Genomic DNA, 57,671 nt, shown 5'->3' with positions numbered 1-57,671 from the left:
ATGTTTTCATACATGCCGTTCACCAGCCTGTCAGAGTATGGTGGGATCAAAGCCGATTCCTGGATACAATCTGCTACCGGGGGGCTTTCCTGACCAATCAAATAACTTGGGAACTTACGGAGGTATCTGCCGATGATTTCCCGGGCATCACCTACTGTATGGCCGAAACGCCCGAAGGTGTTTTTGAACTCACTACAGAAGCATTTAATGAGGACCCTGCGTTAACAAGGCTTCAAATAGAGCACGAAATAGAAGGGCAGGGAATGGAATCTATTTATGGCTTGTCTATGGCTGTGGGTACAGCCGTTTACCTTCAGGACCCCTGTTATTGGGTTACGAAAACCTCAGATATTTCCCTTGTTTCTTCCATTAGCTTATATCCTAATCCTTGTCATGATTTTTTGATGCTTCAGGGGCAGGGTGTGGAAAAATTAAAGCAGGTTTTACTATTCAATAATACTGGGCAGCAGCTTGAAGCTCATGCCTTTGAGGTGGGCCGTTATTTTAATTTTACCCATCTGCGAGGAGGAAGCTATCATTTGTTTGGCGAATTGAATAGCGGAGCCGTTGCTTATCTGGGTCAGTTTGTCAAAATGTAATTGGCTTTGCTAAGTTTGAAAGTAGGGGGAGCCTTAGATGGGCAGAACAGGTATTCCCCTCTGCCAACAGTAGGAGATGCGACTCCATGATCTATCTATACAGGTTCTACAAAGTCTTCTGTAGATATACCGCCTAATGCACCCGTCATCTGATACTCGGCAAAACACTACTCCTTAAACCAGCTGCTGTACATCACATAATTATTAGCAATCCGCTCTATGGAATCGCTAAAGGCTTCGGCACTTAGGGCTTTAACCTTGCGTGCCGGCACCCCGGCGTAGATGTAGCCGGATTCCAGGTGGCTGTTTTCCAGGACTACCGCACCTGCCGCGATCAGCACGTTTTCTTCCACCACGGCGTGGTCCATGACGATAGCGCCCATGCCCACGAGCACGTTGTCTTTGAGGGTGCAGCCGTGTACCAGCGCCCGGTGCCCGATGGAGACGTTGTTGCCAATCGTTGTCGGCGCCTTTTGGTAGGTGCAATGGATAACGGCGCCGTCCTGCACGTTCACTTTGTTGCCCATACGGATGCTGTGCACATCGCCCCGGATGACCGCCTGAAACCAAACGCTACAGTCGTCACCCATCTGCACATCGCCAACGATGGTGGCATTTTCAGCCAGGTAACAGTTGTCGCCAAATTGAGGGAGGATGCCTTTTACAGGTTTGATCAGTGCCATAAGGATTAGATTGCGGATTCGATAAGCTGCCCGAAGAAGAAAGCGTAGAACATCAGCAGAAGTACGCCTTCCCAGCGGGTGATTTTTTTATTGTTGGCCATGATGCCGAACAGGATCGTCATGGCCACCATAAGGGGCAGGAACAGCTCGTTGATATTGGTGGGGATGACCAGCTTCCCAAAGAAGGAAGAGACGCCCATCACGATATACGTATTGAAAATATTGGAGCCCAGCACGTTGCCCACAGCGATAGAGGCTTTGCCCCGGCGGGCAGCATTGAGGCTCACAATGACCTCCGGAAGGGAAGTGCCCAGGGCCACAGCAGACAGTGCGATGATTTCCGGATCAATACCCGCAAAGGTGGATAGTTTGCGAATGGCCAAAATGGTGTAATCGGCACCGAGGTACACAAAAGCCCCCCCGATGATGAGCATTGTATAGGTTTTCCAGGTTACAGTGGGGCGTTCGATTTCTTCGGGTTCCTGCTCGCTTTTGAAGCTGTAGGCCAGAAAGACCACAATGCCCATGATGAATAGGATACCTTCAAAGAGCGAAAAGTGTAGGTCTCTGAGCACAAACCACAGCAAAAAGGCAGAGCCCCAGAGGAAGGGCATATCCACGTGCCAGATGTTGTATTCCAGTTCGATTTTATCGACGACCAAAGCCGCCAGCCCCAGCACCAGGGCTATATTGGTGATGTTGGAGCCCACGACATTGCCGGTAACGATTTCCGATTCGCCACTGAGTACAGAGGCGATAGAGGTGGCCAGCTCCGGCAGGGAAGTGCCAAATGCCACAATGGTGACCCCGATGATAAAGGGCGAAACCCCCAGCGATAAGCCAATCTGCTCGGCGGAGTCAATAAACCAGTCTGATGCCTTCAACAACACACCCAGGCTAACGATAAACAGCCCGGCATACATTAATATCTCCATAATCTTTCTTCTGCGGCGGGGCACAGTTCTTTCCTGCGCCCCTTACGCTTATTTTTAAGCGTGCCGCAAAAGTAACAACTAGAATGGACTTTTGTGCTCTGGCCATTAAATATCAATACGACCAGAGGTCATGCTCAAAATTGAAGATTTCCTGTTCCAGCTTTTGCGATTGCTGCAGGAGGTCCACACCGGTGTAGGTGCCTTCCAGGCGCTCATCATGTATGTTGGAGGCCTTCATGATGTAGCTGGAGAATTTGCGCATGTCAAAAACATCAGCCCAGCTCATGGGGCTGTGGGCGAGGCCATCGGTTGGCGCCTCTGCATGAGCAAGTAGTTCGCGCGCATCTGGGTAGTAAATCCAGAACAGGGGGCGCTCGTACCGGAAGTTGCCGTTGTCATCGTACTCCTCAATAAGCGGTGCAATACCGAGGATGCGCACCTGCAGGGTAGAGGTCCGGGTATCAAAAAACCAGTGTTCTTTAATGCGGAAGCGCTTCACATCTTCCGGATTCAGCTCATCCTTAACCACCTGGTAAATTTCCGTATCGGTGTCAAAGTCATAGATGGGTACCGTATCAATGCGGTAGAGCATGCCGGTGACTTCCTGTTGAGAAAGCGGCAGGCTGAACTCGTCGTTAGCGGTGCTAAACGCCTGCAGCCTGCCGGACTCCACTGCTTCGGTCAAAAGGGTCACAAAAGGTTGTTTGGGGTAGCGGAAAGGGAGGTTGATTTTCTCCCGCGTGTCAATGACCCGCCACACGCGTTTTTCCCATAGAATGTCGGCTTCCCGTATTGGCGGATAGGGCAGGGGACGCTCTTCATGGAGGAGGGTGCGGTGGGTGATGTCATTTAGCGGCAGCCGGGTGCTTTCGGTCTGCGCAAAGAGGGGCGTGAGCAGCAGGCTCAGCGCCGGGATCAGATAATACTTCATTTTCCTTCAGTTTTGAGTTAACGAATTTTGAATATGAGGCTGTTCAGTTCACGGGCCGGGCCGGTATCGCCCGGGCAACGCACTTTTACTTCATTAAAATAGTAGGTATCTCCATGCTCTGCCGCGTCGATGAGGCGCCGGGCAGTGCCGGCAAAGCGGGCGCCCGAATTGTGGGCTACTGCGATATCTGCCTGTTCGGGTTTGCGGACGACCTCAAAGCCGGTGATTTCACAGCGCGCCTGGAAGTCGAAGTTGTCCAGCACCGGGATGATACCCTGTTGTGCCCGGAAAGTACCAGCAGGCAGGGTGCCGCCGCGCTTTTGAGCAATTTCCAGGACGGGGTCCGGTATTTTCTTAACCCGGTATTCGAAGTTAATTGGAGCCAGGCCTTCGCCGGATACCGTGATGACAGCTTTGCCAGGCTTATCAGGCCGGGCGATATAGGCACTACCGCCCAGCGGCTGCAGGTCCGTGCCACTGGCATTGACCCTCATCGTCGCGCTTGGTATACCCGCTGCTGAGATGGTGACTGGATTGTCCACCCCGGCATAAAGCACATTCATTTTATCGGCGGCTACTGCCACCGCCTGTTCGCCTACCTGGAACCGGAACGGCCGCTCAAAGCGCTGCACGGTGCCCGTCACAGGATCTTCCAGCTCGATCCGGGCGATGTGCTCATGTTGCCCAGGGCGGGAGGGCGAAGTGGTAAACGTGGCTTTCCCACCCTCTACCCGCAGCGGCTGCCCATCCACACTAATGCGGATATTGTCAGCGGTGCTGCTGTAGGCCGACAGGAAAATCTCACTTCGATAGGTGTCCCCGCGAATGATGTAGCTTTCGGGGGCAGCGACAACGGCTTCGTAGGCATCCATGACGATCTGCGCGCCCATTTTGCTGAGGAAGTAGTTGAGAATAGCGGCTTCGGCCACTTCTGCATCGTTCTCAAACTTGCGCAGGATAGGCAGGACTGCAGCTACGGGCATTTGCTGAAAAGTATGCGCTTCCCAGGTAGGTTGAGTGGCATCTGGGGGCAGAGCGGGTATGCTCAGCGGAATACTAGCTTCCAGCCGGCGCCTTTGTTCTTCGTTTTCAATGAGGGAAAGGAGATCTTGCCGGGCCTGCAGGATAGCCGTTTTGAGTGCTTTGCCATGCCCCTCATTGATGAGAATGCGGGTGGGGATATCCTTGTCGGTTTCCCTTGCGGGAATACCCTGCTGATCGAGCCCGCCGGCGGCTTCCACAATATCCGCCCTGACCTGCCGGAGCTGCTCTTGCAACTGCCCGGTAATTTGACCCAGCTTTTCGGCCTTAGCCACATAGGGCTGGTATTGTTCGTAAGCCTCTGCTTCTTCCCGTATAGCCTGAAGCATCTGCTCATTGGAATACTGTACCACGGCGCTGCTCTCGCCCAGGCTGCGGTCAATAGTGAAAAAGGCCTCCAAAATTTCGGCAGACACATTGAGGGCCAGCAGAGCGGTCAGCACAATATACATCAGATTGATCATCAGCTGCCGCGGATCTTTAGGTATGGACATGATCGTTTGGTTGTGGGCAGACCAATACCAGGGCAAGCGCGGTGCAAGCCAAAAGCAGGCATAGGGCGGTCAGTCAGGTGCAGCGTGCCAAATAGCGGTGCTTACCAGGCCCGGTTAAATAATAAGACTAAACGATGATCCTAAAAAACTAGTTAATAATTTGACAGAGGAGCGAAGGTTTTACCCTTGGTTTTTCCGATGTTGTGCCCTCATAATGCTGTGGTTAGCATCCGTTACAGGGGCTAAATGTTAAAATTGCCGGGGACCGGTTTTTTGTTACTTTTGCAGATGAAAATTAGCAGACGCATATGCCACTCGACCAAATAGACGTAGACAAGCTCGGTACCGGGGAAGAGACTCAGGAAATGACCTTCCTGGAGCATCTGGAAGAGCTGCGCTGGCACATCATCCGGTCTCTTGTAGCCGTAGTGGGCCTTGGTATTGTATTGTTCTTCTTTCAGGGGTGGCTGTTTGATACGGTCATCTTCGGGCCGACCAAAGCGGATTTCTTTTCCTACCGCGCCATTTGCAGCCTGTCGAACTCGGTAGGCCTGGGGGATATGATGTGCTTTGTGCCACCGGATTTCCCGAAAATTGCTACGGGATTCGGTGAGCCGTTCATCATGAGCATCAAGGTCTGCTTCGTCATGGGGCTGATTATAGCCTTCCCCTACGTGCTGTGGGAGTTTTGGAAATTCATCAAGCCCGGCTTGTATTCCAAAGAGCGGAGAGCGGCTCGTGGCATGGTGGGCATCTGCTCAGGCTTGTTTATGCTCGGTGTGCTGTTTGGGTACTACATCATTTCGCCATTCGCTGTGAATTTTCTCGCAGGCTACCAGATTCCGGGCGTGCAGAATACGCCTACGATGTCGTCCTTCATCAACTACATGATCATGTTTACGGCACCGGCCGGGCTGATCTTTGAGCTGCCCATCATCGTCTACTTCCTGTCTAAGGTAGGGCTGGTGACGCCGGAGGGCATGAAAAAATACCGACGTCATTCCATCATCGGCACCCTGATGCTGGCCGCGATGATCACCCCGCCGGATGTGGTCACGCAGTTTCTGATCGGCATTCCACTCTATATCCTGTACGAGGTCAGTATTGTAGTTTCCGCCCGTGTTAACCGAGAAAACGAAGAATTTTAATGCACCGACTATCAAGTAATGCGACTTTACTGCTGAAGTTTTTCATTCCGGTTTTCTGGATTGTCTTTTTTGGGGCCAGCACCCTTGCTGCCCTGTTCTATCAATACGACTATGTGGGCAATACGCCTGCCATTTATTTCAAAGGGGGCATGGTCTTCTTCTATGTTACCGGTGTGCTCCTGTTTGCCTTCACCCTACTGCGCCTCAAGCGGGTGGAAGCGGATGGCGACTTCCTGTACGTCACCAACTACTTTAAAACAGCCCGCTACCCTTTCCACAACGTTTCCAGCTTCCGGTTGAGCCGGTTCCTGTTCCTGCAGCTCGCCACCGTTCAATTCCAGGAGTCCGGCATTTTCGGTAAACGTATCTTTTTCCTGGCCAGCCGCCACCTTGTGGATGGCTACTTCGCTGCTTATCCTGAGCTTAAAGCCCGGCTACTGAACGAGGAGGAAGGGTGATTCTGCTTACTGTTCCTGTCAACTGTCATTTTTTCAGCTTCACTCCAATTGGTATTTCTTTTGATGCCCCTTAGGTAAGGTTTATCAAGTTCTGAGTATAAAAAACAAGTGAAGCAATGAAAAAGCAACTCTTTTTTTCAGGGCTTACCGCATTGTTTGTGACCTTGGCAACGATAGGCATTTACCATGCTGTAAGCAGTGACCGTCAATCTGTCACCATAGAGCATATCAACCAAACGCCTGCACAGTCTGCTGTGTGGCAACTCGATGAAAATGGGGATCCCATACCGTTGGATTTCACAAAAGTAGCCGAAGGCGTTGTTGACGCTGTAGTCCATATCAAAGCGACGAAATCTTCCCCGAATCCCATGCCCCAACAGCGACTGCCCCGGGAAGTCGATCCTTTCCGTGACTTTTTCGGGCCCGATCGCTTTTTCCGGTTCGAGCAGCCCGGCTCTTCCCGCCCGCAGGTGGGCACGGGGTCCGGAGTGATTATCAATGAAAATGGCTATATCGTCACCAACAACCATGTGATCGAAGGGGCAGATGATATTGAGGTTGCGCTGACCGATAACCGCACTTTCAAAGCTACGATTGTGGGCACCGACCCCAGTACTGACCTGGCACTGTTGCAAATCAAAGCCGAAGGACTGCCTACGCTAAAATTAATGAATAGTGATGATGTCCGGGTTGGGGAGTGGGTTATGGCCGTAGGATATCCGCTTGGCCTTAATTCCACCATTACGGCAGGTATTGTGAGCGCTAAGGGGCGCAACATCAATATTCTGAAGGAAAACTTCGCTGTGGAGAGCTTCATTCAGACCGATGCCGCTATCAATCCCGGCAACAGCGGGGGCGCGCTCGTCAATCTCAACGGTGGGCTCGTAGGTATTAATACGGCTATTGCCAGCCCCACCGGTGCCTACGCCGGTTATGGTTTTGCGGTGCCCGGCAATATCGTGAGCAAGGTGGTGGAAGACCTGCTGCAATTTGGCAGCGTACAGCGGGGCGTACTCGGTATTATGATCCGCTCGGTAGATGGCAATCTTGCCAAACAGGAAGGCTTGACCGTGACGACTGGTGTATACGTAGACAGTTTGTTGGAGAACAGTGCTGCCGGTGCTGCCGGGGTGCTGCCTGGCGATGTGATCACAGCGGTTAACGGAGAAACCGTTCAGAGCAGCTCCGAATTGCAGGAGCAGATCGCCCGCTATCGGCCCGGCGATGAAGTGCGGCTCGAACTGCTTCGGGAAGGAGTGCCAACCACCATCGCAGTAGAGCTTCGCAGCCGCTATGGCAATAAGGTGTTGGCTAAAGGTGAAAAGCCACACGCTGTTCTGCAAAAGCTGGGCGCTGAGCTCGAAACCCTGTCGGCTGAAAAAGCAAAAGCATTAGACATTGAAGGCGGTGTGCAGGTCAAAGCCCTGTACAACGGTAAAATCCGGCAGTTTACCAATATGCAGGAAGGCTTCATTATCACCAAAGTGGATGGGGAGCCGGTTAGGGACAAGGAAAGCCTGATTGCAAATCTCGAAGATAAGTCTGCCGGTGGGCTCCTTCTGGAGGGCATTTATGAAGATGTGCCCGGAGAGCGGTACTATGCTTTTGGGTGGTAGCCTAAGCTTCTGAAGTACGCATCTTGCCTGCACCTATTGGATTGAGTCGTGATTTTTGACCGTTGAAGGCCAGGCAGCCATCAGGGCTTTAGCGTGAAAATATTATCAAATGATTCGGTCTGGTCTCATCAATGTTTCCATCGCCAAAGCCCACAGGTGCTCGTAAGGCATATTTTCCACCTCATGTGGTGTATCTGCAAACTGCAGCAGTTGCTGCCCCATTTCCCGGAGCAGGTCTGCTGCTGCTCGCTGTGCTGCCTCCGGGTTATAGTCAGCATCCGGAATTTTAGAGAGCGCCTTGATGAAACAGTAGGACCGGTAATTGTCATCAGTCGCTTTGAGGTGGCGGCCAGCGTATTTTTCCAGCGCCTGCATGCGGTCGTAGGCCTCCTCGTACCGGTGCAGGTGGAGCAGGTAAATGGCGTGGACGATTAGAATGGGAATGTTCAGGCCCCGCTTGTCCTTAGAAAATAATGGCACCTGATTAAGCAACCGGGCCGGGCGGAGCTTCAAACGCTTTTCCTCCGTCTCTGACCGCTTAATCTTACCCATCGCAATCAGCAGGTGGACATAAGCTTCAAAGAGGTACCATTGCTCCTGATTGGCTGCCGAAAGATGAGAGAACCGCTTGTGGTTCCGCGCTTGTTTGAAGACCCGGTAAGCCTCCTGATAATTTTGCTGGTGCAAGCGGAAAAAGACGAGCACCTCCATGCCTTTGTACCAGTTGTGAGAGCCGGGTAAATTCAAGCCTTCGAGTTGGGTAGCGGCAGCTTCTGCTTTTTCAAATTGGCCGAGCATAGTGGCGGCAACTAGTGTAGGATGAAGGAATGCAGCAATAGCAGGAGGAGTAGCTGCTTTCCTTTTTTCCAAATCGGCGATTGCTTCTTTACAGACTTTCAGGGAGCCGCGGTAGTCATGACGGGTAGTGCAGGCTAGTTTGGCAATAGTAAAATAAAAAAACCTGAATCTATAAGACTCACTTTCCGGTAATTCCTTCTCAAGCTTTATTTTGTATTTTTCTGCAAGTGCCGCCACTTCTGGTTTTGTACTTCTTGAGGTATTATAATATCTGATTATATCATAATACAAGCTTTCTGCTTTTACCGAAAGGTTAAGGTCTAGAAGGCTCTTATCAATGATAGCTTTAGCTTCCAAAAGCTTTTTATGATTATCGGTAAGTAATATATATTTGGATTTGATAATCCTAGCCAGTTCCAGTATTTCTAAAGTCGCCTCATACTGTATTGCCGGTTTTATAGTCTTCTCTGCTAATTCAACAGCGGCATGTGTGGCACCTTTGGCAGCTAAGATTCTTGCAGCAACTGCATTCTTTCGAATATGATACATAGCATTTTGCGATTCACTAAACATCGGCTTCTTAATATCCAGCAGAAAGACAGCATTGACCAGTCTCCGAAAGAATTTATTGCGGAAGTTGCGGTATTGGGTAAAGGAAGCCGACTTGTCTTTTCCAAAGAAATACTGAGCCGCATCTCGCTCGGTGGGGAGTTGCTCGGCAACGAGCAGGTCATAGAATTCATCATAGCGGTTCGGGCTGTCTTTGTCCAGCCCGATCACTTCCATTTGCTTTTTCTTGTGCTTGGTGACGATGTCAACGAGTTCACGTAGCGCTTTCATATTGGCGTTAGTTAGGGCACACGGGGCACCGGGTTTAGAATATTGAGAGTTATGGAGTTTTGCGCAATTGTCGTTAAGATAGGTATAAATCTCAAATAACAGAAAAGTCGAAGTGTTTTTTATTGTAATAATGAGGTATTAGGAAATGAAAAGTTTGTCCTTGAGCGGGAAGGTCAATGGTAATAGTTTTGTTCTATCCAATTAACCATAAAACATTTTGAAACATGATACCAGCAATTATCGCGCTCCTGTTGTCGCTCAATCTGATTACCTCCGCTGCTGAATGGGATACGCTCTCTGATGCGGAGCAAAAAGACTTAATTGAAGTAGTTGAGACAGATATAGATATGTCTTAGCTAAAATGGGGTGTTAGGAATGGGAGGTTTTGTCTTTGACTGGGACGGGCAAAACCGGTAAATTTGGAAAGTGTACAAATTGTAATGAGCATTAGCCACAGGCACCTTGCTTTTTTGCTGTAAGCTAAACTTAAAAAAACCTGGAATATGAAGTTGTTGCCACTATTTATGATCCTGATGGGCGTGCTCCTGTTTGCCGCTTGCGAGAAAGACTGCCTTGATCCTGCCAACCCGGAATGCGCCAACTATGACCCCTGTTTAGCCTACGAACCGGCAAATGCGAGTTTTAAAATGCTGATTATTCCAATATCGACGTACGACTGGGATTGTGATGGGGGCGAGCCCAGAGATCTTGAGTTTGAAGTTGACACGGTTTTTGCTACCGGTGGGGATATCTACTTCCGGGCAGATCAGACCGAGCTGCAAGCGAGTAATGTCTCTTATGAGTGGAGGGTAGGTGCAGACCCTCAGGTATGGACCACGCGGCAGTTCAATCTGGGCTTTTTAGAGAATGCAGTTGGGGATGTACCCGTCACGCTGATCGTAGAGAAGATCAATCCTGATTTATGTGGTGGCACTGCCTATACCCGCGATACGGTCACAAAGATACTTCACGTAAGGGAACCGCTGGACAACACATACACAGATGGCAGTTGGTCGGCCGTATTTGGCAAATGGGAGGGTTATAATACAGATGATGAATCCAGGACTTTTCAAATTGAGTTCAAACCGGGCTGGCGTCTGGAAGGGCTGTTTGATGGGTGCATTGTTGAGTCCCCAGACCTTTCTATTGGCCTGAAACAATTTTACATCGCTGCCCTGGGCAAGCCTGACTGCAACCGGGTATGTGGGGTAGGAGCCCTGTCTCCAGACCGGCGGGAGCTCTCAATGGACTACAGCTATGATGGTGCCAACGGGGAGCGTGTGTCCAGGACCTTCAAGGGAGTGAAGGTGGAGTGAGTGCAGGAACGATTATAGAGGGAGTAGGCGCTGTACTTAGCGGAGCTTGGAACAGGAGCATCAGTAGGAGCAATTGGAGGTTTCCCCGGCGTAGCTTTAGGTGTTTCTGCTGCTGCGATTTTCGGCGGCGTTCATGTGGGACACCAGCTGCATGAATGTTGGGAAACCTACATCCGTGATTGCCAGGAGATTTGTGATTGTCAATAAAAACAAAGTATCATGTCAAACATTATTCAAACTATCCGCCAATCCTTCAATCAGGTAGAAGTTTATGACTTTTTTGGTCAGAAAATGACCAATAAAAGGATTGGTACCTTTTTTGCCCTGCTTGCGGCAATTTCCTTTTTGCTACATGCGGTGGTCGGTTTACCAGAACCTTACCAGTACCTACAGCAGGAGGTCATAGCCCTTAATTTGGTTTTTGCGCTAATCAGTGTATTTGTATTTAGCCGCCCCACAGGTTTTGCTCTGCTCTCGCTATTCTTTATTGTAATTACCATTGCAATGCTATATCAGTTGTGGATGTTTGGTGCTTAAAGTTACGCTAAGATGATAGGGATGGTGGGGCAGAAGTAGTTTCTCCCCACCATTATTTAAGTACTTGAATTCAAGCGTAGATTCAAATGATAAATGTTTTTTCATTTACTATTTGAACTTAAGAAATCAGAACAAAATCTCATGCAAAACTCATTCTATTCTGTGGTATGTATGGTAACCCTACTTCTTACTTCAAACTGGAACTTAACTGCACAAAATCCATGCAATGAGATCCTGAAAAAAATCCGTTCAACATACCCATGGATGGGGGTTACCCTGGAGCAAGAAGAACAAGATTGTACGACTCAGCTACAGTATTCGCTGGACTCTTTGTATACGGCACTGCTCAATACGCCGGATTTGACGAAAGAACAGCGGGAGTATGTGCGCAAGGAGGTGATCCGGATCAACAAGATGTACGGCACAGGCTTCAATCTAACTGAAGAAGATTGGAGAAAGGTTAAGTTCTATAAGGATGGAAATACGAAAGCCTTTATCCGTTATTTGGAATTCATTGCCGTACACTTTTATTTTACGGGAAGTTCTTTGAAAATTGGAAAGAAAGATTTAAAGCATGCCTAGCATAAAATCGGACAGCCCTCAGTCCAATCTGAAACACGGACAAGCTATCGATTCGGTCTTTACGGCAGAATTTACCCAACTGGGCTGAGGTTCGGGCATCAAACTCGAACAAGATACAGATGATGAAAGCCAGGCTAGCCACGATCAAGAGATTGAACAAGGTTTGAGGCTCTTCAATCCTGGTTTTATGAATGTGGAATCCGCGAGATTTGATATCGCCGAAAAAGGTTTCAATGTGATACCTCTTTCGGTAATATGTTTCGGCTTGCGGGCCATATTCCAAGCTGGTCAACAGATACAAAGGTCGGTCATATCGGGTCCGGTCATGCCAGAACAAGACATTGACTGGCCCAAACCCTTGCTTAGTCACATACATTTGGGGCAGGAACAAGCTTTTTTGACCGATACTTGCGGCCAAATGGCCAAAAGCCGAAGCATTCTCCATGTTCGGATGATCGGCTACCAAAGTATCCTTCGCCGTTTTTAGCACGTACTCCCAACCGTGAGCCAAACAAGACTGTTGCAACTCGCAGCCGTCGAATTCGGCATCTCCCAGCAGGAAAATCCGGCAATCCTGTTCCAGGATACTGTCCATAAGCATCGCCACTTGACCGATAATGGCCACGTGCATGTGTTCCGGGAAATGGCCTTTGGGAGCTTTACGAACTACCCAACAAATGGGAATGGCTCGCCTGCGCCAGATTACACTGACCATCAGCGCCATGCAGTCTTTGCCCACACAGGAGCCATCGATGGCCAGAACTAACTCTCCAGCCTTGCTCAGAGAGTGGAGAATCGGAAGAAGGTAGGGTATAAAGTGTACCGTGACATCGGTCCACTTATTTTGCAACCAACGCTTGGCCTTCTTGACCCGACTTTCCAGGTCAGTGGGGTCTTCCATATGGCGGCCCAACTCTGATAGAGATGCCCGGCCACCTTTGATTAAGGCACCTAATAAACCAGATAAGACGGTTAATCGACGCAAGGCGTTGCCTTGTGGAACCTCAGATTGATGCTTTATCAACCATTTTTTAGATCTTTGCAGAACGACATTTTGAAAGGGTTTTCTGCAAAGATTTTTAAAATCTCAGAAAACCCTTATTTTTTCTGTCTCTCTTTCCAAACTTTCAATGAACTTTTTGCCGAGCTAAAAGTGTACGGCAATGAAATTTGGAAGACTATGCCATTAACTTCCAAAAGCAGCAGCACATTTTAGACAGTATTGCTGAATACCGGAGAAAGCTCTATGATGAGGTTATTTGGCCACAGCTCAAAGCTGCCAAAACAGATGATGAGAGAAGGGCAATTGCCGCAAAGTACCCCGAAATCGTGCGCTTTATTGAGAACTGCGGTAATGAAGAACGTATCGAATAAACAATCAAACACCTAAAAAGGCCATATCACTATGCTCCTACACATCACCTTAGGCAACCCCCGCAAAGCCTGCCGCCACTTCGGTATCTGCCACATTGCCCTTTGGAGTGGCGTCCCGTTGGGACCCCGGCAGTGCCTGGCTCAGGTGGAAGGGCTTCCGCCTGGCGAAGAGGGAATACCTTTCCGGTTTCTTAGGGCCTCCCTGACTACAGAGCTGATCCTTCAGCATTTCACGCCTTACTTTCGGGTGGAAGCGCCCTGCCCTCTCCCGAAACAACTGGGCGGAGGCGTAATACTACCGGGCTGCTACCGGGTGGAGTGGGACGAAGCTGATGCCGTGGCGCATTTTGATGGCCACCCTGCGCTGACAGCTTGTGAAAAACAGTTGCTGTCCCGGCTCAATAAAAGAGTGAATGGAGCACAACAAGAAATCCTAACTCAAGGCTGCTAACGTCAATCTCTTTGAAATTCAAAGCCGCTAAACAACAGCTTCCCATCGGGGAAAACCGAGATCGTGTGGCCGGTGCTCCGGGCATAGGTGTAGCCGACTGCATCCTGATCGTTCAGAGGGTGCAGGGGAAAGGACGTATTGAGCCTTTCTACGGGCGATACCAGTGTAAAAAGAAGCACACCGTCTTTCAGGCGGAGTGTGGCGGTGGTCCCCTGCGTGCGGTAGGGAAACTCAGGTGGGACAGGAAACGGATCTCCGGTTAGCTCGTAAGTGCCTAACGCCGCTTCCCAGGTGGCACTTACGGGCTGTGGGTCCACTCTTTTGCCGAGAATAGCGCTGGCTTGAGAGGAAGGAATGACCCCGCGCAGGTAGGTTTCATCCCCGATCCTGACGAAGGTGTACTCCCGGTCTTTCCTTTTTTTAGGGAAAATGCCATACCGCAGGATGGTCTCGGTAAAAGCGGGGCCTTCACCCTCGCGTTTCATGACAACTCTATACTTGCGCCATTTGAATTTGAACTTATCAGGCTGCTTCACCTTTACGGGCCCAAACCATGAATTGTAGGTGCCAAGCCTTTCTTCAGCCGTGGCCAGTTCCAATGGGGGATGAGGTGTCGTATCGTACCGGTGCAGGTCCAGCTGCTTTTCTGTTTCGGCATAAAGCTCGAGCAGTTTAGTTGCATTAGCTAAACTTTGGCCTTTATCGGTGTTCGTAAGGACTACTGCCCCAATGCCGAGCTCCGGAATGTACCCAAAGGAGGCGTGGTAGGCGTAGGTGTTTCCGGAATGCCCGCTGTAGGTTACCATCGTCGTGTCGCCCCGCTTTGCGTCTTTGGCCATCATAGGCTCCAGCAACAAGCCGTAGCCATACTGCCTCCGGGTTGGAATAGTGAGTGCTCCAAGCTGGTTTTGCTGCATGGCCTGGAACAATTCCCGGTCCAATACCTGCTGCCCGTTGAGTTCGCCCTGATTGAGGTGGAGCATCGTATAGCGTGCCAGGTCTATCGCATTGCTGTGCACCATGCTTGACGCTACATCCCTGAGGGGCGGTTCATTCATAGCCATGTCGTTGATGTAAGCTCGTGCATACCCTTCTGGAAATGGAGCGCCGGGGGGCAGTATGCCGGTATGCCCCATGCCCAGGGGCTCGAAAATATGCGCTTGCAAATAGTCGGCATAGGACTGCCCGCTTTTCCGGGCAATCAATTCCCCCAGCAATCCATAACCAATGTTGGAGTAAGCCATCAGGTGCTGCGCAGGCCCAATGGCGTACTGATGACTCAGGGCCGCAGTAGCCCACGCCTGGTCCGGAGGATTGGTGGCGAAAAAGCCATTGAGCAGGTCGCTGGGCAAGCCTGCCGTGTGGCTAAGCACGTCTTTGATATACACGGGCTGAGGACGGCCATCTTCCCGGCTTTTTATGCTGAAATCGGTCAAATGGGTTCCCAGCCGGTCATTGATGTGCAATTGTCCTGCCTCCTGCAACTGCAGTACCGACAGGGCAGTAAATGATTTCGTGACAGACCCTACCCGATAAAGGGTGTGCTCGTCGGCGGCAAGGTGTCGTTCGCGGTCTGCAAAGCCATAGCCGGTGGCGTACACAATCTGGCCATTATCTACGATGGCAATGCTCGCACCAACCACTGCGCTGGCTTTCAGTATAGCCTTGAAGTGGTAGTCGATTCTCGATTTGGCGTATTTGCTGATTTGATCGTAGGGCTGTCCCGTAGCGGTAACCTGAAGGGCCAGGATAAACAGCAGAAAGCAAATATTTTTCAGGCGCGTCATCTCGGTAAGGGTTTGGTTTCTTGAAAGCGCAGCAATCATCAGCAACAAAAATAAAGCAAAATTTGAAATTTCTACGCGTGTCCGGCCAGCCAAACAAAATGCCCGCCCCGGCAACAGCCAGAGGCGGGCAAAGCGTCCATAAAATGAACAGAGTGGTTTACATCATGTCATCGTACATGCCGGCACCAGCCATCGCTCCTTTGTCCTTAGGCTCAGGAGCATCATTGATGGTGCATTCGGTCATCAGGACCATACCGGCAATGGAAGCGGCGTTCTCAATCGCAATGCGGGAAACCTTGGCAGGGTCGATCACGCCGGCTTGCTTGAGGTCTTCGTAGTTGCCGGTGCGGGCGTTGTATCCAAAGGACCCCTTACCGTCGAGCACGCGCTGCAGCACCACGCTGCCCTCCACACCTGCATTCTCAGCAATGGTGCGGATCGGTGCCTCGAGGGCCTTGCTCACAATGCTTGCTCCGATAAACTCGTCCTCATTGTCGAACTTCACCTGCCGCAGGGCACCGATGGCGCGGACGAGAGATACGCCACCGCCAGGCACAATGCCTTCTTCAATAGCCGCCCGGGTCGCGTGCAGGGCGTCGTCTACGCGGTCCTTCTTCTCCTTCATTTCCACCTCTGTGGCAGCGCCTACGTGCAGCACAGCCACGCCGCCGGCCAGTTTCGCCAGGCGCTCCTGCAGCTTCTCGCGGTCGTAGTCAGACGTAGTCTGCTCAATCTGCTGCCGGATCTGATTGACACGGGCCTGGATCAGGTCTTCCGTGCCGCTGCCGCCTACGATTGTGGTGTTGTCCTTGTCCACCTTGATCTTCTCGCACTGACCGAGGAGGTCCAGGGTGGTATTCTCCAGCTTGTAGCCGCGCTCCTCACTGATGACGGTACCACCGGTCAGCACGGCAATGTCCTCCAGCATAGCTTTGCGGCGGTCACCAAAGCCTGGCGCTTTCACCGCTACTACCTGAAGGGTGCCGCGCAGGCGGTTAACCACAAGGGTGCTCAGCGCTGTGCCCTCAATGTCTTCCGCAATGATCAGCAGTGGCTTGTTCTCTCTTGAAGCGGCCTCGAGCACCGGCACGATATCCTTGACATTGGAAATCTTCTTGTCGTGGATCAGAATGTACGGATTGTCGTACTCGGTCACCATCTGCTCTGTATTGGTGGCGAAGTAAGGCGAAAGGTAGCCGCGGTCAAACTGCATGCCCTGCACCTCGTCCACATAGGTTTCTGTGCCTTTGGCCTCCTCTACGGTGATGACGCCATCGGTGGTCACCCGCTCCATTGCATCGGCGATCAGCTTGCCAATTTCCTCGTCGTTATTGGCAGAGATGGTCGCCACCTGACGGATTTTCTCAAAATTGCCTTTGATAGGCTCGGCCTGCTCGCGGAGGTTGTCCACCACGATTTTGACCGCCTTGTCGATGCCCCGCTTGAGGTCGATCGGGCTTGCGCCGGAGGTTACGTTCTTCAGCCCGGCGGTGATCATAGCTTGCGCCAAAACGGTAGCGGTGGTGGTGCCGTCACCGGCAAGGTCAGCCGTTTTGCTGGCCACTTCCTTTGCCATTTGAGCGCCCATATTTTCGAGCGGGTGGGAAAGTTCAATCTCTTTGGCCACGCTTACCCCGTCTTTGGTGACGCGGGGCGCGCCGAAGCTTTTCTGAAGGACCACATTGCGGCCTTTCGGGCCCAGGGTCACTTTAACAGCGTTGGCCAGCTTGTCAATGCCGGCTTTGAGGTGTTCGCGGGCACCGTTGCCCCAGTTCAGTTCCTTAGCTGACATGTTTCAAAAGTTTTTGAGCGTTAACCAAAATGAAGATTAGTTGAGGACGACCAGGATGTCGTCTTCGCGCATGATCAGGTACTCATGCTCGGCATACTTTAGCTCCTGCCCGGCATATTTGCCATAGAGCACCCGGTCGCCTACATTTACCGTAGGTTTGATGCCTTCCTTGCCAGGGCCCACAGCGACGATCTCGCCCTGCTGTGGCTTCTCCTTAGCCGTATCCGGGATGATAATGCCTCCTGCGGTCTTGTCCTCTGCCGGTAGTGGCTTTACCACCACGCGGTCGTTGATTGGTTTGAAATGTACTTCACTCATGTCAAACAAAATTTTGGTGATGAATTGCCTGACACCAGCATTCAGAAAGGGCGGTGTCTGAAAATTCGACAAGCAAATCAGATGCCAATTCCGGTGTCACATATACTGTGAAAAGGATCGGATGACAAAAAGTCAGTGAATGGCTCGGTAAGGCAAGGCCCAATCAGGGAATCAGGCGCTGTCAAAATGTCAATCCTGTCATTTTTTACGCTTGCCGTGAAGCCAGGAGCAATGCCTGAGCAAATGCGCAAACTGCTGCCGCTCGTGCAGTACCGCATTATGCCCCAGGTCCGTATGCCAGAAAATCGTGCCGCTGTCCGGCAGGGCAGGCAGCGGTTGCCCGTTTCTGCTTTCCACTTCCGTAAATGGCATCCCCCAGGCTTTGAGGCTGTCCCGGAAGCCAAGGGTGGTGGAGTAAGTACCCCCTTCATCGGTGTAGAGCAGGACAAGGCGGGGTCCGCCCCGTTCCAGCCACATCGCATATTTTTCCAGCTGCCCGTACAGCCCGTCGAACAGCCATACCTCCCGGATCGGCTCCCCGCCCTGCTGCAAAATGTAACTTATGACCCGGTAACCGCCGCTGTGCCCGGAGAGGATGAGGTGCCGGTGCGGCAGGCTGCGGAGGTTCAGGTGGCGGGCGGCTACACGGCTGACGTCTTCCATGAAAGCGGCAAAGGCTCCGTTGTTTTCCAGTTTTCCGCCGTTGGAGTCCGGCGCGTTTTTGGGGCCTTGCGGGATCACCAAAATGGCATTTTTGCCGGAAGCAGCAAGTTGCTCCGGGAGGTTGAAGGTGGCCAGCACACTGTCCACGCTATTCCACCACCCATGAAAGTGGACGATATAATTAGCTGAGTCACTCCGCTCAAACCCTGCCGGGATAAAAAGGGCTACGGTGCTGTCCTGATAGTGTTTTTCCCGTGGAAAATGCTTTCCATTGTAGTCGTGCCCATCTGCCCGGGCGGCTGCCGGGAAGGGGGCGGTAGGCAGAGCGGTCATTAAAAGGGTACCTCCGGCATACGGCTGTACTTCCACCGGCTGCGCCCGGAGGTGAGCAATGGTGATGGTTAGCAGCAGGTAGAGCAGGGTTATTCGGGGCATAGGGCGCAATTTTATTTACGTCAAACTACTTATGGTGTTGGCAGGGCAAAAATAAATTTTGTTTCTTCAGGTTACCAATTGCTAAACCAGAAATGACAGCCACAACAACGAAAAATCAACGCCTCATCTCCCTCGACATCTTCCGGGGGATGGCCATTGCCGGTATGATCCTGGTAAACAACCCGGGGTCCTGGTCTACGGTATACCCACCTTTGCTGCATGCCAAATGGCATGGCTGGACACCTACCGATTGGGTGTTTCCCTTCTTCCTTTTTGCGGTGGGGATGGCCATTCCGCTGGCATTGGGCAAGCGCCTGGGGCAGCCACAGGGACAGATTTTGCGCAAAATTGGCATCCGCAGCCTGCTCATTTTTGGGCTGGGGTTGCTGTTGGCGGCTTTTCCCCATTTCAAGCTCACAGCCGCTGTACCATCGGGGTTGCTCCTGTTGCACTATGTACTGGTTGCGGTATTTGTGGTGAGCTTGTTTTTGAGGGGCATCGCTCTGGGGCAAAAACCGGTAAAGGCCACCCTCGCGCAACGGTCGTGGTACCTCGTCCTCGCTTCCGGGGCAGGCATTGCCTTCATCGGGCTGTTTTATGCCGATTACAGCACCCTGCGCATTCCCGGGGTACTGCAGCGGATCGCCATCGTTTATGCCATTTGCGCACTGCTTTTTCTCAATACCTCCTGGAAGGGGCAATTGGGCATTGCCGTAGCATTGCTGTTGGGCTACTGGGGCATCATGGCCCTCGTGGCGGTGCCGGGCGGCATTGCGCCCAATTTGGAGCCGGAAACCAATCTGGGCGCCTGGTTCGACCGAACGCTACTGGGCACCGGGCACCTCTGGAGCCAATCCAAAACCTGGGACCCGGAAGGACTGCTGAGCACCTTGCCGGCAATTGCCACAGGCATAAGCGGTATGCTGGTGACCTACTGGATGCAAAACGAGGCGGATGACCGCCGGCGCTTTCTGGGGCTCCTTGGGGCGGGCGTCGTGCTTATTGCGTTAAGCGAGCTTTGGAACCTGGCTTTTCCCATCAACAAAGCGCTGTGGACCAGCTCCTATGTCCTGCACAGCAGCGGCGTTGCCCTCGTCTTCCTAAGCCTTATCTACTGGCTGGCGGATGTGAAAGGTTACACTACCTGGGGTAAGCCATTCTATGTGTATGGGGCTAATGCCTTATTCGTGTTCGTCCTGTCAGGCTTCGTTGCGAAACTGAGCTATACCATCAGCTGGGAGGCGGGCGGACAGGCCGTGACACTCAAAACCTGGATTTACGATACCTTTTACACCTCGGTTCTCAGCCCCTACAATGCTTCCCTGGCGTTTGCCATCACGAATGTGCTGTTTTTCTGGGCGCTGGCGTGGTTGCTGTACCGCAATCGCATTTACATCAAAGTTTAGAAGTTAAAACCAAGCTATACCATGAGATTATCTTTTTTACTCCTGTGTTTTTTGTGGGCCAGTCTTTCCTTCGGGCAGGGCACGCCGGAGCGGCCCAATATCGTTTTTATGATGGCCGATGACCACGCTTATCAGGCCATCAGCGCCTACAACAATAAGCTGATCCAAACGCCAAATATTGACCGGCTGGCTAAGGAAGGGATGTTGTTCACCAACGCTTGCGTAACGAATTCCATCTGTGCGCCTTCCCGTGCTGTCATTCTTACCGGCAAGCACAGCCACATCAATGGCAAAATTGACAACCGTTTTCCTTTTGATACGACCAACGTGACCTTCCCGCAGCTGCTGCAGGATGCGGGCTACCAAACCGCCATGTTTGGCAAGCTCCACTTTGGGAACAGCCCCAAAGGGGTGGATGAATTTAAAATCCTGCCGGGACAGGGCAAATACTATGGCCCCCGTTTCATCACCAACACAGGAGACACGATCATCAAAGGCTACACCACGGATATCATCACTGATCTCACCCTCGATTGGATGGACAACCGCCGTGATCCGGACCGCCCCTTCATGCTGATGTACCTGCACAAGGCGCCCCACCGCGAGTGGCTGCCCCCACAGCGCTACTACGAGGAATACCTGAAGAAGACCTTCCCGGAGCCGGAAACCCTTTTTGACGATTATGAAGGCCGGGAAGCAGCCCAACAGGCGGAGATGAACCTCCTGGAGCACATGAACTGGTCGGGCGATTCCAAAATTTACCCGGAAGTCATGGAGGAACTGGGCATTGAGCCCACCACGGATTGGGATATTAATGCTTTCAAGCACGAAGTGGAGCGTATGACGCCGGAGGAAAAAGCCGCCTGGCACGCCGCTTACGGCAAAATGAATGAAGACTTTAAGGAGCGCTATCCCAAGATGAGCGAAAAAGAGAAAATGCAGTGGCGCTACCAACGCTATATGCAGGACTACCTGGCCAGTATCGCGGCAGTAGATGAGAATGTTGGCCGCCTGCTCGATTACCTGGATGAGAATGGGCTGACTGAAAATACGATCGTCGTCTACACCTCCGATCAGGGCTTTTACCTGGGCGAGCACGGCTGGTTCGACAAGCGCTTCATCTACGATGAGTCTTTCAAAACCCCACTGCTGGTGCGCTGGCCCGGGCAGGTGGAGGCCGGCTCCGTCACGACCGAAATGGCACAAAACCTCGACTTCGCCCAAACGCTGCTGGAGGTAGCCGGTGTGGAAGCGCCTGATGACATGCAGGGCGAAAGCCTGGTGCCTCTGCTCAAAGGAGACACCTCAGCCTGGAACCGGGAGGCGGTGTACTACCACTACTATGAGTATCCGGCCGTGCATATGGTAAAGCGCCACTACGGCATCGTTACTGAAGACTACAAGCTCGTGCACTTCTACTATGACATTGATACCTGGGAGCTCTACGACCGCAAGCGTGACCCACTGGAAATGAACAACCTGATCAATGACTTCGCCTACTCAGAAATCCGGGCACAGCTGGAAAAGGAGCTACAGGCCCTGCGGGTGAAGTACAAAGATTCTGAGGAATTGGATCAGCACTATATTGACCTGTACAAGCAGGCGGACCGATGATGACGCTGTGCTAAAGGGTTTCGATATTGATGACAATATCTGAGCCCAGGTAAGTGGTGTCGGCCAGGTTGTACCAATGCCGCATGCGGGGCAGCTGCATATTGTTGAACGAGACAAGCCCGTCGAGTTCAAGGTATTCCGCAGCGCCCTCGCCGGCTGCCCGGTACCCTCTGAGCTGATAATCGGCCCGGTCGAAGTAAAACATCCACTGTTCACCAATGATCGGGTTGTTGAGGCGGGCGGAGACGGCGTAGCAGGCATAGGGCCCAAAGTCTACGGCATCTACGGTTTCCCCAAGGGAGACTTCCGGTGTGAACAGGGTCATCGGCAACCCCGTTAGCAGCTGGTAAAAGCTTTGATAGCCCTGAGTGCGGTCACATTGCAACCGGTATTGGTTTACGGTGGCAGAGTCGGCAGGGTCCACGGCCTGATCATCAATAAAGCTGTAGCAGCGCTCTGCATCAATACCCCGCCGCACAACCGTGCCTTCGTAATCCCGCGTCACCTCAAAGGTCTGTTCGGGCAAGTTGATCAGAATGGTGCTCTGCCGCTCCGGGAAGTTGGTCCGGGGCTCATCGATCACCATTCGAAACTGACTGGTGAGCCATCGCTCATCCGGGTCATGAAATTGCATGCTTTGGCGGAGGACATCAGGTGCAGAAGGCAGTTCACTTACCGATTCTTCATTAGCCTCTGGAGAGGGGGTGCAGGCAGAAAATAAGAGCAGGAATAGCAGGAGTCGGTTCATCTATGGTCGCTTATCGTTTCTGGCTCACCAAAACAAAGGCAGGTGGCACATTGATGGGCACGAAATTGGTATCCACATTGCCAAAAATAGCATTGTACAGCGGACGCATAACAAGGGAGTAGTGGACTTGGATATACAAGCCTTTTTTCTTAAGGTATTGGTGCGCCTTGCCAACGATGAGGCGCCCAAGCTCTTTGGGCAGCGCTACAAAGGGAATGGCGGAAACGACAAAATCTATTTCCTCTGCACCGGCTTCTGCCAGGTATTTGCCAATATGCTCTGCAGAGTCTTCCACTACAATAAGGCGGTCATCCTGTATCGCCCGCATCAGTGCACAAAACTTGGGGTTCACCTCAAAAGCGATCAGCTTCGCGTCGGGGCGCATATTGCGAAGGATATGCTTAGTGATGACCCCGTCGCCGGCACCTAATTCAACAATAACCTTAGCCTGCTCAAAATCGATATGCTTGATCATGCCCTTGCAGAGCTGTTTGGAGCTGCGGGTCAGCGTGCCTACCGTTTGGAGGTTTCGAATGCCCTCTCTGAAAAATTCTATCGTTCCCATTCATTTTTTATTAAAGTCGCAAGATCTCTCTCATGCTTGCTTACTCCCATTCCGGCCGCAACCTGGCATTGCTCAACTTTTCATCAGGGCAGAGATTGGGGTCATGGAAGCGTGAAGCACAGACCGCTAAAGTACGAGGATTTTCGCAGAACAGGTAACCTCCTAATCGGGCACGAGAAAACCGGAGTCCGTATGGACGAGGATTTTCGCAGAACAGGTAACGCCTATTAATCAGGCACGAGAAAACCGGAGGATTTGCGTACATCCACCAACTCCTTTTATTGAGGGGGCATGCAAAGTGCGCGAAGAGCCGGTAGTGCCGCTTTCTTCCCCTTTGTGTCCCCCCACCTTTTTACTACAATTCAAAAAACAAAGCCTGGTATTTCCCCAAAATAACCTTATCTTTACGGCACAAATCACAGAGAGCAGATTTCTCTTTCAGAAACGCACTCGTACAAATCACAAACTTAAGATTAGAATTTATCAAGTCACTGGCCAGTGTCAGGTGCCTTGGTATTCATTGACCAGATGTTGCCGTGCCAGTGTGTGCGGCCAACGCCAAATCATTAATCTTATGAACGGTTTTGTACGCAACCTCTTCTTTTTTACCCTACAGCTTCGGTCCGGGCTGGTCCTGGCACTGCTCCTTAGCGGAGCCCTCGCGCACGCTCAGATTTATCAGGGCACTACCGGGGATATCCCCGATGACGAGTGCCCGGACCTCACGCCCTTCACCGCTGAAGTACCCCTGACAGGTGAAATTGGCGATGAGCACGAACTGTATTACGTACAGCTCAATATTGATCATACCTGGTCCGGCGACCTTGATATTTACCTGACTTCCCCTTCCGGTACTTCGCTGGAACTGACGACCGACAACGGTTTCGGCGCCAATTACTACAATACCCGCTTCCAGGATGGTGAGCTGCCCATTACGAGCGGCATGTCGCCTTTCGAAGGGAAATTCCAGGCCGAAGGTGGGTCCATCGCTGCTGCTTTCGAGGGGGAGCCCGTTAATGGTACCTGGAAGCTGGAAATCTGCGACGATGTGCGTACCGACAAAGGCACCGTTGTCGATTGGTCGCTGGGTTTCATCCCGCCCATGCGTAATGATGTTTGTCAGCGGGCAACTGAACTCCTCTGTGGTACAACGGTGAGCGCTTCAAATGAGCTGCTGACGATCGTAGATAGCCCACCGGCTTGCTTTGAAGAGGTCGGTCAGGGGGCATGGTATACCTTTCAGGGCAATGGCGAGATTGGCGTGCTTACTACAGACAACCCCGGGACAGATTTCGATACCCGTATTTCCGTATATGTCAGCCCGGATGGTTGCGAAGGTGACTTCACCTGTGTGTTGTCAGATGACGATGGGGGCACGGGCAATACGTCTTTCCTGCATGGCATCACACAATCTGGCGTAACTTACTATGTCTACGTGGGTGGGGCCGATGGCGCTACCGGCAATTACGAACTGACCTACACCTGCCACCCCATACCGGAAGCGGTATGCCAGAGCTTTGACCTTATCCTGGGGCCCCTGGGCGAGGGTACGGTTTATCCTTCTGATATTGACGATGGCAGTACGCCGGGTTACGAGGCAATTGACCTGGCGACCTCCGGGCAGGCTACATTCTACTGTGATGATGTGGAAGTGCCGCAGTCCGTCCGCCTGGTCGTGACTGATGCACTAGGCTATATGGACAGCTGTGATGCCGATGTGACAGTGGCCATAGGTGATACCCTGCTGCCAGGCTGGACGGGTCTCAATGTAGGGTTTACTCCCGGCGGAAGTACTTTTGCCTACAATCCCTGTACTTCCGATAACCCGGAGCGTGGCGAGTTCACCATCACCACCACCGCTTTCAATCAGCCTGACCTGACCGAAGATAACTACGCCTATATTACCCGGACCCTGTGTGGCCGCACCGGCTTGCAAGTGGAAGTGGAATCCATAGATCCCAGCAGCAATATCGGGCTTATGATCCGGGCCAGCAATGATCCATCCGATGTTTATGCCTCTTTTACGACCAACCTGACCAGTATTTTCCGCTGGCAGGAGCGTTTCGTTTTCGAAGGAGACCGTAACGTACTCTTCTATGGTGATTTCCCTGGAGATAGCGAACGAGTATTCATGCGGCTCTGGCGAAAGCCTAATAACAACGTTGTAAGGGGCGCACTGCGCTTTGGCAACAGCCCTTTCGCGCCCATTCATGCCGTAGAGCTGGATCTGCCCGAATGTGTTGAAATAGGGATGGCTTTGTTTTCTGCCAACGACCAGGTCACAGCCGGTGGCGTAGTGAGTAATCTGCGCTTTATTGGCGAAGAACCGGAAGATACAGATGGAGGCCATTCGGAAGTCCTTGCACTCTCTCAGGAAACGCTCGATGCCTGGGATGCAGAGTGGGAGCGGGCGCGGGCGGCACAGATGCCTATGCCTCAGCAAGTGGTGGAAGGGACATTGGGCGGGGCATTCCGTGCATATCCAAATCCGGTGCAAGGCCTGCTTCAGGCACAGCTGGAGGTGCCGCTGCCGGCTTCTGCTCAGTTGGAGCTTGTTAACGCATTCGGGCAGCTGGTGCGGCAACAACAGCTTGGCGCCGGACAAGTGCATGCCGAACTCAACCTCGAAGGCCTGGCTAAAGGTATGTACTGGCTGAAACTTGGGGATCACCTGCAGCGCATTAGTGTGCAGTAAAACCCTAAACCCTAATGCCCTGAAAAGCGCTGATTGCACCCGTTGCAGTCAGCGCTTTTTTAGACTGTGTTGGGAATTCGCTTTTGGAGCGAATGTAGTCAAATTTTGTTCTGAACAAGGCGCGATGAAGAAGCATAGCCTGAGCTAAGCGACTGAAGAGCAACGAAGTGCAGGATAAAATTTGGCAAATGCAGCCCAAAGGGTGAAATCCCAGCACAGTCTTATTTGCTAACAACAGCTTAACGTTGTTTAAGAAGACTTTAACCGAAGCCGTGCACTTATCGCCTGTTTCAAGTGTTAATAAGATGGTTAAACTGCTGAACTCCAGTGGGGTATGGCACTAACTTATTTGCTTCAGATCCAAACAGGAAAGCTATGAAAATACAACATCTGATCTTGCTGCTTGCTGCGGTATTGAGTGCTCAGACTTTGTCTGCACAGTACTTTGGTCGCAATAAAGCGAAGTACGAAACCTTCGACTTTGAGGTATATCAAAGTCCCAATTTCGACATTTACCACTATCTCGAAAACCCGGAACGCCTGCGGGAAATCACAGAGGAGGCGGAGCAGTGGTACCGCATGCATCAGCATGTACTGCGGGATACCATCGCGCAGCGCAATCCACTTATTTTTTATAACGACCATGCTGATTTTCAGCAGACTAATGCCATCTCCGGCAATGTGGGGGTGGGGACCGGTGGTGTGACAGAGGCCCTGAAAAACCGGGTCATTATGCCTTTTGCGATGTCGCATCAGCAGACCCACCATGTACTGGGGCACGAGCTGGTCCACGCCTTTCAGTACAATATGATCCTCAACGGGGATTCCACCAACCTGCAAAGCCTGAGCAACCTCCCGCTTTGGATGGTGGAGGGTATGGCAGAGTATCTTTCTATCGGCAGTATTGATGCACACACCGCGATGTGGATGCGCGATGCGGTGCTGAATGATGATATCCCAACGCTTGACGACCTCAATAACCCTAAGTATTTTCCCTACCGGTACGGTCAGGTCTTCTGGGCTTTCCTCACCGGCCTGAAGGGAGACGAAATCATTGAGCCTTTCTTTAAAGGTGTAGCTAAGTACGGTTTTGAGGAGGCTTCCATACGGGTGCTGGGCATGACAAAAGATGACTTATCAAAGCTTTGGGTGGACGGCTTCAGGCGTCATTTTGGTGCCGCATTTGATACCACGGCAACGACCGACCGCCTGGTAGGACGGGAGTTAATCGGCACCGAAAACGGCGGTCGCATGAATGTCGCCCCGGAAATCAGCCCTAACGGGCGGTACGTCATCTTCCTGTCTGAGAAAGACCTCTTTTCCATCGACCTTTTCCTTGCGGATGCCCGCACCGGAGAAATCATCCGTAAGGTGGCGAGCAGCACCCGCGCCGGGCATATCGATGACTTCAACTACATCGAAAGTTCCGGGGCCTGGTCCGCCAACAGCCGGGAGTTTGCCTTTGTCGCTTTTAGCAAAGGGCGCAATATTCTGGTCGTGAAGGATGTGGAAAGTGGTAAAACGGTGCGTGAGTTGCGCCCTGAGGGGCTACAGGCCTTCAGCAATCCGGACTGGTCGCCTGATGGTAAGCACTTTGTCGTGACGGGGCTGGATCATGGCGAGACCGACCTCTACCTCATCGATGCCCGCACCGGTGCAGTTGAACAGCTTACTGATGATGCCTACTCAGAAATGCATCCCAAATGGTCAGAGGACGGCAGTCAGATTGTATTCTCAACCGACCGCCTGGCCCGGGAGCGGGGGCGTACCAACGGCCGCTGGGCCTTCAACCTGGCTACCTTTGATATGGCAAGCCTGCGCGCTACGGATATTGATGTTTTCCCCGGTGCCGATAACCTGAATCCGGTTTTCGATACCACGGGTAATATCATCTTCCTGTCCAACCGCGATGGTTTCCGCAACATCTACCGTTATGAGCCATACAGCCAAAAGGTCTTTCAGCTGACCGACCTGATTACCGGCGTGAGCGGCATTACCCACTATGCACCGGCGATCAGCATAGCCCAGCGCAGAAACCGTGTGCTGTATACTTACTTTTCTCAGAATGGCTACCGAATCTACCGGGCCCGCCCTATCGATTTCCTGAATAAGGAGGTAGACCCTCTGGAAGTGGACTTCGAAGCGGCACAACTGCCCCGTTTCAATAAAATGGTGCAAAGCAAGGTGGACCGTATTCTCCAAAAACTCCCGCCTAAGGCAGAGCTGGCAGACTCCGCGTTGACCACGGTGCCCTACAAGCCTAAGTTTCAGCTTGATTATGTGGGCGGTAGTGCCGGCGTGGGCGTAGGCACAAGCAATACCTTTGGCGCACAGACCGGGCTGGCAGGTGGCGTAGATCTGCTATTCAGTGACATTCTGGGCGATAATCAACTGTTTACCAGCCTGGCGCTGAACGGGGAGATTACAGACTTCGGCGGGGCCCTGGCCTACATCAACCGGAAAAGTCAGCTCAACTGGGGCGCTTCCATCTCTCACATGCCATTTCGGAGTTTCGCCTTTGGAGGTAGAGGCATTGATCGCCTGCCAATTGATGATGACCTAACCATTCCCGTTCTGGCGGATACCTTCTTCGTGCAACGGATTTTTGAGGACAAAGCCACGGTATTTGCCGCTTTACCATTCTCCACTAAGCTTCGGGTGGAGGGGTCGGCTTCCTTTGCCCGTTACAGTTCCCGCCTCGATCAGTACGTCAATTTCTACGAGACCGATGGTACATTCGTAGGGCGGCAACTGGGGCAGGAACGGGAAAAGCTGGACAGCCCTGAGGGGTTCAATCTGTGGAATACCGGTGTGGCGCTGGTTGGCGACAACGCTCAGGGGGGGCTGGTTGGCCCGCTCAATGGCCACCGGTTCCGGTTTGGTGTGGACCGCTTCTTTGGAGAGTTTGATTACTTCCAGGCCACAGCAGACTATCGTAAATACAAATATTTTAATTGGTTTGGGCTGGCGATGCGGGCAATGCACATCGGCCGGTACGGGCAGGGCGCGAACGAGCTTTTCCCCTACTATGCCGGTAGCAGCTGGTTTATCCGGGGCTATAGTACACGCGATGCAAGTGCCATTCTGAACCAAAACGGCCGCTCCATAGACGAGCTCTTTGGTAGTAAGCTGGCAGTGGCCAACTTTGAGGTACGTATCCCTTTCACCGGGCCGAAGCGCCTGGCGCTGATTAAATCCGGGCTGCTTTTCTCTGAGCTGACGCTCTTTGCAGATGCCGCAGTAGCCTGGTATGATTTTGAACAGCTCAGCGGGCCAACTTACCGGACGGACAACGAAGGTAACCCCCTGATTGGGCCCACCGGCGAGCCCATCGTAGACCGGTTTGGTGCGCAACCGCTGATGAGCGTGGGCGCTTCTATGCGGGTAAACCTGTTCGGTGCTCTGGTACTTGAGCCTTACTATGCCATTCCGCTACAGCGGGAGACAAAGGGGACGTTTGGGCTGAACCTGATCCCCGCCTGGTAATCAACACTAGTGCGACTAGACCGAAATAGTTGACAGTCTTTTCATACTTGAGGGCTTACTGGTGCTGGGCGTTAACTGTCAAGCATCTGCAGCTCAATCCACTGGTTAGTTTAAATACGGCAGAGGCTGTGGTGAGCAATCCTTCATCACAGCCTCTTCGTTTTGGGCAAAAAAAGAGGGCAACCGTGGTGGCTGCCCTCAGAAACTTGGATTAGTATGAAAAAACGCTCTTGGTAATCTTTCAGAAACCCAAAGGTTGCTGTGCAAAACGAGCACAGCAACGTAACTTGGATTAGTATGAAAAAACTCTATTCTTCAACAGGCTTGTCCTAAGCCTGTGCTACGCTTGTTTGCCCTGTGGAAAACCACAGGCATGAATTACCAGATTTGAAATAGCAGGGGATAATCAAAAGAACGCACACCGCCCGGGGGCAGTGGCAAATGATGATGTGCAGATAGCGCAAAGCAAAAAGCTTCGCTTACAAGTCTATTTCAGTCGGGTATTTAAAGGACGCATACCAGTTAGGTTTGGTTGCATCTCCTGGCTACGAAGATGAAGGAATCTGTGTTAAAGTTCAAGTCTGTCATTCCGCTTTTCTATCAACAGGTACTTTTTTAAGACTAAAGGACACTTTTTTTTATGTGTGCCCTTTACTATTTTTGTGGAGCAAACACTGCTTTGGCGACACACAACCCAATAATTCCTCTCGTCTTAGCGCTCGTGTTCCCAAAGGTTCCCTTCATCATCTTCTGTCTGAAATGCCAGGCGGAGGGTCGGTCTTGTTGAAGACCGGGGTAAATACCGAAGAATGGAACACCTGGAATCTTCTGGGATCATCATTACCGTTGTCTCGATTGCTTTAGTGATCAATACGGTATTGCTTCTGCTGCTTATGCTGCACTTCCGGCGCATGAGAAGTAAATTCCTTATGCGTTGGGAGGAACTCGCACAACAGCTTGGGGCCCTGCATCGCTGGTCTTCCATCAGTGCAGAGGACAAGTCTGCGCCTTTCGAATCCACCCAACCCGATAAAGGGCCTGTGGCCGCAGCTTCGCAGCTACCGGCTGTCCCCCCTTCCCTTGCACTATCTGAAATGCTGAAGCCACTCGCTGACCCGTCAGTATCCCGGGAAATTAAAGCGGCCACCCTGGAGCAAGCGAGGGAGGTCATCGATACACTGGAACAGGAGATCAATAGCGGAGCAATAGCGCCATCAGAGGGGAGTGGCGCATCCGAACTTTCGGAGTTGGAGGAAGCCCGTGCAGAGGATTCCGGTCAACAATCAGATGTCTGGATTACACAGCTCGAAGAAGTCATTATCGCTCACCTGGGGCACCCTCAGCTGAGTACGGAGTTGTTGTCAGAGGAGATGGGTATCAGCCGGCGTCAGCTGCTGCGGAAGGTCAAAAAGGAAACAGGGCTGAGCACAAGTACTTTTCTCCGTCAACTGCAAATGAAACAGAGTTACGCCCTGATTCAAAGCGGCGAATACGAAACGGTAAAAGAAGTGGCACGGGCAGTGGGCTTTTCGGATGCCGGTTACTTTTCAACCCTGTTCAAGGCTGAATTTGGTGTTTCCCCATCGGTGGTGATTCAGGAAAACCAATCGTCGGGCTGAGCTGAAATACCCAATGTGTCCCCTTTTTCAAGTATGTGAAAGGCAATATGTCCCATTTTTCAGAACATCAGGATAGCTGCAAAAGCACTCAGGCACGTAATTTTGAGCATTCCTAAATCAAGCGCTTTTTACCGATTGGTGAAAAGTCTCCGTATGCACAACCCAAGGTTCCCACAAAAAATCAGGCAGTCAAAGCCGCTGACACTAATGATTTGACGACCGACCTATTGCACCAAAACTGTCAGTAGTAAAGACTGTCTGGCCCATCAACAACCCGATTTCCAGCAACCGATTTAGCTCATCCTGACAGGGGTATGCCCAGGCAGGATAGGGTTCGTATTGACACCTTTTTACAAATCATACTCATGAATGTGATGAAGCAAACTCTACTTTTACGCTCTTCCTATGCGTCAGAGCGGCTGTCTCAGGCGCTGCGCTGCTCACTGCTGTTGGCCCTGCTTCTTGGAGCTGCCTGGCCTGCCCTGAATGCGCAGTGTACCTATACCCGGGGGTCCAGTGGCTACCTGTCTCAATCGTACACCCAACCTGGCCCTATGGACCCGGCGGTGAGCTACAGCACCAGCTTTGGGGTTACTCCCACGCTCGTGGCTGCCAGTTTTGTTGCTACCGACGATATGGAAATCACCTTATGCTATTATGGTGACATGAATGATCCCAATGAGCGCTGGGATGTGCGCATCTCCGGGCAGACTTTTGCCAATCAGGGGGCTTTTGGCTCAACGACTTCCGCCGGCTCTCCCCGCTGTATCGACTATATCGTAAGTGCGGCCAACGTATCCAGTGACCTAAGCGATGGAGATATCGACATTCAGTACCTCAACTTTGAGGCCGGATGGGTGACCGGCGATGCCTTCAATGCCCGCATCGATGAGGCGCGTTTTGAGTATGATTTGGACTTGTCAGTAGCTGCCATCAGCGACCGTTGCCAGGATGGAGCAGATTTTAACGTTACGGGCACACCATTCATCAACCCGCTCGATGCCATTCTCGCTGGCATTGCCGTTGGCTATTCTATCACCCCTAACCCGGGTAGTGGGGTCTTCGATATAGTGACCGGAGCGTTCGACGTATCAGATGCGGATCCCGGCAGCTATAACGCCAACTACCGGGTAAGCTATGGAGATTGCTACTTTTCTGTTTCAGAGCCCTTTGAGATTTTCCGGGCTCCGCGGGCGAGCCTGAAGAATACGGATATTGACTGTGTGGCGGAAGGCGGAACCGTAGACCTGGTCATATTATATGATGGTGCTATAACAGGTGGCGGAGACTTCTCCATCGTTTCCGGGCCCTCCGCAACCATTGACGGAAATCAAATGACAGTGCCTCCGGGTGGGGGGACTTTTACCATTCGCTACCTGGCTCCAAACGATAATGGATGTGCAAACCCTCCTTATCAGGACGAGGCTACCCTGAACATCTCTATCGGGCCGGACCCCGATATAACAATTAGTGGGGCTACATCTCCGCTGTGTACTTCCAATACTACTTTTTCTATCAATGTCGGCCGCAACAGCTCCGGTCCTAATCCGGTCGTGACAATCGACAACGGAACAACGGTGATGACCGGTAACCTCGGCAGTAATACCCTGTCTGCACCCGTTGGTGCCGGTTCTATCACTTACGAGATTTGCCTGGAAGAATCGAATGCCACCTGTGATGCCACTGATTGTGAAATCTTCACGGTATTCAATGACGGGCTGGACTGTGGTGCCAACGCACCGTTCAGCTCCCAGTGCCCACCCGATGAGGGGCTTCATGACCCCTGTGTAATCAATACACAGCCAGGACTGCTGATTGGGTGTTCGTTGATTTCTCTTGAAACGCCCCCTCTGCTTGGGGCGGAGGTCGACCCTGTCAACGGTGTGATCCAGTGTTCGGATGAATCCGTTGAGGTTGACTGGCAGGGTAGTTTAGGCGGAGCTATTGGCGATGCTGTGACAGGTGGGCCAACCTTGGGTAGTATTAACGACGCAGCTGAGGTGGTTTGTGATGTGATTACCTATGAATTCTGTGTAGATGTAGGTTTTGCAGAGCCCTGCTTTGACCCGCTTCCACTTGGATCCTTTGAAGATGCCTGTGATCAAACAATCGGGCAGTTTGTATTTGGCCTGCTGGGTGATGTTATCGGTGGCCCGGAAGCCGGCGGTGGTGGCATCATTGTAGCAGATACGGATGGTGATGGCGCCTTCGATTACCTGGCTGAAGAGTACGAATTTCCAGATAATGGCCGGGTGACCATCCCGAACAATATCACCACTAAAAGTGGTACCATAACCGTTCGTAATGTGGTAGGCTTTCCGCTGTTCCCCGAATCGGCTTGTGGCGTCGTCCACGCCGATGATATCAACCTCATCGATCTGCTGCCTCTTGGGTTTATCCCTGTGGCTGGTGATGTTATTGAGCAGGTGTTGGTCTCTGCGCAGTGTGGTGCCAACCTGCTGTTTAGTGACGAGGAAACGCGTGAAATTCAGGTTATCAATACCACACCGCCTACTTTTGCCAGCTGCAACGAAAGCGGCTATGTCTTCACCGAAGATCTGGCTTGCACGACCGAGGCCAACTGGTCCATCCCTCAGGTATACGATGGTTGCAACGGCGAGGTGCTGCCTTTCATTGGCGTAACCAACGGCGTAGACCTGACGTTCTTCAACGGTACAGCCCCTGCGCCTATCGTACCCAACGGGCCGGGCGTCTATCAAACCGCTGGACCACTGCCTGGCTCTGAGTTGCCGGCCGGTACCTATGAGGTCACCTACACAGCTTATTCCTGTGCGGGAGTGGAATCCTCTTGCACCTTCCCGGTAGTAGTAGAGCCCGGCGACCCTGTGCTTGAATGCCCACCTGACCTTGTGCTCAAGAACGATGTGGATCAGTGCTCCGCCATCATCACCGGCCTTGCTCCGGTAAAAGGCGTGGGCTGTGCAAGTGTCATCAACTACGCTATCGACTATCCGGATGGCACTGGCTTCATTGATGTGGTGACCAATACCTTATATAGCGAAGCTAATCAGGGGACTTTCAATGACGCAAGTGGAGAAGAATTCCCGGTAGGTGTCTCTACTGTCACTTACACCATGATGGTCGACATCAACGGCGATGGCGATATCCTGGATATGAACGAAATGCAGACCTGCAGCTTCCTGGTGGAAATCCTCGATGCACAGCGTCCGGTAGCGGAGTGTCAGGATGTGGAAGTACAACTGGACAATACCGGTAATGTGACGGTATTTGCAATGGACCCTTTCACGGGCGAGTCTTACATCAATGCCGGCAGCTTTGACAACTGTGATCCGAGCCCGGAAATCCTGATTGCAAAGGCAGATCAGGTATTCGGCCCATCGGTATTCTTCGACTGTACGGAGGTAGGCGCCAACTACGTGAACCTTCGGGTGACCGACGAATTTGGCAACCGCTCCAACTGCCTGGCAGAAGTGACCGTCCGCGATTTCTTCGATGGCGTTCAGCTGAGCTTTGATGCCCCGGAAATCTGCTTTGAAGCGAATAACCCTTCTCAGCTGGACTTCCGCAACTACCTGACCATCACCCTGCCCAATGGTTCTGTGCTGACCCACGATCAGGTGGAAAACAGCCCCTTCTTTGGCGATGGAGTGGGAGCCTTCGGTATCACGGCGTTCGCGCCAGCAGCCGGTTCTTCCTCTGTTGACCCGGGCGTGATCTCCTCAGATGGTATTTACGAGCCGGGCGAAGGCACGGGCTTTGTAACCGTATCTTACGCATTGGCATTGCCTGGGCTCGATATCCCGCAGAATGGCAACTTCGCCCTCGCGAACTGCCTTGAAATCGTACACGAAACCTTTGAGCTCCGTCAGCCACTCGATATGCCGGAGCCGGACTGCGAGTGTATCGTACAAAACGAGCGCATCGTAGACCTCGGTACCGTTACCGGGGGGCTTGAGCCTTACACCATTCAGTACGATGGTGGTCAAATCGATGTCAATAACGACGGTATTATTGACGATGTGGACGGAGAGTTTATCTACGATCCCGGCCGTGGCTTTGACATCAATGACTTTGAGCAGGACCTTGGCGAGCTGCACATTGTCTACACTCAGCCTACCTGGTCGATTGCGGTTGTGGACGCCCGTGGGTGTGAAATCTTCCGCTCCGGCTCCTGCGATAATGACGACGATACGGAAGGCCCCGAGCTGCTGTGCACCGGTGCAGCTGACCTCTTCACAGAGCCCCTGAATTGCGAAAGTCAGTACAGCTGGGACCATGTGCTCCCCACTGACAACTGCGATGTCATCTTATACACCTATACTATTACGAACCCGGATGGCTCCATCGAAGGGCCCTTCGACCTGACGACCCTGCTTAACCCTGACATTACGGAGCCGATCCCCAGCCAGTTTACTGGTGAGTATGAATTCCAACTGGGGACGACTACCGTAGCCTACTATGTCGAAGATGCCGTTGGCAATTTTGATGAGTGCAGCTTTGAAGTCACTGTTTCCGACGATGACGCACCCTACTTTACCAACTGCCCCGAGCCGGTAGTGGAAGTAGAAACGCAGGAAGACCTCTGCCAGGGCTTTGCGAACTTCGCCCTGCCCGTAGCGGACGACAACTGCGATATCCCTACGGTTACCCAGATTGACGATACAGGCCTGACACCGGGCGACCTCTTCCCCATCGGGACTACCGTGCTGACCTACCGGGCGGAAGACCTGGCCGGCAACTTCACGGATTGTAGTGTAATGGTGATCGTGCACGATTTGGAGGACCCGGAAATTCTTTGTCAGGATATTACTGTGCCCGTTGGCGCCAGCTGTGACTACCTCCTGACGCCAGACCGCCTTGATGCCGGGACGACCGATAACTGTACCACTGGCTCCGGCACAATCATGCTGGTCAACAGCCTCGATAACCAGAACTATGTCGATGAAATTGAATTTGATCTTGACGACCTGATCAACAGCCTGGTAACGGTGTACCTGCAAGCTACTGATGAAGCGGGCAACAGCTCCTTCTGTACCGCAGAGGTCAACTTGGTAGACGAGACCGCTCCGACGATCATTTGCCCGGAAGACCGTATCATCTACGCGGAGCAGAATTTCTGTGCCGGTAAGGTGCCTAACCTGGCTGCCGAGCTGACGATAGATAACTGCGCACCCATCGATACCGTATATCAGGTGCCGAGCCCTAATACCTTGTTTGGCACCCACCATGGCGATTCCCTTTACGTGGTCCTCACCGTGGTGGATATAGAAGGCAATACCGACACCTGCGCTGTGGAACTGACCCTGCAGGACACCATCAGCCCTGTTTTTGTGAATTGCCCTGAGCCAGCCGTGATTGTGGATGCGCCTGATACCTGGTGCAGCGCCTATGCCAACTTCTCCCTCCCGCTGGCAGAAGATAACTGTGCAGTGGCTTCCGTTACCCAGATCGATGATACCGGGCTGACTTCCGGAGACCTCTTCCCCGTTGGCATCACCGTAATGACCTGGGAGGCAGCAGATAACGCCGGGAATACGAGCCGCTGCGACGTGAAGGTAGTGGTCAACGATTACCATACCCCACCGACGATTACCTGTACAGGTGATGTAACCACGAATAACGACCCGGGTGATGCCGGAGCCGTCGTAGACAATATCGCTCCTGCCGGTGTGACTGACAACTGCGGGGACAACCTAACGGTCATTTACCGCATACAAGATGAAACGGGCGAAGTGGTCAACAGTGGCTTTGATGATGCCAGTGGCACCTTCTTCGACCTGGGGACTTATACCGTAAGTTATGCTGTACAGGATATGCCACTGCTCCTGATTACGGAGGTCACGCATGATATTAGCGATCCTGTAGCTGGTACACTACCGCTGCCCGCTGCGGCTAGTAACCCAACAGGCGACTATGTGGAGATCGCCAACTTCAACTCTGCTGACCTTGACGTATCGCAACTGCAGATAGAGCGTATTCATAACGGCGGGCGCGATACCCTGGTGGTGCCTACAGGTATTGTACTTGAGCCCGGTGGAGTACTTGCTGTACACTTCGGAAGCGGTGCCGATGATGCGGCCAACTGCATTTTCAACGTGCCCGGAGCATCAGACCTGAGCACCACGACCGGGGCCGCCTATGTCGTTAGCCTAAGTGGAGCAATCCTGGATGCAGCTGTATTTGGCAGCTTCTCTACCGCAGCAACCCTACCATTTGCTGACTGGAGCGGCTTCGTGCCCGGCAACGGTTCAGGCATCGTCCGCACGAGTGTTTGGGATACCAATACCGCGGCTGATTTTGCCTACGGCGAGCAGTGTATGCCAACGTCTGTCGGGCAGCCTAACCCTTTCCTTGCTAGCCCGGTGCCAAATGGTACGCAAACGGCCATTCAGGCACAGTCTACTGTGCGGGTGGAATGTGGTTTCGACGTGACCGTAAATGATAACGAATTCCCGCTCTTCGGGCTGTACAGCGAGCCCTACATCTACACAGGCAGTGATATGCTGCTCGAAGCCGGGGAATGTATGACCTCGACCATTGACATCACAGACAGCTATACGATTGCAGATGTGAACCTGATTTTCCAGGGCGAAATTCCGGAGTTTGGCAACCTCAGCCTCACCCTCATAAGCCCGTCCGGACAGGAAATCGTACTGGCAGATGCCATCTGTGGTGCTACTGCGGGTGCGCAGTTTACGTTCGACAGTGACATTGACAACATCCTGCCGTACTTCTGCATCCGTCTCAACAGCAATGAAAACCTGAATGCATTGGGCGACCTCGACCTGCTGAGCGGCAGAGACGTGCAAGGTACCTGGACCCTTCAGGCCGGGCATAACGCCGAACTTTCCGATACCCCCATCCTCATCAACGGCTGGCGACTATCCATTCAGGAGTGGCTGACCTATGACCCACAGGGCAATAGCAATACCTTCAGCAGTGCCCCTGTAGCCGCTTCTGCATTGGCAAATCAGCAAGATGTGACACTGAATGCAGGCACCGGGCTTTGCCAGGCACCCTTTACCTGGGTACACCCGGTGATGTTTGATAATGGCCCGGAAGGGGGAAGCCTTTCTATGGTTATCGAAAATGAGGACGGTGATGTGCTCACGACGCAGAGCCTGGACCCCGGTGCGCCGGTAAACGAGGAGGTGTCCTTCAACTTCCCGTTAGGCGTTTCCACGGTCATTTACACCCTTACAGATGAATCGGGCAATGTCTCTGAGAATATCTTCACGGTACAAATCAATGACCTTGAAGCCCCGGAACTGATCTGCCCCGATGATGTGGTGGTGGAGCTTGGCCCTACCGAATGTGAGGGCAGGGCTTTCCCCAACCCGCAGATCGACGAGGACAACTGCGGCGTGGTCTTCTTTACCTACGATCCACCTCTCAATGCGTTGCTGCCAATTGGCGAAACCGTGGTGACGATTACAGCAAGTGATGCCACTGGCAACGAAACCAGCTGTACCTATACCCAAACGATTGTAGAGTATACGCCAACACATCCGGAACTGACCTGCAACGACACCATCAATGTGTCCCTTGGGCCGGATTGTGAGGCCCTGATCACTGCGGATATGCTACTGGAGGGCAACGACTACCGTTGCTACGACAACTACAATATCACGCTGATACCGCAAAACCCATCTTACAACGGGCAAGCCTTGCCAGAGCCTGTTATTCCACTCGACCTGGCGGGAGAATACATCATCGCAGAAATTTGTGATGCATCCACAGGAGAATGCTGTTGGGGTATCGTTCGGGCTGAGTTCAAGGAAGAACCGGAATTCATCTGCCCGGCTGATGCAACCGTCCTCTGTAGTGATGACGTGAGCCCGGCAGCCCTGGGCGAACCTGAAGTAACCTCCTGCGTGCCGGGCGGTGTAACGATTACTTATACAGACGAGTTTGTGGACAATGGCGAGTGTGCGTCCCCCCGCGTCAATATTAACCGGACCTGGACGGTAACGGATGGGCAGGGCAATGCTGCAAGTTGTATACAAAGCATTGTAGTGCAGGAACTGCAGCTCGATCAGGTGGTTTTCCCGCCTGATTACAATGGCGTGGAGGAAGCGCCACTAAGCTGTCAGGCTGTTGCTGCTGACCCGAACCTGCTATCACCGGACTCTTTGGGCTATCCAACCCTTGATGGTACGACCAATATCCTGGACAACAGTTTCTGCTCAGCAGCGGTCTTCTACGAAGATGAAGTGTACGAGACCTGCGAAGGGAACTCCCTTATCCTGCGGACGTGGAAGGTGCGCAACTACTGCCTGCCTACAAGCGAGCCTGCCGTAGAGCATGTGCAAACGATACGCATTACTGATTTCACCGGACCGGAAATTCTGTGCCCGGAAGATCAGGTCATCAGTACCTCCCCATTCGGCTGCTCGGCATTCCTGACCCTGCCTGAACCGAACCTCGTGGAAGGCTGTGCGGAAGCCACCTACCGGGTATCTGTGAGCGGCGGCGCCCTGTCCCTGCAACCCGATGGCACTTACCTGCTCAGCAATTTGTCGGTAGGCGTTTATGTGGTTGACTACCACGTGACCGATGCCTGCGGCCGGCGTACGGACTGCAGCATTACGGTAATGGTGGAAGATCAGATTGACCCGGCAGCCATTTGTAATGATCAGTTGAATGTCACCGTGGGTGGTGGTGGCTACGGTCGCGTCTTTGCTCACGATGTGGATGAGGGCAGCTGGGACGGTTGTGGACTGGAGAGCATCTCGGTGCGCCGGCAGTACAACATCGACAGCGTGACCTGCTCGCCTTTGGCAACTCCTTACTTCTCAGCCTGGGGTGACTATATCGACTTCAACTGCTGTGATGTCAATGACTCCATCAAGGTAGAATTGCACGTGACCGATGTGCATGGCAATGAAAACCTATGCTGGATAACCGTAGTGCCGGAAGACAAACTCGCGCCTTACTGTGAGGCACCGGATAACGTGGTGGTCGATTGTGATGACCTGCCCTACGGATTTGATGCAGCAGATGCGGATCAGCTGGAAGAGCTCTTTGGGGCCCCCACTGCTACCGACAACTGTGGGGTGGATGCCGTGCAGCAAATTGCCTCCAATGCCGACCTGGAGTGTGGTTTTGGCAGCATCACCCGCATTTTCCGTGCAACGGACATCCACGGGCTGAGCAGTACCAACAGCTGCGTACAATCGATTACCATTAACGAAGTCCACAACTACGAAATTAAGTTCCCGGCAGATGCGGAGTCCAACTGCGGTACAGCCACACCGGATACAGTGAGCTACAATGAGCTGGCCTGTGACTTGCTTGCCGTTACCCATGAAGATGAGTTCTTCTCCGCTTCCGGGGACGAATGCTACAAAATCTTCCGGACCTGGAAGGTCATCAACTGGTGTCAGTACGATGGGGAGAGCGATCCTCACCTGGTTGGCCGGGACGAAGACTGCAACGGCACGCCGGGTGATGCGCATGTGTGGCTCCTGGCCCGCCCGAATGGTAAAATCTACTTTGACGAGGATACGGACGAAACACCAGATAACAACGTGCCGGGTGTGAACCTGTGCGGGGTGTCTGATGACTACTACAGCTTTGAATATGACGAAACCGGCTACTATCAGTACACGCAGATCATTAAGGTGTACGACGATCAGGCGCCGGTCATCAGCTTCGGTACGGCAGATCCGTTCTGCTCCCTCGATAGCGAGGACTGTGATGCAACGGTCACCTATGGCTTTACCGTAGCCGAAGACTGTACTCCGGATGCGCTGTCCATCACGGTCGCAGTTGATGCCTTCAATAATGGTAGCTTTGAGGTACTCACAGATGCGCTGTCAGGCGCTTACCCGAATTACACGATCGAAGGGGTCTTCCCAATTGGAGACCACACCTTCGAAGTAGTGGTGGAAGATGGTTGCGGCAATTCCGACCTGGTGACGATACCGTTTACAGTGGAAGACTGCAAGGCACCGGCACCAATCTGCCTCAATGGTATAGCCGTGGAGCTGATGCCGGTAGATCTGGATGGCGACAATCTGCCCGACCCGGGGCAGGGCATGGCCGAAATCTGGGCGAGCGACTACGTGAACGTCGCTTCTCAAAGCCCGGACTGCTCTGAGCCGATCCAGTACTCTATTAACCGGGTTGGTGAGCCAAACGATCCTGATCAGACCGGCCTGGTGCTCACCTGCGATGATGCGGGTACGCCGGTCATCGAAATCTGGGCCTATGATGCTGCCGGCAATGGCGACTTCTGCGAGACCTATATTCTGGTACAGGACAATATGTCGGTCTGCGGGGATGCAACACCAAGTATTGCCGGTTTGATTCATACCGAGGACGATGATCCGGTTGAAGGCGTAATGGTTGGCTTATCTGGAGGGACCGGTGCAGACTTCATGACTGAAAACGATGGTACCTATAGCTTCTATGATATACAGCCTGGCCTGGATTATACCGTGACGCCGCAGCTCGACACGGACCCGCTTAACGGCGTGAGTACCTTCGACCTGCTGATGATTTCCCGCCACATCCTGGGGATTTCCCCTGTAGATGGCCCGTACAAGCGGATTGCTGCGGATGTCAATCAATCAGGGTCCATCACAACGCTCGATATGATTCAGCTCCGGAAAATGATCCTGGGCGTACAGATCGGCTTTAGCAACAATACGAGCTGGCGGTTTGTGGAAGCGGACTACGTTTTTGCCAATCCGCTGGAGCCCTGGGATGAAGCCTTCCCTGAACTTGTGAACCTGAATGACCTGCCGGCTACCGGCATCAATGGGCTGGACTTCGTCGCCGTAAAGGTGGGGGATGTGACCGGTGATGCCGTGGCTAACAGTTTCAGCAGTATTGAGAGCCGTAACTACAGCCACAGTTTTGTCCTCCACACACCGGAGCAGGAAGTGTTGCCTGGCCAAACGGTGGAAATCCCGTTCCGGGTCAACGATGCGGTGCGCCTCCTTGGGCATCAGTTTACCCTGAAGCTCGGAGGGCTGCAACTGGAGCAGATTGAATACGCGGCTATGCAGGAAGGGCACTTCGGGCTGGCCCACCTCGATCAGAGGCTGCTGACGGGCAGCTGGAATATGGAAACGGAAGGGCTGAACGAAGGAGACCTGCTTTTCACCGTTCGTGCGAAAGCCATACAGGGCGGGCTGCTCAGCGACATGCTCTCGCTCAATTCGGAAGTGACCCGTACGGAAGCTTATGATCTGGTCAGCGGCACATCCGGCCTCGTGCTTGGCTTTGTGCAGCCGCAGGATGTGTCCCAGCCGTTCGCACTGCATCAGAATGAGCCGAACTCCTTCCGGGAAACCACAGTAGTTCGCTATACCGTTCCGGAGGCTGGCGATGTGACCTTCACACTGCGCGATGCGGCCGGCCGATTGCTGCTGCAGGAAACTCAGGATGCAGCTGCCGGTGACAATTTCTGGATGGTCAGCAAAGCCAAGCTGCCTTCCGGGCTGATTTACTACACGATAGAAACCGCCTTCGGCACCGATACCAAACGGATGCTGCTGACGGAGTAAGAATAAGTTTGTGATTTGTATGATTTGTAAGCCGGGTGCCTGGGGTGCCCGGCTTTTTTGCTTTTCTGTAGTACCTTTAGGAAGGTTTCCGGTCAGAACATCTGCAACTATCGTGCAAAACCCTTATCTTGAGCCCACCTGCAAAGTGTCCATGTCTCCGAACAAACCTGCGCGCAAATATTTTCTCAACCGGTGCTTTGTACCACTAATCCCATGAAATGACGACTCAAAAGACATTAAACCTATTCTATTGCGGCCTTTGTTGGCTGCTGTTTTTTACGCCGCTCCATCTGACTGCACAGGACGCCATAAGTATCACTTTTGCCCCCCTTCCATCACAATGCATAGACGATACCGTCAACTGCACAGCCGCTGTAGCCTACGATTTCCAGGTGGGGGTGGACTGCCCTTTCGGGCAATTGCAGGTCGATGCCTTCCTCAATATTTTTAATGATGGCAGCCTAATCCCAATTGCCAATGCCCTAAGTGGTTCTTATCCGGCTTACAGCCTGAGTGGCAGCTATCCGCTGGGGCAGCACAGCTTTGAGGTGGTGGTGGACGATGGATGCGGGAATGTTCAGACTGCCGTATTGCCCTTCGAAGTAACAGATTGTGGGATAAGCACCCCGGTATGCAACGTTGGGGTCCTGGTCGAGTTAGTGCTGGATTATGAAACGGGTTTAGAGACGGGTCCACTGGCTTACCTGTCCTACCAGGATGTTTTAGCGCAGCCTGTGTTCGACTGCACCCCTCCGGTCACCTACTCCATCAACTTTGAAGGAGAGGCTGTTGATCCCGAACAGTACTCAATTTTGTTGGATTGTGAGCGTGAAGGCACACAAGTGCTGGAGCTGCATGCACAGGATGATTTAGGAAACAGCAGTAACTGTATTTCGTACCTTTGGGTCCAGAATAATTCGAGTTACCTCTGCGTGGGAGATTTATTTGGCATTAGTGGGCGAATAAGAACGGAAAACGGTGCCCCCCTGGAAGGAGTACCAGTAGCTATTTCCGGACAGTCATCTGTAGCAGCTTTGACTGATGAAATGGGGCGATACGCATTTCCCAGTATATCAGAGGGGCTCGATTACACCCTGACACCTGAATACGACGAAGCTCCCCTGAATGGCGTTTCTACCTTCGATATGGTCCTGATCAGCCGGCATATCCTGGGCGTACAGCCGCTGGACAGCCCTTACAAACGCATTGCTGCCGATACCAATGGGTCCGGTCACATTTCTGCCCTTGATCTTATTCAGCTCCGCCGCATGATCCTTGGCATAGAATCCAGCTTTGATAACCTCAGCAGCTGGCGTTTTGTGGATGCTGCCTATGTTTTTCCTGATCCTGCTAATCCTTGGGAAGAGGCCTTTCCGGAGGTGATTAATATCAATGACTTAGCTACTGCTGTAAGCATCGGTAATGATTTCATCGCCATTAAAATTGGGGATGTGAATGGGGATGCGGAGACGGATTAGGGGAAGGCAGAGCCCCCGGCGTTACCGCCCGGCGCACTTCTTTCGCCGGGCGTTCTGATTTTGAGTGTTTTTTACTTTTGGGCGCAGGAACGGATAACACCGGGGGAAAGGAGAGCCCCCGGTGTTATCGCCCGGCGCACTCCTTTCGCCGGGCGTCCTGATTCTGTGCCTACATCGCTGCAATCGCCCAAAAGTGCCCTGCCGTCCCACCAATTACAAAGAGGTGCCAAATAGCGTGGTGGTAGGGCAACCGGTGCCAGGCATAAAAAACAACGCCCAGGGTATAGGAAATACCGCCGAGGATGACCCCGTAAAAAGTAGGGGCAGACATCTCCTGCGCCATCTCCGGAATGGTGAGCGCGCCCATCCAGCCCATTACGAGGTAGAAAGCCACCGACAGCCATTCCCACCGCCCAAAGAAAAACAGCTTGTAGATCAGGCCGGAGAAGGCCATTGTCCAGATCACAATGAGGTAGAAACGACCGCTCTCTCCAGGAAGGTAATGTACGAGCAGGGGCGTATGTGTGCCTGCAATGAGAAAGTAAATGCTGATGTGGTCGAGCACGCGCAGGCGGTACTTCCAGCGCGCTCCGGTTACGGCATGATATATGGTTGACGTTGCGTAAACTTGTAATAGGGTGAATCCAAAGACCAGCATACTCAGCCATTCCCGAGCCGGTACAGCGCCGTATTGATTTACAAGAAGAGCCGGTACGGCGACGATCCCCAGCAATAATCCGAAGGCATGTGTGAGGGTGTTGGCGCGTTCTTCCTGCAGGGGAGTGGCGGTCATGGTTATTTCTTTTTTAGGGTAACGCTTTATGAGTGGAGAGGGGGCTGTAAAATGAATGAATTTCTGGCGGTCTATGGCAAAGCAGTCGGATTTTTGCCCTACGTTGGACCTGATTAAGTACTACAGCTTGTCTACGAGAGCGCAACAATTATGCTACGGATGGATTTAAGTTGCTGATAGCCATTTGTTTAGTTGATTTGTGTAATTTGTGATATTCCTTGTAGTCTAAATCCAGGCATACTATATTGCATTCGCAAGGACATGAACAACACCAAGCACCAACAAAAAGAAGAGATTGCTTTCTTCCTGATACCTCCCCCCAAATGAAAGCAATTCTTTTTCTCTTTTTTGTTCTCCCCACACATTAGGCTGTCATTTTTAGGGCAGCCTTTTTTGATTAAAAAATTCCGCTTTACTTTCCACAGTCTCCTTCCAGCCCTTTAATCCATTCGCGTACCAGCGCAATACCTTCTTTATGAGGCACGGCACGACCGATTTCGGGCATCATCACCCCGGGGTCATCGGCTTCCATACGGTACAACAGAATAGAGGAGTCAGGTTGCCCCGGCTGAATACCAAATTGCCGCCCACCGGAGCCTTTGCCAGCCGCTACAGGCGATTTGCAAATCCCCAGTTGTGCCGGATACTCCTGAAAGTCGGTGCCGAGATAAAGCCCGGTGGTGTGGGCAGGCCCTTCCGGATGATGGCAATGCCCGCAGTTGACCTCAAGATAGGCCAGGGCACGATCCGCTATATTACCCGTTTTGGGGTCGTCCCAGTCTGCCAGGGGGGCAAATTGCGCAGCCCAGTTTCCTGCCGTAAGCTTGCCGGCAGACTGCCAGCGTTCCAACTGATTGGCCGTTGTACCATCGGGGTAAGTCAGGGCTGCGTTCAGGTTACGCACCTTAGGGCCGATGGGCAGCAGCTTTTTATTCTGATTGTGGCAGCTCTTGCACTGGTTTTTATTAGGTACCGCATACTCTACGGTTCGGGCGAGGCCTTGTTCATCGGCCCAGCTGACAGGTTTGAAATCACCCACCAGATTGAGCTCCGCTTCTGTATCCTCGTCATTCCAGATGTAGGTGTAGGCATCCCATTCACCATCCCGCTTCATAAGCAGCCGGGTTTCGATCAAGTCCCAGTCCTGGTCAGGGCGGGCAAAATCAGCCGGGTAGTAGAAGGTCTTGATCAGCACCGTATGGTCCGGGAAAAGAATGCGGCCATCGGCATCTACGGTGGCTTGTACACTGTCCGGCATCCACACATAGCGGGCCTTGTGGGCATAGTCGGTAAAGAGGGGCGTGATCGGCTCGTAAGGGAGCACACCGGCATTGGGCACGGCTCCATTCGGGCTCAATGCCTGGAAAAAGGCATAGTCAGACAGCTTGGGGTAGGGGGCAGCGGCCGGGTCAAACTTTACGGCTCCCACATTTCCGGGTGCGGTACGGCACTGCCATAACAGGGCTGTGAGCATCAGGCAGTACAGGCTGTAGCGAATAAGGCGCATCATTGATGTTTTTTATCCTTTAGGGGCACAAGTATAGGCCGAGACGTCCTGTTGTACCTCCTCGAAATCATTGGCAGCATCCACATTGGCAAACCGCAGATCAGCCCCCGGCTGATCAATGCAGAGGTTCATCGGGTTGGAGCCGCTGCGGGTATCATCCACAATGCCATCGTAGAGAATGTCCTGTGGCTTGCCGGGAAACAGGTAGTTGACCATCTTTCCAAAATCCTTGCTGAGGTCCGGCATGGCGCGTTTGCGCTCGTAGGTATTGCCGTGGATGCGGATGTCGTAAGAGTAAGGGTCGTAGTTTTTGTCCTCCCAGGGGTTCTCTGTAATGTAGTAGCTGGCTACGGCCGTGCCAATGGTTTTGTGCCCGATAATTCGGTTGTTGTACACCTCCACCTCCTTAGCTGCGAGTAGGATGATGCCGGTACCGGGCGGGACAATTCCTACAATATTGCCTTCAGGGGCAAAGTTGGCGTGGTTGTTCTCAATGATGTCGTTGTCATACACTTTGCAGTCCCTGCCATTGCCTGCCGGCAGCTCGGGCAGGTCGAAGACGAGGATGCCACCGGTGTTTTGCTCTGACCGGTTGTTGTAGACTTCAGCGTGGGTACAATTTTCAATTTCGATGCCCGCTACATTCTCGTGGGCGTAGCAGTTGCGGACGACCACATTAGTACACTGACCTACGTAAATACCAGCATCAGAAGCATAGCTGGCTTCACAACCTTCAATGAGCACATTCCGGCTTGAGACCGGGTAAAGCCCGTAACCGCCGTTGGATTCGTGAGCCCCGCCCCGCCAGGATGTTTTGATATTGCGGATGGTAATACCGTTGCAGTCCTGTAGCTTGATGGCATCTCCTTTCGTATCCAGAATCGTGAACCCTTCAAGCGTGACCGAATCTGCCGTTACACGCAGCCCTTCTGCTCCGGCTTTTTGGTACCGGAAGGAAAGCACCGTGGCGTCTATGCCCGCACCACGAATGGTGACACTGGGAATGCCATCGAGCGAAAGCGGGCGGTCAAATTCAAAAGTACCAGCGGGGATTTCAACTACACTTCCGGGCTCAGCGGTGATCAGTTGTTCCTGCAGGGTTTGGTATAATTCGGTGGCGATCTCACCGGGCGCGGCCTCTTGTGGTGCCGGGCTGCAGGAGCTCAGCCACAAAAGGGCAGCAATGTAAAATATAGTATAGGGTTTCATGACAGAACTGAATTAGGGGAGGAGGGTTAGAACTTCATCATTTCTGATATAGGCTTTACGGTGTAGCCGTCCGGTCTTTCAAAGTGAGTGGCATCAACCGGTGCTTCATCCAATTTGACGACCTCCATGATTAGCCCCCCATCTACTCCGGGCGTGGCTATTTCAATCCGCATCGGAAGCCCCTCGATATTGGTGGAGCCGAAGAAACCCGTTGCCGATACATTGCCCTGATTGGGCACGGATAGCTGGGGCGCCTTAAAAGCGTCTGTTGCCCAGATCACCTGTTCGGTTTTTCCGCCCTCGTCGCTAGCTATGGTAAGAACGTATTTGTGGCAGGTATAGCCAAGAATTTCCATGGTCTCGCCGTCTACCTTTTTGGCCTGATCCTGATTGGCAAATGCCTCCTGCCCTTCCTCCATGTCTTCTTCTGACATTTCGAAGATCGTTTTTTCACTATCCTTGACCACATAGGACTGACCATTGCTGACAATAATACGCCCCATCATGTTCGCCACCATACCACCCACCATTTCGGTAGCCATTTGGTTGTCGCCATAGCGGGTAATCATCTTTTCGGGCATAAAGGCGGCCATCATGCCGGCGTCTTCTCCCTCTGCATTAAGCTTGTAGCTGTACTCCAGGGTTCCTTGAAAAGTTTTCTGTGCCTGGCTTAGTGTTAATGTGCTCACTGCGAGCAGTAGTACGAATAAAATACGCATGTTTCGGTTTTTGATTTTGCTTAAAGATACAAGAAATATGACGGTTTGGGAGTTGCATTTATTTGATAACGTGTGTATTTTGTTGTAAAAAATGCGCGCTTTACCTTTCGCTCTCCGCAATCAGCAGATTGTAAGTATTGATGAAGTCCCCCGTGGATTATCCTGTGGTTGCTCCTGCTTAGCCTGTGGTGCGCCTATGGTCGCCAAAAAAGGGAACAAACACGCCCACCATTTTGCGCACTACAGAGGGGCAGACTGTGGCCATGGGCTGGAAACGGGCCTGCATTTGCGCATCAAAGCCCTCTTCCGGGAAAGGCGCAGTATCGTAGTGCCGGCCCTGTACCTGCATCGGCAGTCGGTGGCTTACTTTCAGCCTTATTTGTTCAAGTACGACAGGGTGGAGGAAGAGCCTTATGTCGGGCAGCTTTATCCGGATCTTATCCTCCGCAAGGGGCAGCGAGCACTATTGCTGGAGATCGCCGTCACCCACCAAACACCTCCCCGGAAGCAGCAAAAACTTCGGAAATTAGGTATGCCTGCCCTGGAAATTGATGCGCTATCGTTGTACGAAGCGGTTCTGCAAGGCAGTGGGTCGCCTGATATCCGCGCATTCGAGTACGAATTGCAGCAGGGGACGGGCTATAAAAAGTGGCTGTTCAATCCGGCGCAGCAGCGGGCTGAGTTCCGCTTGCGCAAAATGGCGATTGCCCGGCCGGTCAAACACCGGTTGTATAAAGGCTATCATCAGTATGTGACTACGGACTGTCCACTGGGCAAGCGAAGGTGGCGCTCCGGTTACCGGGAGGGGCAGGCTTTTGCCAACGTCACTCAGGATTGCATGCACTGTCCGCGTTGTGCCTTTCTGGAGTACGAGACGGAATACGTCGGCTATCAGGAGGTCCCGCTTCTACCTGCCAGGGTGCACTGCTGGGGGCATCTGACTAATCGTCCAAAGCCCAAGCCATGGCAGACACCGGTGTAAGGGGGTTGAAGGCTAAAGGTTTTTAGATCAATGAAAAGACCCTGCCCCGAATAATCAGGGCAGGGTCTTTCGGCAAAAGGCAACTGCAGCTGGGCATTTAGACTATGCTTGGAGCGGGTTCGTCATGAAAATCAAGGAATCGTGGTTCCGGCCAAATCTTTTTTAGCACGTTTGGCGGGTGTTTACATCCAGACATTTATCGTCAGGGTCAAATAAGCTAAAAAAGATGACTCCAGAGAGCCTGCCCCGCACTTTTGCGGGGTTTAAAGTCCTTAGTTTTCAGTAGGAGTAAGCTCCGGGCATAGTCTAAATCGCCTGCAGCAATTCAGCAGCCCGCTCTGAGCCATAGTTAGCGGCTTCCTCCCAGACCTGTTGAAACCCCGATTCGCCCAGTTGCTGCAGGGTCATGCCCCGGTAGAGCAACAGTTCGGATTGTGGGACTTCCAGCCCGGTATTGATACTAAGGGCACCGTCGAATGCCTTTAGTGCGTCTTGGTACTTTTGCTGTTCGAAGAGGGCGATGCCGTAATTACACAGAGCCCGTTTGCGCCACTTGTAATTGGGATCATCTTCTGTGAATTGACGTTTGGTAACAAATTTAAGTTCAAATTCTGCTTTATCCCACTGTTTAAGCTTCAGATGGCATTCCCCCTTGATGCGGCGGGACTGCCAGAACATCGGCTGTAAAGGGATGGAGCCTTTGATTGCCATGACCAGGTCAGCAGCCGCAGCTGCATAATCTTCCTTCACGATGTAGACTAATGCCCGACCAAGGTAAGGCTCAGCCGCATTCGGGTTGATGTCGATACTCTTGGAGTAATCGTAGATCGCATCCTGGTAGTTGCGCAGCTGCTGATTCACAAAACCACGGCGTTCGTAGGCCTTGGCATGACGTTCATACTTGTCAATAGCCCGGCTAAGGGCCTTCATAGCTTCTTTTTCCCGGCCTTCTTCCTGAACCAGTTCCCGGCCCTTAAGAAAAGCCTGTACCGCTGCTTTGTCGCTGTTGGGCTCGATGAAGTGGTGTTTAACCACCTGCCCATCGTTGACCATCCATGCGCTGAAACTGCCGGCGATAGCATAATCCGCCACAAAGTTCAGAATGTTGATGGTATTGTTCCACTCTTTAGAAGTCGCTGCCTGAGCAATGTGCCGGGGCACATGCAAAGACTGAGACTTCTCATCGAAGACTTCTTCTCCGTTGAGCAGAATTGCGTTGCGGTAATAATTTTCAGAGCGGTGCTCGAACATGTCTACCATTTTTTGGTAGCTGCGTTCGGTGCCGAACTCGAAGTGACCGGAAAAAATAGCTTTGTAAGTCATTGCTGCTGCCTTTTGATATCCTCTGTTGTAGTTAATTCTTTAATATAGCACACCATCTTCTTCAGACCGTGTATTTGTTCCCGGAGCGGCTCTGTTAATCCAGTTTTCCGGATACAGCCACTGCGGGTAAAATCGCTTAACCTGGATTACCCCGGTCACTCCATGCCAGAGCAATAGGGGGTAGTTTGGTTTGAGGTCGTACAGGCTGAAGTCTCTTTTAGACCCTTCAGCTGCAGGCTAAGTAGATCGTATTTGTGCACTTCTCCGTAGGGGAAATACATCCCGTAATGGAAGGTCGCCTTTCAAAGTAGCCCTCCGGATGTACGAAGGGAAGTCTTGACAAGCTTTAAGCAAATTGGGGTAAGCAGCTGTGGCCCACAGCTATGAATTGCTCCGGACTGGTGCTGCGCGTCTTCTCAATTCCACCGGAAGGGAGACTATTCCCCCAATCTGGATCGGGTTATGTTTCGGATGGGAAATTTTAGCAACGCCATCTAATATTCAAAGATGGTATTTTTTTGCCGGAAAGGCAAGCTTCTTTGGTAAATTTTGAATGCCCGGCTTACAAGCTCAACGTACCTTAGCAGGTATTGGCGCTCAAAGCTTAATACATATGCTAGTACAAGCTGGGCACCTGGAAAAATATTTGACAGGGCCGCACCCTGGGCGAATAGAATTTTTTTCAGGCCTGAGTTTATTTGGCTTTTATAAATGTGGAAAACGTGTGGATAAGCCCTCTGCTTTCCACATTTTTCGCAAGCACCTTGTTAGGTCAGCTCCGGAAGTAAAAAATACCGCCGTTTTAGCGGTATTTGACACAGACATTTTTGGGCTCTGTAAAGAAACGCAGCGCTTCCTGCCCTCCTTCGCGCCCTATACCTGATTGCTTCATCCCGCCAAATGGGGTACGCAGATCGCGCAACATCCAGCAATTGACCCATACGATGCCTGCCTGCAAGTGTTCAGCCATGCGGTGTGCCCGGCTTACGTCCTGTGTCCATAGGGTGGCGGAAAGGCCGTACGGGGTGCCATTGGCGAGTTCCAAAGCCTCTGCTTCTGTGTCAAATGGGGCAATGCTGACTACGGGACCAAAAATTTCTTCCTGATTGGTACGGCAGTCGATGGGCAGCCCTTCTATAACTGCCGGCCGCAGGTAGTACCCATTTTCATAGGTACTTCCCGGATTGGCCACGGTTCCGCCACAAAGGATTTTCCCGCCTTCCACTTCGGCCAGGCTGAGGTAAGACTGCACTTTTTCCATATGGGCTTTGGAAACCAGCGCGCCCAGGTCTGTGTCCTTGGCCAGGGGCGGCCCGACTTTCAGAAACTGGGTGCGTTTGACCAGCTCGTCCCGGAAGCGTTCGTAGATTGGCCGTTGTGCATAAATGCGGGAACCGCACAGGCATATTTGTCCATTATTGGAAAACGAAGAGCGCAAAGTCTGCACCATCATCTCATCAAAGTCACAGTCTGTGAAGATAATGTTGGGATTTTTGCCGCCGAGCTCCAGAGAGAGCTTCTTGAACATAGGCGCGGCCGTGCGGGCAATATGCTGCCCGGTCTTCGTCCCTCCGGTAAAGGAAATAGCCTTGGTTCCGGGGTGTTCTACAATGGCTTGCCCGGCTTTAGGGCCAAGACCGTGCACAATATTTAGCACTCCTGCAGGCAGCCCGGCTTCAATGCAGGCCTGGGACAGAAGGAAGGCGGTCATGGGCGTCAGTTCGGAAGGTTTAGCTACAACTGTATTGCCGGCGGCCAGTGCCGGTGCGATTTTCCAGGTGAACAGGTAGAGCGGCAGGTTCCAGGGCGATATACAACCGACTACACCAAGGGGCTGACGCAGGGTGTAGTTGATGGCACTACCGGCCATGTGGTGGCTTTCGGACCCAAATTGCAGAGCGGCTGTCGCAAAAAAGCGAAAATTGGACTGCGCTCTTGGGATATCCACCGTGCTCGACATGGTGAAAGGCTTGCCGCTGTCCAGGGCTTCTGCTTTGGCATAAACCTCCAGATTTTGTTCTATAATGTCAGCGATGCGCATCATCAGCCGGAAACGGGTGCGGGGCTCCGCATTGGACCAGCCGGGAAAGGCTTCCTGAGCCGCTTTGACGGCCTGATCGACATCCGCCGGGCCGGAATCCGGAAAATAGCTGTACACTTCTCCTGTGGAGGGCGTTAGGTTCTCCAGGTAGTCACCGGACACTGCGGGCACAAGGGCACCATTAATATAGTTCTTGATGTACTTTTCGGCAGACATGCGCTTGGTTTTAGTTGGTTTCGCTTCCCGAAAATAGGCAATTGTATTGGATTTTGGTGCCTTTCCCGCTGCGGGTTGGTGCTTTTGGGGGGTGTTTCACGCATCGTATGTGGCGGTTTTCGCAAAGACCGGTAAATTCACTGGGCATAGCTATGCCTTTTTTCCCTTTGCGTGCACTTTACCTGAATTTTTCAGCCTCATAAGTGACCCCTTTTTACCCATTGATTGTTAGGGTTTTGTATGTTTGCAGATTGAATCGACACAAGTGAAAAAAACTGGTCATGCTAGACAATAGGCCCGTATCAGAGTGGCTGCCCATCACCCGGGCAGAAGTGGAAGCAAGAGGGTGGGATGAATTGGACGTGGTCATCATTTCCGGGGACGCTTACGTAGACCACCCGGCATTCGGCACTGCCGTCATCGGCCGTATTTTGGAAAGCGAAGGCCTGCGTGTGGCTATCGTACCACAGCCCAACTGGCAGGACGACCTGCGCGACTTTAAGAAAATGGGCAGGCCCCGCCTTTTCTTTGGGGTCACCTCCGGCTGTATGGACAGTATGGTCAACCACTACACCGCTGCCCGCCGCCGCCGCTCCACAGATGCCTACACACCGGGCGGTGCTGCTGGTTTCCGGCCTGACTATGCGACCATGGTCTACACCAAAGCCCTTAAGCAGCTGTATCCGGACGTGCCGGTGCTCATCGGTGGCATTGAGGCCTCTTTGCGCCGTGTTACGCACTACGACTATTGGTCCGATAAGCTTTTCCCTAATATTTTGGAAATGAGCGGGGCTGATATGCTCGTTTATGGCATGGGCGAACTGCCGCTGAGGGAGATCGTGCGCCTGCTGCAAAAAGGGGTGCCCTTCCACGCCATCGATACGGTACTGCAAACCGCCATACAGCGGGACCCGGAGCAGGTGCCGAAAAATAAAAACTGGGAAGACCTCTGGCTCAATTCTCATGAGAAATGCCTGCGGGACAAACTGGCGTTCGCTGCCAATTTCAAACACGTAGAGCAGCAGTCCAATAAGGTGCAGGCCAAGCGCATCCTTCAGGAGGTTAACGGAAAGACCCTCGTCATCAATCCGCCCTACCCACCTATGGAGGAAGAGGAGATTGACAAGTCCTTCGACCTGCCCTACACCCGCATGCCCCACCCCAAGTACAAAAAACGCGGGACGCCTCCGGCCTACGAGATGATCCGGTTTTCGGTCAATATGCACCGTGGCTGCTTCGGGGGCTGTAGCTTTTGCACAATTTCTGCACATCAGGGCAAGTTCATCGCCAGCCGTTCTGAGGAGTCTATTCTTAAAGAAGTGGAACAAGTGACCAAGATGCCCGACTTCAAAGGCTACATCAGCGACCTTGGGGGCCCCTCTGCCAATATGTACAAGATGAAAGGCAAGGTGCAGGAGATTTGCGACCGCTGCGTGGCGCCTTCCTGCATACATCCGGTCGTCTGTTCTAACCTGGACACGAGCCACAAGCCCATGACCGAGCTTTACCGCAAAGTGGACGCCCACCCTGAGGTGAAAAAAGCCTTTGTGGGCAGTGGTATCCGCTACGACCTGCTGGTGGATAGTTACAACAAGAATAACGATGGCAGCCTCGACGAATACATGGAGCAGGTGGTGACCTGCCACATCAGCGGCCGCCTCAAGGTAGCTCCCGAGCACACCTCAGACGATACCCTGCGGATCATGCGCAAGCCCTCCTTCAAGCACTTCCACGAGTTCAAGAAGAAATACGATGCGATCAATAAAAAGCACGGCCTTAATCAGCCGCTTATCCCTTACTTTATCTCCAGCCACCCGGGCTCCAAAGAGGAAAGCATGGCTAACCTGGCGGCTGAAACCAAAGACATGGGCTTCAAGCTGGAGCAGGTGCAGGATTTTACACCCACCCCCATGACAGTTGCCACGGTCATCTATTACACCGGCGTGCACCCCTACACCCTCAAGCCGGTCTACACAGCCAAGAGCAAAACGGAAAAACGGCAGCAACACATGTTTTTCTTCTGGCACAAGCGGGAGAACCATAAACAGATCCGCGAGAAGCTCATCAGCATCGGCCGGGAAGACCTCATTGAGAAGCTTATTGACGACCAAAAGAAGTTCCGGAAGAAAGAGTACGTCAAAAAGCGGAGTGAAGTAAAAAAGGGGAAGCGGAAGAAGCGGTACGGGCGGTAGTAATGGCGGAGTTGCAATTCTGAGCTAAATCAACGTCTTTTCAGCGAGAGTTCCTCATGTCGTATTTAGAATGTCTCCTCCCGCTTTTCCAATGGAGGCTACTTGCTATTTTGAGTCTCAGGGTGGGCGCCCTATGCCCATAAGCTCAGATTTCGGACAAGGAGAGTATTTTACCATGTGCCCTGATATTTACAGGGCCACTAATCGGGGGGTTGCCGATTATCACATCGAACTTTATTTAAGGTCACCTCGGTTCCAGGCAGCAGGTACTAATTGTTCTGGGTGTGCTAATGATTATATCGTTAGATTTCGCACCGATCGTGAATTTGTTGATGTAGGTCAAGATGAACAAACAGTTTGTTTTGATGATGCATTTATTTTTGCTAAACCATATTCGGCTATTGTTGATTGCCTTTAAAAAACCAATTGCTATGCGAATAGTATTTGTTTTATTTACGTTAGCATTATTAGGCTTTGGGTGTACTAAAGATAGTCTGTCCCTTTCTAAACTGAAAGAAACCCTAACCCTAATCGATATTTACAGGGCAGTTACTAATGAAAGCCTTGATGCATCACTTACCATTGACAATTATCAGGCTAACTTCGGATTTTCAGAAGAAGATAGGGTTACCTTGGTATCCACTGCCTGTGTTCCCGGTAAAGATATCTGCAAATATTCTAGTATCGCAGTCGATGACCTTCAACTTAAATTTGAAGAAGGTACCAACCGGTATCCTCACGATCCGATTTATAATGACCTTTTTGGGAAAACGGTTTCCGTTAGTTTGTTAGAAGGTGAAGGCGTCATTGGAAGAAACGGAATTTTGACTCAATTATATATCCCTCATGCCTTAGAAGTCGATATCAATGAAGTGCCGCAGTTGTCAAATAGCTTCGTGCTAAATTGGAATGCTGATCAGATGAATGAGCTTGGGGTTTATATAATTGTCCAGTATGCAGCTGTAGAGAACCCTAACTTCGTAGATGACTTCCCAGAAGAAATTGTCAACTATATCCAAACGGAAGATGACGGTAGCTATGTTTTTCAAGTGAATGACTTCCCAGATATTCCTGAAGGCTCTTTGGTTACCCTCAAAATCATAAGGGGGGCTTTTGAACTGGCAGAAGAAGGTGAGGACCTCATTCGGGTATTTGCACTTTCTCATGTAACCGGTTATGCCCGGTTTTAAGTGCGAGCTGAAATCGTAAAATTTGATGCTGATGCCTTGTCTTTTAAGATGGGGCATCAGTATATTTTTGGACAAACCTGGACAAGTCAGGCCCGCAAACTATTGTTGCCTTTGCAGGGACAGCTGTCTGACCTATGCCATTTTCATTACTTGATCTTACCATTTTTATCAGCCTTGCACAGGGTCTTGTGTTTGGGGGTATCCTCCTGAGTGCGCCTCAGTTCAAAGGCACTGACAGCCGTTACCTGGCTTTTCCTTTCATACCAGCTATGTCTACAAGGGTTTGGGGATAGACACCTGGCAGTTTACGCAGGTAGCCCTTGGCCCGGCATATCAGTACCGCTATCCGGTGTGGAAAGGCGGTGTGGAAGCCGCGTTTAGCCTTCCTGTTAGCAGCCTGGTGGTGCGGCCGAACTATGCCTTCGACCCTTCTTTGCCAGATGAGACGAATTATTATTTTGGGTACTTGCGCACAGGGACCCAACTGGTGGCTTTCCCAAAGTTGTTCAATCCGCGTTTTAGGGCGGGCTATGTCTTGCCCCTGGAAGATGCTAAGTCGGTGGGGGCTTACTATAATATGGAGTGGCTAAGCTACCCGGACCCGCGCCCGCTGCGTGTTTTTACCCACGGTGTAGACCTTGTTTATTTCTTTTAGCGTGAGCGATGTGAAGGGGTGGCTTTGAAGCCAGACCCATGCGCAGCGTAGTGGCCGAGCAAATAGCGAGCTCCGAAACGTAGCGCCCATGTGCCGATAAGGCATGGGCACGCCCAAAACCTAACATTCTAGATGAATCAATGATGAAAAAGTACACCATATATATATGTATCCTTCTTAGCCTTGTTTCGCTCTCGTGCGAGAAGCATATTGACGGGAAAACCGTGGCTTCGTATTTCAGGGCAGAGCGCCGGCTTTATATGACTACTTCCATTAAGAATGGTCCCGGGCCGGATGATTTCACAACGCCCGAGCAATGGCTCATTGAACCAAAAGGGGGAAGATTCGGGCAGCCCGTCGTGCTGCTCACGCACCGGCAGACGATCAGTGCACGGGAGACCTTTGCTCTGGCGATGCGCACTTCGCCGCAGGTAACCACAGTAGGGGACACCACCGCGGGGGCTTTTTCCAACCTGCTGCTTCGGGAATTACCCAATGGATGGGGCTATAGCATGAGCATCGGAGAGTGGAGGGCAGCTGATGGCAGTAGCTACGAAGGCATTGGGTTGCCGCCCGATGAGGTCGTACAGAACGACCGCGCGGACTATCTGAGCGGAAAAGATGAAGCGCTGGAGCGGGCTATTGAGCTGCTCCGGTAGCAGGCTAAAAAAAATTTTCGGCCGAAAACCAGACGATTGCCAGTATGTGGCCCTGTAGATTTAGTGTTTTGATTTCGACATGGCTCTGGTTTTGTGAGATAACCAAATGATGGCCGCCACCTGACTTTCCCCGATCGAGAAAAAAAGGGGCGTTGCTTGCGAGAAATAAAAAAGCGTTTTACATTTGCAGTCGCTTCGCAAGAGAGGCGTTGCTCGGAAGAGCGGTTGAAAAAGTTGCAAAATAAGTTTGGTGGTTTAAAAATCAAGTTTTATCTTTG

The 57,671-nt window shown here is 52.2% G+C and carries 40 protein-coding genes (1 of these 40 only partly in view); 22 read left to right on the top strand and 18 right to left on the bottom strand.

From position 1 onward, the window contains the following. On the top strand, positions 1–599 hold the 3' portion of the coding sequence (locus tag IX84_RS05975) for a T9SS type A sorting domain-containing protein (RefSeq protein WP_044217522.1). 361 nt of this gene lie to the left of the window's left edge; 599 of the gene's 960 nt are visible here — the last part of the coding sequence; the start codon falls outside the window, past its left edge; the stop codon is at positions 597–599. 167 nt (positions 600–766) lie between these two features. On the opposite strand, the gene IX84_RS05970 is transcribed toward IX84_RS05975, so the two are convergent. The 4 genes from IX84_RS05970 to porM all read right to left on the bottom strand — a co-directional run bounded on the left by IX84_RS05970 (position 767) and on the right by porM (position 4,683). Further along, positions 767–1,282 (bottom strand): gamma carbonic anhydrase family protein, encoded by a 516-nt coding sequence (locus tag IX84_RS05970; RefSeq protein WP_044217520.1) that lies wholly within the window; start codon positions 1,280–1,282, stop codon positions 767–769. Positions 1,283–1,287: 5 nt separating this feature from the next. Next, positions 1,288–2,217, bottom strand: a complete 930-nt coding sequence (locus tag IX84_RS05965) for a calcium/sodium antiporter (protein ID WP_052515796.1) — start codon at positions 2,215–2,217, stop codon at positions 1,288–1,290. 112 nt (positions 2,218–2,329) lie between these two features. Further along, complete coding sequence (gene porN / locus IX84_RS05960) at positions 2,330–3,148, bottom strand: type IX secretion system ring subunit PorN/GldN (protein WP_044217517.1); 819 nt, start codon at positions 3,146–3,148, stop codon at positions 2,330–2,332. Between the two features lie 17 nt (positions 3,149–3,165). Next, positions 3,166–4,683 (bottom strand): type IX secretion system motor protein PorM/GldM, encoded by a 1,518-nt coding sequence (gene porM, locus IX84_RS05955; RefSeq protein ID WP_044217515.1) that lies wholly within the window; start codon positions 4,681–4,683, stop codon positions 3,166–3,168. Positions 4,684–4,991: 308 nt separating this feature from the next. On the opposite strand from porM, the gene tatC reads away from it, so the two are divergent. The 3 genes from tatC (at position 4,992) to IX84_RS05940 (ending at position 7,905) form a co-directional block, all read left to right on the top strand. Beyond that, on the top strand, positions 4,992–5,831 hold the full coding sequence (gene tatC, locus IX84_RS05950) for a twin-arginine translocase subunit TatC (protein ID WP_044217513.1): 840 nt from the start codon (positions 4,992–4,994) through the stop codon (positions 5,829–5,831). After that, positions 5,831–6,289: a hypothetical protein gene (locus IX84_RS05945; protein WP_044217511.1), complete on the top strand. Its 459-nt coding sequence runs from the start codon at positions 5,831–5,833 to the stop codon at positions 6,287–6,289. Before tatC ends, IX84_RS05945 begins: the two co-directional genes overlap by 1 nt. 116 nt (positions 6,290–6,405) lie before the next feature. Further along, a complete protein-coding gene (locus tag IX84_RS05940) occupies positions 6,406–7,905 on the top strand; it encodes a Do family serine endopeptidase (protein ID WP_044217508.1) in 1,500 nt (499 codons plus the stop codon). Positions 7,906–8,010: 105 nt separating this feature from the next. On the opposite strand, the gene IX84_RS05935 is transcribed toward IX84_RS05940, so the two are convergent. Then, complete coding sequence (locus tag IX84_RS05935) at positions 8,011–9,543, bottom strand: hypothetical protein (protein ID WP_044217505.1); 1,533 nt, start codon at positions 9,541–9,543, stop codon at positions 8,011–8,013. Positions 9,544–9,767: 224 nt separating this feature from the next. On the opposite strand from IX84_RS05935, the gene IX84_RS34310 reads away from it, so the two are divergent. The 4 genes from IX84_RS34310 (at position 9,768) to IX84_RS05920 (ending at position 11,978) form a co-directional block, all read left to right on the top strand. Further along, complete coding sequence (locus IX84_RS34310) at positions 9,768–9,899, top strand: hypothetical protein (protein ID WP_262501614.1); 132 nt, start codon at positions 9,768–9,770, stop codon at positions 9,897–9,899. Between the two features lie 147 nt (positions 9,900–10,046). Beyond that, positions 10,047–10,859, top strand: a complete 813-nt coding sequence (locus tag IX84_RS05930; protein ID WP_152604938.1) for a hypothetical protein — start codon at positions 10,047–10,049, stop codon at positions 10,857–10,859. A 219-nt stretch (positions 10,860–11,078) separates the two neighbouring features. Next, on the top strand, positions 11,079–11,396 hold the full coding sequence (locus IX84_RS05925; RefSeq protein WP_044217499.1) for a hypothetical protein: 318 nt from the start codon (positions 11,079–11,081) through the stop codon (positions 11,394–11,396). 141 nt (positions 11,397–11,537) lie between these two features. Then, a complete protein-coding gene (locus IX84_RS05920) occupies positions 11,538–11,978 on the top strand; it encodes a hypothetical protein (RefSeq protein WP_152604937.1) in 441 nt (146 codons plus the stop codon). Here IX84_RS05920 and IX84_RS05915 read toward each other — a convergent pair. Further along, positions 11,929–13,002, bottom strand: coding sequence for a transposase (locus IX84_RS05915; RefSeq protein WP_044217494.1), 1,074 nt, complete (start codon positions 13,000–13,002; stop codon positions 11,929–11,931). The genes IX84_RS05920 and IX84_RS05915 overlap by 50 nt on opposite strands. Before the next feature lie 146 nt (positions 13,003–13,148). On the opposite strand from IX84_RS05915, the gene IX84_RS05910 reads away from it, so the two are divergent. Then, complete coding sequence (locus IX84_RS05910; RefSeq protein ID WP_044217491.1) at positions 13,149–13,352, top strand: hypothetical protein; 204 nt, start codon at positions 13,149–13,151, stop codon at positions 13,350–13,352. Between the two features lie 31 nt (positions 13,353–13,383). Then, positions 13,384–13,803 carry a hypothetical protein gene (locus IX84_RS05905; RefSeq protein WP_044217489.1) on the top strand — a complete coding sequence of 140 codons (420 nt, stop codon included), beginning with the start codon at positions 13,384–13,386 and terminating at the stop codon, positions 13,801–13,803. Between the two features lie 2 nt (positions 13,804–13,805). On the opposite strand, the gene IX84_RS05900 is transcribed toward IX84_RS05905, so the two are convergent. From IX84_RS05900 to IX84_RS05885, 4 genes are all read right to left on the bottom strand, one after another. Next, positions 13,806–15,590, bottom strand: coding sequence for a serine hydrolase domain-containing protein (locus IX84_RS05900; protein WP_044217486.1), 1,785 nt, complete (start codon positions 15,588–15,590; stop codon positions 13,806–13,808). A 157-nt stretch (positions 15,591–15,747) separates the two neighbouring features. Continuing rightward, positions 15,748–17,382: a chaperonin GroEL gene (groL, locus tag IX84_RS05895; RefSeq protein ID WP_044217483.1), complete on the bottom strand. Its 1,635-nt coding sequence runs from the start codon at positions 17,380–17,382 to the stop codon at positions 15,748–15,750. A gap of 36 nt (positions 17,383–17,418) precedes the next feature. Next, complete coding sequence (locus tag IX84_RS05890; RefSeq protein ID WP_039724101.1) at positions 17,419–17,700, bottom strand: co-chaperone GroES; 282 nt, start codon at positions 17,698–17,700, stop codon at positions 17,419–17,421. A gap of 198 nt (positions 17,701–17,898) precedes the next feature. Further along, positions 17,899–18,798: a hypothetical protein gene (locus IX84_RS05885; protein ID WP_044217479.1), complete on the bottom strand. Its 900-nt coding sequence runs from the start codon at positions 18,796–18,798 to the stop codon at positions 17,899–17,901. Positions 18,799–18,890: 92 nt separating this feature from the next. Between IX84_RS05885 and IX84_RS05880 the strand changes: the two genes are divergently transcribed. Next, a complete protein-coding gene (locus IX84_RS05880) occupies positions 18,891–20,204 on the top strand; it encodes an acyltransferase family protein (RefSeq protein ID WP_044217477.1) in 1,314 nt (437 codons plus the stop codon). A gap of 21 nt (positions 20,205–20,225) precedes the next feature. Next, positions 20,226–21,818, top strand: coding sequence for a sulfatase family protein (locus IX84_RS05875; protein ID WP_044217475.1), 1,593 nt, complete (start codon positions 20,226–20,228; stop codon positions 21,816–21,818). Positions 21,819–21,828: 10 nt separating this feature from the next. Here IX84_RS05875 and IX84_RS05870 read toward each other — a convergent pair whose 3' ends face one another. Next, complete coding sequence (locus IX84_RS05870; protein ID WP_044217472.1) at positions 21,829–22,566, bottom strand: DUF6503 family protein; 738 nt, start codon at positions 22,564–22,566, stop codon at positions 21,829–21,831. Between the two features lie 10 nt (positions 22,567–22,576). After that, positions 22,577–23,131, bottom strand: coding sequence for a class I SAM-dependent methyltransferase (locus tag IX84_RS05865; RefSeq protein WP_044217470.1), 555 nt, complete (start codon positions 23,129–23,131; stop codon positions 22,577–22,579). Between the two features lie 574 nt (positions 23,132–23,705). On the opposite strand from IX84_RS05865, the gene IX84_RS05860 reads away from it, so the two are divergent. The 5 genes from IX84_RS05860 (at position 23,706) to IX84_RS05840 (ending at position 43,907) form a co-directional block, all read left to right on the top strand. Beyond that, positions 23,706–25,826, top strand: coding sequence for a proprotein convertase P-domain-containing protein (locus IX84_RS05860; RefSeq protein ID WP_044217468.1), 2,121 nt, complete (start codon positions 23,706–23,708; stop codon positions 25,824–25,826). Between the two features lie 375 nt (positions 25,827–26,201). Beyond that, positions 26,202–29,312, top strand: coding sequence for a PD40 domain-containing protein (locus IX84_RS05855; protein WP_044217466.1), 3,111 nt, complete (start codon positions 26,202–26,204; stop codon positions 29,310–29,312). An 809-nt stretch (positions 29,313–30,121) separates the two neighbouring features. After that, positions 30,122–30,931 carry a helix-turn-helix domain-containing protein gene (locus tag IX84_RS05850; protein ID WP_044217464.1) on the top strand — a complete coding sequence of 270 codons (810 nt, stop codon included), beginning with the start codon at positions 30,122–30,124 and terminating at the stop codon, positions 30,929–30,931. A 374-nt stretch (positions 30,932–31,305) separates the two neighbouring features. Further along, positions 31,306–42,429 carry an HYR domain-containing protein gene (locus tag IX84_RS05845; protein WP_160213675.1) on the top strand — a complete coding sequence of 3,708 codons (11,124 nt, stop codon included), beginning with the start codon at positions 31,306–31,308 and terminating at the stop codon, positions 42,427–42,429. Between the two features lie 218 nt (positions 42,430–42,647). Then, entirely contained in the window at positions 42,648–43,907 is a 1,260-nt protein-coding gene (locus IX84_RS05840) for a dockerin type I domain-containing protein (protein ID WP_044217459.1), read from the top strand. Positions 43,908–44,076: 169 nt separating this feature from the next. Here IX84_RS05840 and trhA read toward each other — a convergent pair whose 3' ends face one another. From trhA to IX84_RS05820, 4 genes are all read right to left on the bottom strand, one after another. Beyond that, entirely contained in the window at positions 44,077–44,700 is a 624-nt protein-coding gene (trhA, locus tag IX84_RS05835) for a PAQR family membrane homeostasis protein TrhA (RefSeq protein WP_044217457.1), read from the bottom strand. A gap of 412 nt (positions 44,701–45,112) precedes the next feature. Then, complete coding sequence (locus tag IX84_RS05830) at positions 45,113–46,210, bottom strand: SO2930 family diheme c-type cytochrome (RefSeq protein WP_052515795.1); 1,098 nt, start codon at positions 46,208–46,210, stop codon at positions 45,113–45,115. Positions 46,211–46,219: 9 nt separating this feature from the next. Next, complete coding sequence (locus IX84_RS05825; protein ID WP_072013642.1) at positions 46,220–47,416, bottom strand: parallel beta-helix domain-containing protein; 1,197 nt, start codon at positions 47,414–47,416, stop codon at positions 46,220–46,222. Positions 47,417–47,442: 26 nt separating this feature from the next. Beyond that, on the bottom strand, positions 47,443–48,135 hold the full coding sequence (locus IX84_RS05820; RefSeq protein ID WP_044217454.1) for a DUF4412 domain-containing protein: 693 nt from the start codon (positions 48,133–48,135) through the stop codon (positions 47,443–47,445). 91 nt (positions 48,136–48,226) lie between these two features. Between IX84_RS05820 and IX84_RS05815 the strand changes: the two genes are divergently transcribed. Next, positions 48,227–49,117, top strand: coding sequence for a competence protein CoiA family protein (locus IX84_RS05815; protein ID WP_044217452.1), 891 nt, complete (start codon positions 48,227–48,229; stop codon positions 49,115–49,117). A 306-nt stretch (positions 49,118–49,423) separates the two neighbouring features. Here IX84_RS05815 and IX84_RS05810 read toward each other — a convergent pair whose 3' ends face one another. Both IX84_RS05810 and IX84_RS05805 read right to left on the bottom strand, forming a co-directional pair. After that, positions 49,424–50,440 carry a tetratricopeptide repeat protein gene (locus IX84_RS05810; protein WP_044217450.1) on the bottom strand — a complete coding sequence of 339 codons (1,017 nt, stop codon included), beginning with the start codon at positions 50,438–50,440 and terminating at the stop codon, positions 49,424–49,426. 802 nt (positions 50,441–51,242) lie between these two features. Further along, positions 51,243–52,697, bottom strand: a complete 1,455-nt coding sequence (locus tag IX84_RS05805) for an aldehyde dehydrogenase (RefSeq protein WP_044217448.1) — start codon at positions 52,695–52,697, stop codon at positions 51,243–51,245. Between the two features lie 281 nt (positions 52,698–52,978). On the opposite strand from IX84_RS05805, the gene IX84_RS05800 reads away from it, so the two are divergent. The 4 genes from IX84_RS05800 (at position 52,979) to IX84_RS05785 (ending at position 57,393) form a co-directional block, all read left to right on the top strand. Further along, a complete protein-coding gene (locus IX84_RS05800) occupies positions 52,979–54,889 on the top strand; it encodes a YgiQ family radical SAM protein (RefSeq protein ID WP_044217446.1) in 1,911 nt (636 codons plus the stop codon). A 431-nt stretch (positions 54,890–55,320) separates the two neighbouring features. Further along, on the top strand, positions 55,321–56,079 hold the full coding sequence (locus tag IX84_RS05795; RefSeq protein WP_044217444.1) for a hypothetical protein: 759 nt from the start codon (positions 55,321–55,323) through the stop codon (positions 56,077–56,079). A gap of 283 nt (positions 56,080–56,362) precedes the next feature. Next, positions 56,363–56,734, top strand: coding sequence for a hypothetical protein (locus tag IX84_RS05790; protein WP_044217442.1), 372 nt, complete (start codon positions 56,363–56,365; stop codon positions 56,732–56,734). 140 nt (positions 56,735–56,874) lie between these two features. Further along, the gene (locus tag IX84_RS05785) at positions 56,875–57,393 is read left to right on the top strand and encodes a S41 family peptidase (RefSeq protein ID WP_052515794.1); all 519 of its coding nucleotides are present in this window, start codon (positions 56,875–56,877) and stop codon (positions 57,391–57,393) included. Positions 57,394–57,671 lie beyond the last annotated feature (278 nt).

This window comes from Phaeodactylibacter xiamenensis, assembly GCF_000759025.1.
GTDB lineage: Bacteria > Bacteroidota > Bacteroidia > Chitinophagales > Saprospiraceae > Phaeodactylibacter > Phaeodactylibacter xiamenensis.
This window is presented reverse-complemented; position numbering and strand designations above follow the sequence as displayed.

Coding starts and splice junctions, on each gene's coding strand:
- IX84_RS05825 (WP_072013642.1), bottom strand. CDS start 47,416: ATGAAACCCTATACTATATTTTACATTGCTGCCCTTTTGTGGCTGAGC.
- IX84_RS05970 (WP_044217520.1), bottom strand. CDS start 1,282: ATGGCACTGATCAAACCTGTAAAAGGCATCCTCCCTCAATTTGGCGAC.
- IX84_RS05945 (WP_044217511.1), top strand. CDS start 5,831: ATGCACCGACTATCAAGTAATGCGACTTTACTGCTGAAGTTTTTCATT.
- IX84_RS05900 (WP_044217486.1), bottom strand. CDS start 15,590: ATGACGCGCCTGAAAAATATTTGCTTTCTGCTGTTTATCCTGGCCCTT.
- IX84_RS05925 (WP_044217499.1), top strand. CDS start 11,079: ATGTCAAACATTATTCAAACTATCCGCCAATCCTTCAATCAGGTAGAA.
- groL (WP_044217483.1), bottom strand. CDS start 17,382: ATGTCAGCTAAGGAACTGAACTGGGGCAACGGTGCCCGCGAACACCTC.
- IX84_RS05920 (WP_152604937.1), top strand. CDS start 11,538: ATGCAAAACTCATTCTATTCTGTGGTATGTATGGTAACCCTACTTCTT.
- IX84_RS05965 (WP_052515796.1), bottom strand. CDS start 2,217: ATGGAGATATTAATGTATGCCGGGCTGTTTATCGTTAGCCTGGGTGTG.
- tatC (WP_044217513.1), top strand. CDS start 4,992: ATGCCACTCGACCAAATAGACGTAGACAAGCTCGGTACCGGGGAAGAG.
- IX84_RS05935 (WP_044217505.1), bottom strand. CDS start 9,543: ATGAAAGCGCTACGTGAACTCGTTGACATCGTCACCAAGCACAAGAAA.
- IX84_RS05795 (WP_044217444.1), top strand. CDS start 55,321: ATGCGAATAGTATTTGTTTTATTTACGTTAGCATTATTAGGCTTTGGG.
- IX84_RS05785 (WP_052515794.1), top strand. CDS start 56,875: ATGATGAAAAAGTACACCATATATATATGTATCCTTCTTAGCCTTGTT.
- IX84_RS05940 (WP_044217508.1), top strand. CDS start 6,406: ATGAAAAAGCAACTCTTTTTTTCAGGGCTTACCGCATTGTTTGTGACC.
- IX84_RS05905 (WP_044217489.1), top strand. CDS start 13,384: ATGCTCCTACACATCACCTTAGGCAACCCCCGCAAAGCCTGCCGCCAC.
- IX84_RS05865 (WP_044217470.1), bottom strand. CDS start 23,131: ATGGGAACGATAGAATTTTTCAGAGAGGGCATTCGAAACCTCCAAACG.
- IX84_RS05820 (WP_044217454.1), bottom strand. CDS start 48,135: ATGCGTATTTTATTCGTACTACTGCTCGCAGTGAGCACATTAACACTA.
- IX84_RS05875 (WP_044217475.1), top strand. CDS start 20,226: ATGAGATTATCTTTTTTACTCCTGTGTTTTTTGTGGGCCAGTCTTTCC.
- IX84_RS05890 (WP_039724101.1), bottom strand. CDS start 17,700: ATGAGTGAAGTACATTTCAAACCAATCAACGACCGCGTGGTGGTAAAG.
- IX84_RS05850 (WP_044217464.1), top strand. CDS start 30,122: ATGGAACACCTGGAATCTTCTGGGATCATCATTACCGTTGTCTCGATT.
- IX84_RS05870 (WP_044217472.1), bottom strand. CDS start 22,566: ATGAACCGACTCCTGCTATTCCTGCTCTTATTTTCTGCCTGCACCCCC.
- trhA (WP_044217457.1), bottom strand. CDS start 44,700: ATGACCGCCACTCCCCTGCAGGAAGAACGCGCCAACACCCTCACACAT.
- IX84_RS05815 (WP_044217452.1), top strand. CDS start 48,227: ATGCGCGCTTTACCTTTCGCTCTCCGCAATCAGCAGATTGTAAGTATT.
- IX84_RS05880 (WP_044217477.1), top strand. CDS start 18,891: ATGACAGCCACAACAACGAAAAATCAACGCCTCATCTCCCTCGACATC.
- IX84_RS05860 (WP_044217468.1), top strand. CDS start 23,706: ATGAACGGTTTTGTACGCAACCTCTTCTTTTTTACCCTACAGCTTCGG.
- porM (WP_044217515.1), bottom strand. CDS start 4,683: ATGTCCATACCTAAAGATCCGCGGCAGCTGATGATCAATCTGATGTAT.
- IX84_RS05810 (WP_044217450.1), bottom strand. CDS start 50,440: ATGACTTACAAAGCTATTTTTTCCGGTCACTTCGAGTTCGGCACCGAA.
- IX84_RS05930 (WP_152604938.1), top strand. CDS start 10,047: ATGAAGTTGTTGCCACTATTTATGATCCTGATGGGCGTGCTCCTGTTT.
- IX84_RS05845 (WP_160213675.1), top strand. CDS start 31,306: ATGAAGCAAACTCTACTTTTACGCTCTTCCTATGCGTCAGAGCGGCTG.
- IX84_RS05855 (WP_044217466.1), top strand. CDS start 26,202: ATGAAAATACAACATCTGATCTTGCTGCTTGCTGCGGTATTGAGTGCT.
- IX84_RS05805 (WP_044217448.1), bottom strand. CDS start 52,697: ATGTCTGCCGAAAAGTACATCAAGAACTATATTAATGGTGCCCTTGTG.
- porN (WP_044217517.1), bottom strand. CDS start 3,148: ATGAAGTATTATCTGATCCCGGCGCTGAGCCTGCTGCTCACGCCCCTC.
- IX84_RS05800 (WP_044217446.1), top strand. CDS start 52,979: ATGCTAGACAATAGGCCCGTATCAGAGTGGCTGCCCATCACCCGGGCA.
- IX84_RS05840 (WP_044217459.1), top strand. CDS start 42,648: ATGACGACTCAAAAGACATTAAACCTATTCTATTGCGGCCTTTGTTGG.
- IX84_RS05830 (WP_052515795.1), bottom strand. CDS start 46,210: ATGATGCGCCTTATTCGCTACAGCCTGTACTGCCTGATGCTCACAGCC.
- IX84_RS05885 (WP_044217479.1), bottom strand. CDS start 18,798: ATGCCCCGAATAACCCTGCTCTACCTGCTGCTAACCATCACCATTGCT.
- IX84_RS34310 (WP_262501614.1), top strand. CDS start 9,768: ATGATACCAGCAATTATCGCGCTCCTGTTGTCGCTCAATCTGATTACC.